Origin of the sequence: Streptomyces sp. R-74717 (assembly GCF_047305335.1) — a bacterium.
GTDB lineage: Bacteria > Actinomycetota > Actinomycetes > Streptomycetales > Streptomycetaceae > Streptomyces > Streptomyces atratus.
Genome location: NZ_CP102361.1, coordinates 8,700,012 through 8,757,682, shown reverse-complemented (window position 1 = coordinate 8,757,682; position 57,671 = coordinate 8,700,012). Strand labels below are relative to the sequence as shown.

Below are 57,671 nucleotides of genomic sequence, written 5' to 3'. Positions count from 1 at the left end.
CTGCGCCTCGGGGGCGCGTACACCGTCGGCGTCCGGTTCCGGCAGGGTCAGGTGGCGCCGGTCGATGGCGCTGTTGGCGAACACGGACCGGATCTTCGGATCGGCGATGCCGAAGGCGTCGAGCACCTCCTGCTGGGAGTAGGTGGTGGCCGACGCCGCGGTCCCCACCCCGACGATCCGCGGCCGGTACGGCGTCTTCAGGGCGCCGTCACCGGTCAGGACCATGGGCCGCGGGACGGCGTCCGCCAGAGCGGTTGCCGCCAGTCCTTCCGGACGCTCCAGATTGATGGTCATCGAAAAGTCCACCCCCACATACGCGGCTTGGTCCGCGGTCGCCGTGCATTGCTGTTCCCGATCACGTGCTTCGCCTTTCCGAGAGATTTCGGCATACGACGGCCCCGGACACCGGGGCGGTGATTCACGACGCCGAGGTCTGCGCCTCGATGAACCGCGCGAGCCGCGCGGTGCCCTCTTCGATGTCGGCCGTCGTCAGATAACTGGTGGAAAGACGGAGGGCCCGATGCCCGCCGCCCTGCGGATAGAAGTAGTTCATCGGCGTCCAGATGACGCCGAATTCCTCGGCCGACCGGGTCAGAGCGGCATTGTCCGCCCGGAAGGGGACGTGGACCGTGAGGAAGAAGCCTCCGGTCGGTTCGTTCCAGCGCACGCCCAGGGCAGTACGCCGGGCTGCCGGCAGACTAGCCTCCAGACTGCGCAGCGTGGTCTGCATGGCATGGCCGTAGTAGGCCGCCGGTTCGGCGTTCAGGACGGAGATCCGGCCGTCGCCGGCGAGCAGGGCGCCGGCCACCGCGGCCTGGCTCAGGGACGAGGTGTTGACCGTCACCATGCTCTTGATCTTGGCGAGTTCGCCGGCCAGGAGACCGGTGCGGCCCGCGTCGTCGACCACCTGCTGGTCGGCGACCGCGAAGCCGACGCGGGCGCCCGGGAAGACGGTCTTGGCGAACGAGCCCAGGTGGACGACGCTGCGCGAACGGTCCAGGGACTTGAGCGTCGGCAGCGGCGTACCGGGGCTGACCCTGCGGTAGGGACTGTCCTCGATGAGGAGGATGCCGTGCCGCTCCGCCGTCTCCAGCAGCGCGGCGCGGGTTGGCGCGTCCAACGTGGTGCCCGACGGGTTGGAGTGATCGGGGATCACGTAGAGGGCGCGGGGACGCCGTCCGCGGGCGCGCTCGCGCGCGATCGCGGCCTCCAGATCACTGCAGGAGAACCCGTCCTCCCGCTCGTCCACGGCCGTGACCGGTACGCCCAGCAGTCGTGCCACGCCCGTGATCCCGACATAGCAGGGGCTCGCCGCGAGGAGCACGTCGTCGGGGCCGGCGGTGAGGGCCCGTACCACCAGCAGCATGGCCTCCTGCGCGCCGACCGTGATCACGATCGACTCGGCCGGGACGTCGATGCCCTCATCCTTGCGCAGCGAGTCGGCGACGATCTCCCGGATCTGGCCGGCGGTGGGGCCGTACTGGTACATGGCGGTGCGGATGTCCTGCTCCGTGTGTCCCCGCTCGGCCAGGTGGTCCAGGTAGCGGCGGAGGTACGTGAAGATGTGCTGGGTGTCGAAGAACCCGTCGTAGGGCCGGCCGGGCGCGAAGGAGACCGCGTCCGGGTAGCGGTGGGTGACCTCGTTGAGGAAGGTCATCGTGTCCAGGACGGGATCGGACAGGCTGGGGTGAAGGTCGTCCTTGCGCAGGGGCTGCCCGGCACCGGGCGAGGTGCCCGTCGGGCGTACGGGGGCCGGGCGTTCGGGGGCCGGTGGGCGTACGGGGGCCGTCGCGCGGTGCTGCGTGCGGAGGCTGCCGGGGTGTGCCTCGGCGATCGAGGCGGTTCCGGTGAAGGTCATCGCCTCCTCCAGTTCGCGCACCAGAGCGCCGAGTACTTCCCTGACGCCCGCCTCCCCGTCGACGAGCAGTCCCTCCAGCACCAGCCGTCCCACGAGGACCGCGTCGGCTCCCGAGGCCAGGGAGACCAGCACGTCGGCGCCCCGGTGGATGCCGCCGCCGAGCAGCACGGGCCGGTGGCCGCCCGCGACCGCGGCCAGCTCGGGCAGCGCGTCCAGCGAGTCGGTGACGAGGCCGTCGGCCCCGCTGTCGAACGCGCGGGAGGCGTCGCCGGCCGTGCGGACGCCCGCGACGAGCAGAGGCAGCGTGGACATGGCCCGCAGCCGCTCCACGTCGGCGCAGTCGGCGAGAGGGGCGGTGCGGCGCCCGGGTTCGGCGCCCGTCCGGGGTTCCGGCGCGAGGAGGAGAGCGGCGAACCCGGCACGCTCCGCGTCGGCCACCTGCCGCTCGACGTCACCGCGCTCGCGGCCGGCGTACGTGCGCAGCCATCGCGGGGCGTCACCGGCCGGCGTCGGGTTCGCGAGGTCGTGCGGGGTGAGCATGTCGATGACGACGGGCAGTCCCGCCGCGTCGGCCGCCCGCAGCACGGCGCGCTGGTCCGCGGGCCGGGCGAGCCCGGCGGGCCGGCCGACGGCGATCGGCGCGGCCCAGGGACGGTCCAGGATCTTCGCAGTGGTGTCGGGCGGCCCGGACAGGGCGGAGCGGCCCGGCCTCAGACCGGTCCCGTCGAAGGCCGCCCTGTTGTCCGCAAAGGCCCGTTCACCGGCTTCCGCGAATTCCGCCAGAGCGCGATCCAGGCTTTTTCGCGCCAGCCGCGCATAGTCGTCGAGGCTCCGTCCGGCCATGGAATTCCTCCCGGCGGAATCGGTTTTTGGAAGGTGGATTCGGCGCTTGATTCGGCGCTCAGGATCACACGATCGCAATCGTCATCACAACACTGTCCAACGGCCCGGAACCGCCACTTGGACGGAGTCGGACGGAAGTTCCTCAACCGGAGGGCACTGCGTTTTCTTTCACTGTCCATGAGGAGGACAGGCGACCTCCGAAAAACGTACGATCGACGTCGGAAGATCCGCCCGGCCGCGCACCTTCAATTTCCGATAGATTTTGGTGAGATGCTGTTCCACCGTGCTGACCGTGATGGAGAGCATGTCGGCGATCTCGCGGTTGGTGCGGCCGGACGCGGCGAGGGCACCGACCCGGCGTTCCGCTTCGGTGAGTTCGGCCAGCGCCGCGGGCACCGCTTGCGTCTCGCCGTCGCCCTCGCCGTCTCCGTCGCCCGTCAGGATCTTGCTGTGTGCGAGAGAGGGCGGAGCGTCCCACAGTGCCGCCCGCGAGTGCGCGGGACCCAGCGCGCCGTTCTGCTCCTCCGCCCGACGCGCGGCTTCCTCGTCGGCCCGCGCGCGCCTCAGCTCCGCACCGTCGCCACAGGCTTCCAGGACGCGTACCGCCTCCCGGAGCAGCCGCGGCCGGTGCCGGGACGCGCTCACCGCCGCGAGATGGCACAGCGCGATGCCGCGGGCACGGCTGGGCCGTTCACCGAGCCGGGCGAGGTGTTCCTCGATCCGCTCCCGGGCCCGCTGGTGATCACCCAGGGCGATGAGGGCGGCGACCGCGTCATTGCGCCAGTCCACGAGCGCCGGTGAGTCGAGCTGCCACTTCGCCATCAGCTCGCCGCAGGACTCGAAGTCGCGCAGGGCCGCGCGCGGCCGGCCCAGGGCGAGGCGGAAGCGGCCCAGCGCGTGGAGGTAGGGCAGCGCGAAGGGCGTGCCGAACATGACCATGGGAACCGGCAGGTCGAGATAGGTCCTCGCCGTGTCGGCATCGCCGCTCTCGGTCGCCGCGCGGATCGCCAGGGCCAGCGGCAGGCCGATCGCGATGCCCCAGCCCTCCGGGCCGACCAGGCTCAGCGCGGTCCCCGCGGCGTCGCCCGCGGACACGGCGTCGCCCCGGCTCAGGGCCGCGGCCGCTCTGGCCGTCTCCAGCAGCGCGCGCCGCATGGGGACACGCCGGTTGCGGGGTTCGTCCAGCAGCCGCTGCGACCAGAGCACCGCCTCGTCCAGCCGCTGGGCCCGGATGAGGGAGATCAGCGCCACCAAGGTGTCCGCGAACGGTCCGACGCTGCCGGTGCCGCGCAGCAGCCGGTCGGTGGCCCGGTCCTTCCCGAGCTCGATGAGGTCGGCCGAGAGCGTCACGAAGGTGCGCAGCGACATCGTGGTGCCGCGCCGCAGACCGGGGCAGCAGAAGGAAAGCCACACGCGCACGAGGGTGTGTTCCGAGCGAACGACGGCCCGGGGGGAGCCCGTTCCGTCCCAGGCGTCGTCCGCGCCGGTCCCCTGCCGCGCCTCGATGATCCGCAGCAGGTCGTCGGCCTGCGCGAACTCGCCCCGCCACACTCTTTGTTTCACCGCGACCAGGGCGTCGGACCCGGTGAGCAGACCGCCGCGGACCATGCGGCTGAGCTGCGGGAGGTAGCGGGACGCCTTGGCGGGGTCGACGAGCCACTGGGCCTGCGCGAGGGCGGCGATCGCCTCCGCCTCCTGGTCGGCGTCCGTGCAGATGTCGCAGGCGTGCCGCAGGTAGTCGACGGCGGCGCCGACGTCCCCCGCGTCCAGGGCCTCGCGCGCGGCCTCCCGGAGGATGTCGGGCTGCCACGCGGCCTTGGCGGGGTGGTGGGTGGCCATCAGCTGCTCGGCCACCGCCACGGCGGGAGCGCCGCTTTCGCGCAGCAGTTCGGCGGCGCGGGCCCGCAGGGCCGGGAGGTCCTTGCCGGGTATGTCCGCCAGCACGGTCAGCCGGGCGGCCTCGTGGCCGAACCAGGGGCCCGAGAGGAGGCCGGCTTCGCGCAGGCCGGTGACGCTGCGGTGAACAGAGGCCGCCTCCTCCCCGAGGAGGTCGGCGATGAGGGCGGGCGTGGCCGACTCGCCGAGGACGGCGGCAGCGCGCGCGACGGCGAGCAGGGTCGGCTCGCAGCGGTGGAGGCAGCGCAGAAAGGCGTTGCGGAAGGACTCGCGGGGCACCGGGGTGGCCCGCACCGCAGCTTCCACCGTCCGCGGCTCGGCGAAGTCGTCGATCAGGGCGTCCAGGAGCAGGGGGTTCCCCCCGCTGGTCCGCGTCCACAGCGCGACGTCCTCCGGCGTCACCGGACGGGTCGCCGGATGGCCCGCCAGGTGTCCGGCGACCCCGTCGTCCGTCAGTGGACCGAGCCGGAGGTGGTGGCAGTAGGGCAGGTGCAGCGTTTCCGCGTGGAGCGTCGCGCGTGCCCGTTCGTGGCTGGAACTCTCGACCAGGACGACCAGGACGGGCAGTGCGGCGATGCGCCGTACGAGATACCGGAGGCACTGGAGCGATGCCTCGTCGGCGAAGTGCACGTCGTCGGCGTGCAGGACGAGCGGCCGCCGCCCGGCGAGCTCGGCGACGGCCCGGTAGAGGCGCTGCAGCAGCGCGCGCGGCACCTGTCCGCTCGTCTCCGCGGCCCTGGCGACCTCCGTGACGGCCGAGGCTCCTCCGGCCGGGCCGGCCGCTCGCATCGCGGTCGCCAACTGGTCGATCAGTCCGAGCCTGTCGAGGCTCTCGCTCGCGGATCCGGTCGCCGACAGGAAGGTGCCCCCCTGCTCCATGACCTGCTCGGCGAAGGTCCGCATCAAGGCGGTCTTGCCACACCCCACGGGGCCGGTGGCGATGACCAAGGCACCTTTTCCGGCCACGCACCCCCCGTAGAGCTCCCGTAACAGACCGAGTTCTCCGTCCCTTTCCCTGAGCTTCACAGGTACCCCCCGTACCTTCGCCGATCGTCGACGCAACTCAGTGTTGGCCAACTTGGCGCTATCGGCTCATAATTCCTCGTGCCATCGAGATCGGAACAACGGCGACTCTGACCTGCAATGACATTGCCAGGATAGCGGCTCATTCACGCCGACACGGGCAGAGTTTCAGCCACACGACAGGAAGAATGGGGGTGAGTTTCAGACATCGAAGCGCCGTGAATGCACGGAAAACTCAAAAGCAATACACAGCTACGGCCGCGAAATGGCGAAAAGTTCACGCCACCCTGCCGGCGGCGCGCGCCCCCGGGAAACCGTCGCGGAAGCGGCAGCCTCCGCGACGGTCACCTCGATGCGGGAAGCGGGCTCAGCCGATCTGCGCGACGTCCTCGCCCACTCTCTCGGCGAACTCCGACCACATGTGGGCGAGTTGGACGGCAAGGTCGGCGACGATGCCCCTGCAGTGCGGCGGCACGTTGCCGATGATCGCCTCCCACTCCTCCTCGCGGACCGCGTGGATCGCGAAGAGCCGCAGCAGACTGCGGCCGGTCTCGGAGAACCGCAGCGCCGGATCGGCGGTCAGCCGCTTCACCAGGACCACACGATCGGGCGCCGCGTCCGCACGGGCCCGCGCGACGGCATGGGCCCGGCGCAGGGCGGCGGGTTCGCTGCGCGCCGCCGAGACGGGTGCAGACCTGGCCGCGGTGCCGGCACCGGGCCGGGCCTCGGTCACCGGCTCGTGCCCCGGTTCGGCCTCCCGGTCGCGACGGCGTGAGCGGGGCAGCAGATCCTCCCCGTTCCGCAGGCGGTTGCGCACGTTCCGCGCGGTCTCCGGGGAGATGCCCGCCGCCCGCGCGACCTGACGCAGCGACAGACCGGGCGTCTCGGTGAGCAGTTCACCGGCGCGGAGCCGGCCGGCGGTGCCGTCGAGCGGGCGCATCCGGCCGTCCTGGCCGAGCCGGCGCTCGTCCGGCGCGGTGACACCGGAGCCCAGCCGACGGCGGATCTCGCCGACGGTTCCGGGGGCGATGCCGGTGATGGAAGCCACTCTGCGGTCGGACCAGTGGGGGTGGGAGTCGATGATCCGCTCCGCGGCGCTCCGCCGGTCGTGCAGGGCCAGCGGCAGTCCGTGAGTGACGTTCAGCTGGACCGCGAGGACGAACGCGGCCGACTCGTCGCCGTCGAAGAAGCGGGCGACGATGGTGGTGTCCCCGCGCAGCCGGGCCGCGCGCAGCCGGTGAAAGCCGTCGATGACCCGCATCGTGGGACTGTGGACGATGATCGGCGGCAGCGGGTTCGGCGCCGCCGCGAGTATCTCGATGTGCTCTTGTCTTTCGCCGGCCAGCCGTGGTGACCCGGTCAGGCGTAACGCGTCGATTTCCACTTCGACTATGGACTGCTGATCTATGACTCCCCCGGTTTCCACCCCTGCTCCTCACCTGCCCCCCGCCCTCAGGACGAGCGGCCGTTCCGTTCCCGAAGAGGAATTTCCTTCCGAACCATCCCTCCGCGGGATCGCTGCCGCGCAATGCAGGGCCACACCGACAGCTTCCTTATTTCTATCCCTAGCGCCACAAACACCTCCCGCCTTGGACAAGACCGAACGGTAACAGTCCCCCAGATTGTTCGAAACCCCTGCCGTGGGCCGAACGGCAGCCCGACGTAGGGGTGTTGACGGAACCGACGAAGCGGTGCCCGCGGCCGCCATGGGGGAAGGCGTCGCGGGCACCGCTCGAAACGGGGAAGTCAGCGGGTTCGGGGGCCTCCCGGACCGCCCGGCCCCTCGGGGCCGCCGGGACCGAAGACGACCGGCTGGGGACCCGGTCCGCCCCTGCCCGGACCGCCGGCCATTCCCGGACCGCCGACGAACCCCGGACCGCCGACGAACCCCGGTCCGCCGACCACCCTCGGGCCACCGGGACTCTCGGGCCCGCCGGGACCGAACACGACCGGCCCGCCACCCGGGCCGACCGGCTCCGGGATCCGCTGCTCCGGCAGACCCTCGACGTCGGCCTCGTCCTCGTCCGACAGGGCCGGCCGGGCGAACTGCGTGCGGTAGAGCTCGGCGTAGAGCCCGCCGAGCGCGAGCAGTTCGTCATGGGTGCCGCGCTCCACGATCCGCCCCTGGTCCAGGACGAGGATCTGGTCGGCGTCCCGGATCGTGGACAGGCGATGCGCGATGACCAGCGAGGTCCGGCCCGCGAGCGCGGTCTTCAGGGCCTGCTGCAGGGCGGCCTCGGACTCCGAGTCCAGATGCGCCGTCGCCTCGTCGAGCACGACCACGGGCGGGGCCTTGAGCAGCAGCCGGGCCATGGCGATGCGCTGCTTCTCCCCTCCGGAGAGCCGGTAGCCGCGGTCGCCGACCATGGTGTCGAGCCCGTCGGGCAGGGAGGCGACGAGCCGCCAGATCTGCGCGGCCCGGCACGCGGCGACCAGTTCCTCCTCGGTGGCGTCCGGGCGGGCGTAGAGCAGGTTCTCCCGGATCGTGGTGTGCAGCAGATGCCCGTCCTGGGTCACCATCCCGACCGTGTCGTTGAGCGACTCCAGCGTCAGGTCGCGCACATCGCGGCCGTCGATGAGGACGGTGCCCTCCTCGGGGTCGTACAGCCGCGGCACCAGGTGGGTGATGGTCGTCTTGCCGGCTCCGGACGGGCCCACCAGCGCGGTGAGCTTGTCGGCCGGCACGGTGAAGCTGAGGTCACGCAGCGCCCAGCTGTCGCCCCCGACCTCGGGCGTCGGCGTGGCGAAGTCCTCCAGGGAGGCCAGCGAGACGTCGGCCGGTTTCGGGTGACGGAACGACACCCCGCGGAACTCCACACCGGGAGCCGTCTCACGGGTCGCGGCGGGCGGCAGCGCCACCGCGTCGGCCTTCTCGGTGACCAGCGGCTTGAGGTCGAGGATCTCGAAGAGCCGGTCGAAGCTGACGAGCGCCGTCATCGCGTCGGCCTGGGCGTTCGACAGCTGGCCCACCGGGGCCATCAGCCGGGTCAGCAGCGTGGTGAGGGCCACCAGGGTGCCGATCCGGAAGACGCCGTCGATGGAGAGGACGCCTCCGACGCCGTAGACCACCGCGGTGGCGATCGAGCCGATGAACATGGTCGACAGGAAGAGCAGCTTCATCGCGACCGAGTTGCGGACGCCGATGTCGCGGCCGCGGGCGGCTAGCCGCGCATAGCCGGCGGTCTCCCGTTCCGGACGGCTGTAGAGCTTGGCGAGCAGCGCGCCGGCGACGTTGAACCGCTCGTGCATGAGCGAGCCCATCTCGGCGTTGACCTGCATGTGCCGTCGGGCCAGACCTTGCAGGCGGCGGCCGATGAGACGGCCGGGCAGGATGAACAGCGGGACCAGCACCAGGGAGATCAGGGTGATGGTCCAGGACAGGTAGAACATCGTGGCCAGCACGAAGATGACGGTCAGTCCGGCGGACACCACGGTGGAGAGCATCTGGGTGACCGCCTGCTGGGCGCCGATCACGTCCGTGTTCAGCCGGCTCACCAGGGCACCGGTCTGCGCCCGGGTGAAGAAGGCGAGCGACTGGCGCTGCACATGGTCGAAGACCTTCACCCGCAGGTCGTAGACCAGGCCCTCGCTGACCTTGGCGGAGAACCAGGTCTCCCCGAACCCCACCACCGCGGCCAGCACGGAGACCGCGGCGACCGCGGCCGCCAGCCAGACCACGGTCCCCGTGTCGCGGGCCAGGATGCCGTCGTCGATCAGGTACTTGAGCAGCAGGGGCGGGGCCACGGCACACACGGCGCTCAGCGTGGTGCAGACCACGAGGAAGCCGATGGAGCGGCGGTGCCCACGCGTGTACGGGATGATCCGTTTCGTCGTTCCGGGCTTGGCCCGCTGTCTGTCGTTCGAGGAATCCGGCCCGTCAGATCGAATCATGACCGGGCCGGGTCCGCCCATCATGGCCACAGGTACTCCCTGGGTCGCGTCGCTACGGTCGGGCGGGCCATCAGCGGGCCGCCTCGGTCTCCCTCATCGCGTCGATGAGGCTCTGCGGACGGAGATCCGTCCAGTTCTCCTCCACATAGGCGAGGCATTCCTTGCGCGTGGCCTCCCCGAAAGCGAGCCGCCAGCCATTTGGAATTTCAGCGAATGCGGGCCACAACGAGTGCTGGTTCTCCCGGTTCACGAGCACCAGAAAGGTCCCGCTTTCGTCGTCGAACGGGTTAGCCATTGCCGCTCCCACGGTCGTATTCCTCGGTGAATAGGAAAACCTTAGCCGCCCCTTACGGGACGAACAAGGCTCGCCAATTCGAGGAACAATCCGCGGCTATAGGTATGTAGCTGTTCAGCGGGGTTGAGCGGCCGGCTCAGGCAGCTGCGGTGTCGGGTGTGAGGGCGTGCGGGATCCACGCTCCGGTGGTGAAGAGGCGTTTGAGTGCGTCGTAGCGGCTGATGCCCCACTTGGCCGCGGTCGACAGGTACGACTGGACGATGGCGAAGTCGGCCAGTCCTTGGAGGGTTCGCCGGCAGCCTCCGGAGGAGCGTTGCTGGACCTTGGCGGGTCCGATGTCGCGTTCCGCTTGATTGTTGGTGCAAGGGACGGTGAGGTCGGTGGTGAAGCGGAGGATGACCTCGCGGTGCTCCTCGAAACGTCTGGCCAGGGTGCGGGCATGCCGGGCAAGTTCGGTGTTCTTGTTCCGGTTGTCCTGGCGGGAGCGGGCCAGCGCTCCGGTGCAGAGCCGGTGGATGGTGTGCAGTTCGTCGGTGGTGAGCTCTTCGCGCCCGGTATCCCGGGCGGCGGACGCGAGATGGTTGGCTTCCAGGAGGGTGTCGGCCATCGCGCGGGCCCACAACTGGTCTTCCGGATCGGCCTCATGGATGCCGCGCAGGTCCCGCAGCAGGTGGGCACCGCACCAGGCGTGCAGCACATGGTCGAGGTGGGTGTAGCCGGCGTAACCGTCACGGACCAGGACGCCGCTCAGGTGCGGCAGCACGTCTCCGGCATCAATAGCGTGCGCCGAGCGGTCACCCGTGTGCATCAGAGTGAGGTGTGCGGTGGAGGCCACGTGCAGGAAGACGGTCTTGGCCTGGGTGCGGGTGAAGGTCTCATCGGCGTGCACCACGGGCGCGCCGGAAAGCAGGGCGCGGACCGCGGGCAGGAAACCGGCCTCCAGCAGGCGGGCGGCCCTGCCGCGCAGGGAGGCGGCGAAGCCGGTGGAGACCTTCATTCCGCACAGCTCCATCACCAGCAGGGTCGAGCGGTGCACTGGGATGTGGTGGCCCAGGACCGCGTCGGCGACCTTCGTGGTGATGCCGGGACCGTACTGGACGGCCGATTCCGCCCCGGCCGGGAAGGCACCCATCGCCTTCTTCCCGCACCCGGGGCAGCACTTGATGTCGGCGGCGTACTCGACAACCCGCGGCGGGGGCGGAACGGCCAGGTCGAAGACCTGACGGCGACGCACTACGGACACCGGCACCTCGATCAGCGAGGACCCACAGCCCTCGCAGCCAGCCGGAGCCGGAATGACGTACCGCTCGTCCGGATCCTCGACCTGCCGCAAGGTGGTACCCGGATCGCCCGGCTGCTTGCCCGGCCTGCGTCCCGAGCGGGTGCGGGAGGACCCACCACGGGGTCGCTTGCCCGGCCCGTCCGATGACGGTGGCTTCGAGGAGGTCGAGGAATCCTTCGACAACCGCAGCACCAGCGCCTGCACCTGCGCGGTCAGCTCAGCGATCTGGATCAGTAGCTGGTCGATCCGCTCATCCTTCGCGGCTTCCCGGCTCTGTGCAGCCGCCAACTCGCCGCGTACTGCGGCCAACTCGGCGAAGAGGTCCTTCACAGACCAGTCGGGATCCCCCATCCGGACACCCTAGCGATCATGCCGTCCGTCCAGCGAACCGGCCGCACCCCGCTGAATAGCGACATAGGTATTGTTTATATTCGGGCGGTGAGGTCGGCTCACCAGTGTCACGTACCGGACGCCGACGCGACAGAGGCGTCCAACCCACCGACCCGAGCACTTGGACACGCGGGCCGGCCGGGGTGCGGCGCCCCCGCCCGGACGGGGGGGAACGGCTGGGGCGCCGCGGTCCGGATGTCAAGCCCTGCACGGCATCGGCTAGTTGGTCGCGAGGGCCTCCGTCGGGGGCAGCCGCGCCGCCCGGACCGCGGGATAGAAGCCAGCCAGTCCGCCGATGGCGAGGGTGGCGGCCAGGCCGCCGGCCATCGCCCACAGCGGCACCAGGGCGGCCCACCCCTGATAGGCGGCGTAGCCGTCGGTCACGCCGATGCCCAGCAGCACACCGCCCACGCCGCCGAGCCCGGACAGCAGCAGCGCCTCGGCGAGGAACTGGACCCTGATCTGGCCCCGGGTGGCGCCCAGCGAGCGGCGCAGCCCGATCTCCGAGCGCCGCTCCAGCACCGAGATGACCATGGTGTTGGCCACCCCGACGCCACCGACCAGCAGTGCGACCCCGCCCAGGCCCAGCAGCAGCCCGCTCAGTGTCTTGTCCGTGGCGTTCTTGGCGGCCAGCGCGTCGGAGGGACGCGAGACGTTGACCTCGTTGGGGTCCTCCGGGGACACCGTCGGGCCCAGCACACCGTGCACCTTCTCGACGTCCGCGTCCCGGGCCCGCGTGTAGACCATGGTGGGATAACCGTCGAAGGACAGCTCCTTCTCCGCCACGGACCAGCCCACGAAGGCCTGCGTGTCAAGGACCGGCAGCAGCTGATTGTGCGCCAGCAGACCCACCACGGTGAACCAGCGGTTGCCGAGCCACACCTGCACGTCGGCCCCGGCCCGGTGGATCCCGAGACTGCGCGCCGTCTCCGAGCCCAGGACCACGGCCGGATAGCGGCTGGTGGCGCCGTTGAGCCAGCGGCCGTCCACGATCTCCCCGCCGATGGAACGCAGCAGGTCGGTCCGCGCCGCGCTGACGGTCAGGCCGCCGGACTCCACCGACGGAATGCGGTCGTTGCGGTAGAGCTTCGCGTCCGTGGTGCCCGTCGCGGAGGCCGAGATCACCTCGGGCCGGCTCGCGATCATCGCGACGGCGTCCTCGGACAGATGCGCGTTCGCGCCGGTCATGGTGGTGCCGGGGGCGACCGTGAGCAGGTTGGTGCCGAGCGCGGACAGCTTCTTGTCCAGGTCGTTCGTCGACGAGCTGGAGATGCCCACCACGCCGATCATCGCGGCGATGCCGATCGCGATGCCCAGGGCGGAGAGGAAGACCCGCATGGGCCGCGAGCGCAGTCCCCAGCCGCCCACCCGGGCCACGTCGGACAGGCTCAGCCGGGCCGCCCGGGGCCGCGGCGGCGGGGGCAGATCGGCCCAGGGCCGCTCCGGTCCGGCCGACCGCTGCGCATGCGTCGTGCTCATCGCTCCACTCCCGTGTGTGCCAGAGCGCGCGGCTCCGGCGCCCCCGAGTCGTGCTCGATACGGCCGTCGCGCACCCTCACCTCGCGCGGCAGCGACGCCGAGATGTCCCGGTCGTGGGTGATGACGACCACCGTCGTCCCGGACTCGTGCAGTTCGTGGAGCAACTCCATCACCACCGTCCCCGAACGGGAGTCCAGGGCGCCGGTCGGCTCGTCGGCCAGCAGCAGCGGCGGATCGCCGACGACGGCGCGGGCGATCGCCACCCGCTGCTTCTCACCGCCGGACAGCTGCTGCGGCTCGTGCAGGAGCCGGTGTCCCAGGCCCACTCGGCGCAACGCCTGCTCGGCGACCCGACGCCGCTCGCGGCGCGGCCGTCCGCTGTACAGCAGGCCGTCCGCCACGCTGTCGAGGGCGGGCACTCCGGCGGCGAGGTGGAACTGCTGGAAGACGAAACCGATGGTGCCGGCCCGCAGCGCCGACAGCTCGCGGTCGTTGAGCGACTCCACGGCATGGCCGGCGATCGTCACCGTGCCCGACGTGGGCCGGTCCAGGGTGCCCATGATGTTGAGCATGGTGGACTTGCCCGACCCCGACGGGCCGACGACCGCGAGCATCTCGCCGCGGTGGACCACCAGGTCCGTCTCGACCAGGGCGGCCACGTCGCCGTACGACTTGCTGACCCCGGCCAGGTCGATCACCGGATGGGCTGTGAGGGTCACTTCGGGACCCCCACGACCATGCCCTCGGAGATGCCGGCGCCGGAGATCTCGACCATGCCATTGCCGAACGTCCCGAGCTTGACCGTGCGGTACTCCGTCTTCGACCCGGTCACCACCTCGACCGCGTAACCGCCGCCGGGCAGCGCGAACAGGGCGCTGATCGGTACCGCCAGCACGTTCGAGCGGGTCTCGGCCGCGAACTCGACACTGACCGAGGCGGCCTGGTAGGAGCCGATCTTCTTGGTGTCCTTGACCTCCAGCTCCACCGGGACGGTGGCCTTCGAGGAGCCCGATCCCGAGGAACCCCCGGAGGACGCGGCACCCGAGCCCGAGGAGTCACCCGACGACGTGGGCGTGCCGATGTCCGTCACCACGGCGGTCACCGTGGTGTTGTCGGGCAGCGTGACCGTCGTCTCCCCGCCCTTCTTCGCCAGGTCCGCGTACTGCACGGGCAGGTCGACGGAGATGACCCGATCGGTGCCCGTCCAGGTGAGCACGTCCCCGGAGAGGGTGTCGCCGATGGCGAGTTCCGCCTTGGCCACCCGGCGCGCGTCGGGGGCCACCACCGCGTCGCCGACCTTCACTTCCCCGGTCTCCGAGCGGCCCAGCTTGTCCTGCCACTTCTCGACGGCGGCAGCGGTGTCGTAGCCGTAGTCGTCGTCCACCGTGAAGCCCCGGTAGCCGAGCGCCCGCAGGTTCCGCTCCAGCATCTTGACGTCGCTCCCGCTGCTGCCCGGCTTCAGCGTCCGGTACAGCGGCACCGAGCCGTACAACAGCGGCACCGACTGCTGGTTGACCCGGTAGACCGGCTTCCCGCGGGTGATCGTGTCGCCGTCCGAGGGCATCCAGGTGACGATCCCGGCGGACGTCCCGCCACCGTCCTGCGCCGCCCCGCCGGACTGCGCAGAGCCGGACGACGACCCGGACGCCGGGGACTTGACAGCCGAGGTGTCGCCGTACCCGAGCTGGCCGTCCAGGGTCTGGGAGCTGGTCAACGTCGTCCGTTTCACCTTCGTCGTGGCTGGCGGCCCGGTCGGCGCCGACGCCGTGGCCTCGCCGCTCCCGCCGCCGAACACACCCAAGGCGGCGCCGACCGCGGCCACGGCGACGACCACCGCGCACGCGGCGATCAGCGCGATGCGCATCCCGCGGCGCCGCGGGCGGCTGCCCTCCGGCGACGCCGACGCCGGCTCCACGACACCGCCGTTGCCGTCGTAGGAGGCGAGGGCCGCGGACCGGGGCTCCAGCTCCCCGCCGGTGACGGGCTTCGCGCCCTCGGGGGCCGTCTCGACGGTTCCCTCTTCGCGACCGGTCACTGCCCCCCTCCTGTGACCATCAGGCTGCCGCCGGGGCGGATGCTATAGCACGCCGAGGTGGCCTTGGCAAAGTTGGGGTCGTTCTGCCCGGAGATGCCGGCCGCGTCGGCGTCGATGATGATCGTGCTTCCGTCGACCTTGGGGTCCTGGAAGTTCGGCATGCCGTTCTCACGGATGCACTTCGCCCAAGCGGCGACCTTCGTCGCGTCGAATTCACGGCTGTTGGCAGCGGCGCCCATGTCGCCCTGCACCAGCAGCGACTGGCAGGCCGACTGGGCCGATTTGAAGGTCGGCGAGTTCTGGTCGATGTTCTCGGGGACCGTCAGCTGCACCCTGCCCTGACTGTCCTCCTTCGGGTCCGGGTAACCCGAAACGCCGTTCTCGCGCATGCACTGCGAGTAGGCCACGCCCGAATTGGTGGAATCGCTCGAGGAATCCGACGAGGAGCTTGTGCTGTCGTCGGACGCGTCAGCCGATCCCGAGTCCGACGAGCAGCCGACGAGAAGTGTTCCGGCCGTCAGCACGGACAGGAAAGCCAGGAACGGACCGCCCATACGCTTCTGAAAGGTGTTCGTCATACCACCAGTTCTACGGGGCACCCGGTCACACCGGGGTTGCAACGGGCGCCCCATACGACCGCTCAGTCAGACCGGTCCCTGGTGGTGCCTTCCGGCGCATCGAGCGCCACCAGCGCGATGGCACCGGCGGGGCAGCGCCCCGCGGCCGCACGCAGCGCCGGCAGCGCCTCCGGTGCCGCCTCGCGCACGCGGGGCAGCACCAGACCGTCCTCGTCCGACTGGTCGAAGAACCTGGGCTCGAACAGGGCGCACACACCCGACCCCGCGCACCTGTCGCGATCCACCCGGATCGCGACCCGCCCCACACCGCCGTCCACGCCCGCCACCGGCGTCACCAGGCGACCGGAAGCGTCTCGATGCCGAACTGCGGAGCCAGCAGCCGGAACCGCAGCTCCTCCACCCCCGCGCCCAGCCGCAGGCCGGGGAACCGCTCCAGCAGCCCGGCGAAGGCGATGCGCATCTGCACCCGCGCCAGCGCGGCGCCCAGGCAGAAGTGGTTGCCGTGCCCCAGGGCAAGGTGGTTGGCGGAATCCTCCCGGGCGATGTCCAGCCCGTCCGCGGCGCCGTCGCCGTGCGGGCAGCGGTTCGCGGCGAGCACCGAACACGACACCACCTCACCGGCCTTGATCACCTCACCGGCGATCGCCACATCCACCAGCGCCGTACGCGGCGAGACCACCGCCACCACCGACACGTAGCGCAGCAGCTCCTCCACCGCCCGGTCCATCAGCTCGGGCCGCTCCCGCAGCAGGGCCAGCTGCTCGGGGTGGAGCAGCAGCGCCAGGGTGCCCAGGGCGATCGCCTCCGCGGTGTTCTCGATCGAGCCGTTGGCGATGCCCTCGCAGAGCCCGGCCAGCTCCTCGTCCGTCACGCCGTTCCCGTGCTGCCGGATCAGCGTTCCGACCAGTCCGTCGCCCGGATTGCGGCGCTGATCCGCGACCAGCCTCTCGAAGTGCCCGAAGTACGCCGCCGCCGCCGGCTTCCGGCGAGCGCTGTTCCCGGCGGCGCGGTAGTCGCTCAGCCGGGACAGTTCGGGCAGGTCGTCCCGGGGCAGGCCGAGTATCTCGGCGAGGACCAGGCCGGACACGGGCCGGGCGAAGTGCCGCATCAGGTCGGCCGGTTGGCCCGCCCGCTCCAGCACGTCCAGGCGGTCGGCGACGATCCGTTCCATCATCGGCTCCAGCCGCCGCATCTGCCGCACCGTGAACATGGGCGCGACCAGCCGCCGCAACCGGCTGTGCTCCGGCGGGTCGATGTGCAGCAGGCTCCCCTCGTGCTGGTCGAGCTTGCGGCCGCCGGGCTCCGGGGGCGGCACGTTGGAGAACCGCTCGGTGTCACCGAGGATCTGCCGCACCACCTCGCGGCCGGTCGCGATCCAGCCCGGCATCCCTCCGGGCGCCTTGGAGAGCGGCGCCCGCGCGCTGATCTCCAGGAGCTCCGGCACCGGGTCCAGCAGGCTCCGGCGCTTGTCGACCTGGAGCTCGTCGAGTGACTGCGTCATGCGAGGTCTACCTTTCTGATGTGGGCTGGTCGAGCGTGGGGTCGTCGGGCGTGGGACGGCCGGGCTTGAGCTGATGGCCGGACGCGAGCTGGTGACCGGGCTTGAGCTGATGGCCGGACGTGAGCTGGTGACCGGGCGCGAACTAATGGCCGGACTCGGACTGCTCGCGGAGAGCGAGCCGTTCCGTGACCGCACGGCCGATGACCGCGGCGCTGTCGGCCCACAGCAGCCCGATGTGGTCGGCGGCGACCTCGATCCCCTCGACGCGGCCGGCGATGTACTGCTCCCAGGTCGTGCGCTTCGCCTGGAGCGACCCCTGGGCCAGACCGCCCTCGGTGGCGAGGAACAGCAGCGCCTCACCGCTGAAGCGCCGAGGTGTGTGCTGCCGCTCCAGCCGGATCATGTGCTGCTTGGTCCGCTCCATGTCACGCGTGAACGCGTCGGCCAGCGGTGCCCCCACCTCGGGGCCGCTGAGCACGACGCGCCCTTCCCGGTCCACTCCGTTGCCGTCCTCCTCGTGCGTGCTCTCGGCCGCCCGGTGCCCGCCGGGGAAACCGTCCAGCAGCGCCAGCAGGGAGACCCGTTGGCCCTGCTCCTCCAGCGCGGTGGCGACGGCCTGAGCCAGCACCGCGCCGAAGGACCAGCCGAGAAGCTGGTACGGCCCCTCGGGCTGCTCGGCGCGGATCCGGGCGACGTGACCGGCCACCATCTCGTCCATGCTGCCCGGCATGGCCGCGCGGTCGGCGAAGGCGGGCGTCTGCAAACCGTAGACCGGCAGGTCCTCCGGCAGGTGCTGCAGGATGCCGGAGTAGCACCAGGCCAGACCGGTGCTGTGGTGCAGGCAGAACAGCGGCGGGCGGGAGTTCCCGGCGCGCAGCGGCAGCAGCTCGGCGAGGTCGTCGCGCCGTCGTCCGGCGCGCCGCGGCGCGGACAGGTCGGTGCCGGCGTCCTCCGCGGCGCGTGGCTGCACCCGTCCGTCGGAGGTCCACGCGGCGCGCCTGCCGGTGCGCAGCATCAGTCCGCCACCGGGGGCGAAGGGGTCGGCGACGAGACTGCCCGCGGTGCGGGCCGGAGCGCCGGCGTAGGCGCGGGCCAGGGACGGGCCCGCCACATACAGGTCGCCGGTCACACCGGCCGGGACCGGCCGCAGCCAGGCGTCGAGGACGTAGGCGCGGGCGGTGCGGGGCAGCGGGACGGCGGCGTCCGCGCGCTCGCGGCTCGGCTGCTCGGGCGTGGACGGGGCGGTGTCCGCCACCTCTGCGGTGCCGCCCCGGCACAGTGCCGCCAGCACGCCGACGAGCAGCTCGGCGACGGGCGCGCCGGCGTCCAGGCGGACCACGCCGTCGGCCGCTCCCGGCGCCGGGGACGCCGCCTGACGGTCGATCACCCGGCCGAGCAGAGACCGGTGATCCACCAACTCGCCGACGGGGGTGCCGTCCGGTGCCCGCGCGGGCAGCACCAGCGCCGACTGGGAGGGCATCGGCGCCGGGACGGCCGCGGTGCGGCGCAGCCGTCCGCCGCCGCCCCGGATCGCGTCCTCCACCCGCAGCACTGGCACCGTCCTGTCCCCCGGTACGGCGGTCGCGGCGCCGCCCGACGTGACGAGCGCGGCCGGGCGATCGCAGCCCAGCGCGGCGGCCGACGCCAGCGGGCCCGCGGTCTCGTCCGGGTCCGCGATCAGGCATGCGGCACCCGACCTGAGCACCCCGAGCACGGCGACCGCCCAGCCGGTGCCGGGCCGGGCCGCCACCACGACGACACCGTCCGCACCGATCCCCGAGCGACGCAGACGCGCGGCGAGCCACGCCGCCGCCCGGTCCAGGGTGCGCCGGGTGAGCAGGCCGTCCCGGTCCCGGACGGCCACGGCGCGCGGTTCGCGGGCCGCCGACTCGGTGAGAGCCGGGAACACGGTGCCGTCCGGGACGCGGGCCGCGCCACGGTTCCACTCCTCGGTCAGCCGCCGGAACTCCGACTCGCCGAGCAGGATGTCGATGCGGCTCAGCGTCAGGTCGGGAGCGACCGCCACTTGTCCGAGGACGTTGACGAGCCGCTTCGCGAGGCGGGCCGCGGTGGCCCGGTCGAACAGTTCCTCGGCGTAGTCCAGGGTGCCGTCGAGGCCGTCCGGCCGGCCGTCGTCCCGGTACCTGTCGGTCAACCGGAGGGAGAGATCGAACCCGGTCGCCGGGACCGGGAGCTCGACCAGCGAGGCCGCCAGCCCCGGGAACGCCGGGACGTCCCACTTCTCCGCGGTCTCCTCCCGGACGTCCAGGACGGTCTGGACGAGCGGATGCGGGTCGCCGGGAGCCCCGTCCGCCATCCCCACGAGCTCGGCGATGCGCGCGAACGGAACGTCTCCGTGGACGTCGGCCTCCCCGGCGGTCTCCCACACGCGGCCGAGCAGTTCCCGGAAGGTCGGGTCGCCCGAGACGTCGGTGCGCAGCGGCAGCAGTCCGGCGAACGGGCCCATGGAGGCTTCGAGTTCGCCCCCGGCCGCCGGGCGCTGCGTCACGGCGCCGACCGTCAGGTCGGTGCCCGCCCCCATCCGGGCGAGGAGCATCGCCAGGCCGGCGTGGACGACGGCCGCCGGGGTCGCGCCGAGCGGTCTGGCCACCTCCATCAGGCGGGCGTGCACCGCGGCGGGCACGTGCAGCGGCACCGAGCGGGCCCGGTGGCTGGGCCGTGCGGGTCGCGGCCGGTCCGTGGGGAGCACGGTGACAGGCGGGACGTCGGCCAGCATCTCCTTCCAGTAGGCGATCTGCTCGCCGACCACACTCTTCTTCGCGCCGGCGCCTGCGTTCGCCTTCGAGTGCGCCTTCGCCTTCGCCGTCGCCTTCGTCCCAGCCTCCGCTTCGGCCTCCGTATCGGCGTGGTCATCAACCGCGGCCCCGGTCTCAGCCTCAGCTGCGGCCTCAGCCTCGCCCGCGGCCTCTGCCTCTGCCTCTGCCTCTGCCTCTGCCTCTGCCTCTGCCTCTGCGAGCAGCCTGTGCTGCCACACCGCGTAGTCCGAGAACTGGAGCGGCAGGGGTGCGCGCTCCGTGGCTCGGCCTTCGCGGCGCGCGCCGTACGCCACGGACACGTCCCGTACGAGTGCGTCCCGGGACGCGTCGTCGGCGCCGATCCGGTGCAGGACCAGGAGGAGGACGTGGTCGGAGTCGGAGAGCTCGAACAGGGTGGCCGCCCAGGGCGTTTCGCGTCCGAGGTCGAAGCGGTGGTCGGCGCGAGCGGCCAGGACGGCGGGAAGCTCCTCCTCGGTCGTCTGGACGATCGGGAGGGCGGGCAGGACGGCGGGGTCGTCGGCGTCCAGGATCCGCTGGATCAGTCCACCGTCCGGGGTCTCGGCGAAGACCGTCCGCAGGATGTCGTGCCGTGCCGCCACGTCCGCAAGGGCCGCCCGCAGGGCGTCGCGGTCGAGCTCTCCGCGCAGGCGCAGCGCCACGGACGACTGCAGAGCTCGCGTCCGGGGGTTGGCCGCGGCCTGGCGCCAGACGAGCCGCTGCCCGGCCGTCGCCGGTGCCTCACCGCCCTCGTGCTCGACCGCGACCACCGGGGGCCGCTCCTTCAGCGCCAGGATGCGTGCCGCGCCGATCGGCGTGGGCTTGCTGAAGAACTGCTTCATGTCCAGGTCGACACCGGCCTCCGACCGGATCCGGCCCGCGAGGTGCATCGCGAGCGCGGAATTGCCGCCCAGGTCGAAGAAGTTGCCGTCGGCGGCCACCCGGTCGAGGCCCAGGACCTCGGCGAACAGAGCGCAGAGCAGTTCCTCCGTCTCGGTCCGGGGCCTGAGACCGGCAGTGCCGTCGTCCAGGTCGGGGACGGGGAGAGCGGCACGGTCGACCTTGCCGTTGACGGTCAGGGGAAGCGCGTCGAGGACCACGACGGCGGAGGGGACCATGTAGTCCGGGAGGCGGGTCGCGGCGAACTCGCGCACGCTCCCGGCCTCCACGTCCGTCGCGCCCTCCGCGTCGGCTGCGAGGACGTAGCCGATCAGGCGCGGGGCGCCCGGCCGGTCCTCGCGGACCGTCGCGATGGCCGACGTGACGTCCGGGTGCGCCGCGAGGACGGCCTCGACCTCACCGAGTTCGACGCGGAATCCGCGGATCTTCACCTGCGCGTCGGCTCGGCCGACGAAGGCCAGGTTGCCGTCGCCGTCGGGCAACCACCGGACCAGGTCACCCGTGCGGTACATCCGTTCACCGTCCCCGAAGGGGCAGGCCACGAACCGCTCCGCGGTCAGATCGGGTCGGTTGATGTAGCCCCGGGCCAGCCCTGCGCCGGCGATGTACAGCTCGCCGGTCACACCCGCGGGGACGGGCCGCAGATACGGGTCCAGCACGTAGGTGCGGACGTTGGGCAGCGGGCGGCCGACGGCCGGCGGCGCGTCCTGACCCGTGATGCCCTCCTCCAGCAGCACCGCTGTCGAGATCACCGTGCCCTCGGTCGGGCCGTAGGTGTTCCACAGCCGGGCCCCGGCCCGCCACCTGGCCGCGAGACCGGCCTCCAGCCGCTCCGCCCCCAGCACCCAGTTCCCGATGCCCGAGACGGTCTCCGGCTCCAGCGCGCGCAGCAGGGACGGCACCACGCTCGCCACCTCGACGCCGGCCGCTTCGACCATGCGCGCGAGCGCGGCACCGTCCAGCCGCTCGTCGGGCAGGGTGACGGCCAGCGTCCCCCCGGCGGCCAGCGTCACCGCCACGTCCAGCACCGCCGCGTCGAAACTGAAGGACGCGAACTGCAACGCCGTGACCCCGGGGTCCACCCCCAGGACGGGACGCATCGCCGAGGCCAGGTTCGCCACGGAGGCGTGGGCCACCGCCACACCCTTGGGACGGCCGGTGGATCCGGACGTATAGATCACGTACGCCAACTGGTCAGGGGTGACGTCCGGCAGCACACCGTCACCGCTCGCCAGCTCATCGAGGAGAACCGTCTCGACGTCCGCGGACAAGCGCCCAGCCGTCTCGCCGGTGACCAGCACCAGCTCGGCGCCACTGTCCGCGACCATGAACAGCAGCCGGTCCGAGGGGTACTCCGGATCCAGCGGCACATACGCCCCGCCGGCCTTCCACACCGCCAGCAGCGCCACCACCGTCTCCGCGCCGCGCGGCAGGCAGAGTCCCACCCGCGACTCCCGACCCACCCCACGAGCCACCAGACCCCGCGCCAGCGCATCGGAACGCGCATCCACCTCGGCGTAGGACAGGGACTGTTCCCGGGACCACAGCGCGGCCTCCTCGGGCGTGCGCACCGCCCAGCCACGGAACCGCTCCACCACCGTCGACGCGTCCACATCCCGCGCCGTGCCGTTCCACTCCTCCACGACCGCGGACCACTCGGGCCCGTCGAGCAGACCGACGTCGCTGAGCCGAACCTGAGGGTCGTCCGCCACCTGCTCCAACACGCGCGCCAGCCGCTCGGCCAGACCACGGACGGTCCGCTCGTCAAACAGGTCCGCGGAGTAGAGGATGCCTCCGCCCAGCCCGGCCGGGGCGCCGCTGTCGGAACGTCGCTCGTTCAGCGACAGGGAGAGGTCGAACCGGGCCGCCGGGGCCTTCGCCGGCGGGACCGCCTCGACGGCCAGGCCCTGGAGGTCCCACTGTGCCTGGGGCAGGTTCTGCAGCGCCAGCATCACCTGGAACAACGGGTTGCGGGCCGCGGAGCGCGCGGGGTTCAACTCGTCGACCAGCCGCTCGAACGGCACGTCCTGGTGCGCGTACGCCGACAGGTCCGACTCCCGCACCCGCCGCAGGACTTCCGTGAACGACGGGTCTCCCGCCAGGTCCGTCCGCAGCACCAGCGTGTTGACGAAGAACCCGGCCAGCTCCTCCAGCTGCGCGTCCGACCGGCCGGCCACCGGGCTGCCGACGCAGACGTCCTCCCCGGCCCCCATCCGGGCCAGCAGCACCGCCAGCGCGGCATGCACCACCATGAACATGGTCGCCCCGCCCTGGGCCGCCAGCTCCACCAACCGGGCATGGGTCGCCACGTCCACCGCGACCGGCACCGACCCGCTGCGGAACGAGGGCACCGCCGGGCGCGGGCGGTCGAACGGCAGTGCCGTCTCCTGCGGCGCCCCGGCCAGGGCCTGCTTCCAGTGCTCGATCTGGCGGGCCCCGGCGCTGTCGGGGTCGTCCAGCTCCCCCAGCACCTCCCGCTGCCACAGCGCGTAGTCCGCGTACTGGACCGGAAGAGGCTCCCACTCCGGGGAACGGCCGCCGAGCCGAGACCGGTACGCCGTCCTCAGGTCCCTCGCCAGGATGCCCATCGACCAGCCGTCGGAGGCGATGTGGTGGGACACCAGCAGCAGGATCCACTCCTCCGCCGAGATCCTCAGCAGGCTGGTCCGCCACGGCAGGTCGACCCCGACATCGAAGCCGCGCCCGGTCTCCCGCGCCATCGCCTCCCGCCAACGCTCACCCGCCTCGATCACCTGAAGCCGGGGACGGCCCTCGGCGCCCTCGCGGATCTCCTGGTACGGCACGCCCTCCTCGTCGGGGAAGACCGTGCGCAGGCTCTCGTGCCGGTCCGCCACATCGCCCAGCGCCGCCTCAAGCGCCGCCACGTCCGGTCGGCCCGTGAGCCGCAGGGCGAACGGCTGGTTGTAGGCGGCGGCACCCTCACCCTCCCCGTCGGCCCCTTCGATCCGGTTGAGGAACCACATCCGCTGCTGCGCGTACGACAGCGGCACCCGCTCCGGACGCTGTCGGCGGCGCAGCACGGCGCCGGCGGCTGCCCCCGAACCGTCGACCAGGCGCGCCACCCCGGCCACCGTCGGGTCCGCGAACACCTCGCGGACCCCCACTGACACCTTCAGCTCCGATCGCATCCGTGCGATCAACCGCATCACCAGCAGCGAGTCGCCGCCCAGCTCGAAGAAGCTCTCCTCGGCCCCGACCTCCTCCAGCCCGAGCAGCTCGGCGAACAGGGCGCACAGCGCCTCCTCCGTGGGCGTCTCCGGGGCACGCGTACGGGCGGACGCGAGGTCGGGCGCGGGCAGTGCGGGGCGGTCGATCTTGCCGTTGACGGTGAGCGGGAACGCTTCGAGTACGACGATCGCCGACGGGACCATGTACTCCGGCAGCCGCGTGGCGGCGAAGGCGCGGACGTCCTCGGCGTCCACATAGCCGTTCACCCCGCCATTCACCTCGTCATTCACTTCGTCATTCACTTCGCCGACGGTGTATCCGACCAGCCGGCCGTCACGGACCACGGCCACGGCCCGCTCGACCTGCGGATGGGCGGCCAGGACAGCTTCCACCTCGCCCAGCTCGACCCGGAACCCGCGGATCTTCACCTGCTCATCCGCACGCCCCACGAACTCCAGCAGACCGTCCGCCATCCATCGCGCCAGGTCCCCGGTGCGATACATCCGCCCCGTGCCGTCACCGAACGGGCACGCGACGAACCGTTCCGCCGTCAGATCAGAACGGCCGACATAACCGCGGGCCAAGCCCTCCCCCGCGATGTACAACTCGCCCGCCACACCCACCGGAACAGGCCGCAGAAAGCCGTCCAGCACATAGGTGCGGACATTGCCCAGCGGACGGCCGATCGACGGTGGGGCATCCTCACCCGTGATGTCCTCCTCCAGGAGGACGGCGGTGGTGATGACGGTGGCCTCGGTGGGCCCGTAGGTGTTCCACACACGAGCGCCCTGGCGCCACTTGGCCGCGAGACCGGCTTCCAGGCGCTCCGCACCCAGCACCCAGTTCCGCACCCCCGGAACCGAGGCCGGCTCCAGCACGCCCAGCAGCGACGGAACCACACTCGCGCTGTCGACCCCGTTGAAGTCGACCATCGCCGCCAGCGCAGCGCCGTCCTGACGCTCCTCCGCCGACGCGACCGCCAGCGTGCCACCGCCCGCCAGCGTCACCGCCACATCCAGCACCGCCGCGTCGAAACTGAACGACGCGAACTGCAACACCGTCACCCCAGGCTCCGCACCCAGGACAGGACGCATCACCGACGCCAGATTCGCCACCGACGCGTGCGCCACCGCCACACCCTTGGGACGCCCCGTCGACCCCGACGTATAAATCACGTACGCCAACTGGTCGGGAGTGACGTCCGGCAGCACACCGTCACCGCTCGCCAGCTCATCAAGGAGAACCGTCTCGACGTCCACGGACAAGCGCCCAGCCGTCTCGCCGGTGACCAGCATCAGCTCGGCGCCACTGTCCGCGACCATGAACAGCAGCCGGTCCGAGGGGTACTCCGGATCCAGCGGCACATACGCCCCGCCGGCCTTCCACACCGCCAGCAGCGCCACCACCATCTCCGCACCACGCGGCAGGCACAGCCCCACCCGCGACTCCCGACCCACCCCACGAGCCACCAGACCCCGCGCCAGCGCATCGGAACGCGCATCCACCTCGGCATACGACAACGGCCGGTCACCGAACCACAACGCCACCGCCTCCGGTGCCCGCACCGCCCACCCACGGAACCGCTCCACCACCGTCGACGCATCCACATCCCGCGCCGTGCCGCTCCACTCCTCCACGACTACGGAGCGCTCCGCCTCGTCAAGGAGATCGATCGTGCCCAGCCGGAGCTCCGGGTCCGCCGCAAACTGCTCCAACACCCGTACCAGCGCGGCCAGTACGTTCTCCGCGGTGGACCGGTCGAAGAGGTCGGGGCGGTAGTCGAGGTGCAGCTCCAGCCGCTCACCCGGGATGCCGATCAGGCCCAGCGGATAGTGGCTGGCGTCCTGGGGGGCGCCACCCGGCCCGATGACAAGGTCGTCCGGGTCGTACGGCACCGCCGCTGCCGAGTGCGGATAGTTCTCGTAGACGACGAGCGTGTCGAACTCCGCGCCGGGACCGGCGACTTGCCTGATCTCGGCCAGTCCGAGGTACTGATGGCCCATCAGGGCCACTTGTCGCGCCTGCAATCCGGACAACAGGTCGGACACCGACAGCTCGCCGGTCAGCTCGGCTCGTACGGGAAGGGTGTTGATGAACAGCCCGATCAGCGACTCCGCACCCGGCAGATCGGCCGGCCGCCCGGCGACCGTGGTCCCGAAAACCACGTCCCGCCGCCCGGACAGACGGGCCAGCACCAGCGCCCAGGCCCCCTGCACCACCGTCGCCATGGTGACGCCACGCCGGCGGGCGAGGTCGTTCAGGGATTGCGTCAGCTCAGGACCGCACTCACCCAGGGCCGTCTCGGGCCGCATCGGCACCCGGGCAGGATCCGCGGGGGCCACGAGGGTCGGCTCCTCCGTCCCGGCCAGCTCCTCTCGCCACGCGGCCCGCGCCGCCTCCCGGTCCTGGCGGCCGAGCCAGGCCAGGTAGTCGCGGTAGGAGCGGATGGCCGGGAGCGCTCCGGTGTCCCCGCCCGCCCGGTACGCTATCTCGAGCTCGTTCACCAGGATCGGCAGCGACCAGCCGTCGAGAACGATGTGATGGGTCGTCAGCACCAGCCGGTGACGCCGCTCGCCGAGGCGGAGCAGCAGCAACCGCAGCAACGGACCCCGCGCAACATCGAAGCCGACCGCCAACTCGTCCTCGGACAAGCGCGCGTCCTCGGCCTCCGCCTCGGTGTCCGGCAAGCCGCTCAGATCAACCTCCCGCCACGGCAGTTCCACCTCCCGCGCGATGACCTGCACCGCCTCGCCCGACTTGCGTCGGCGGAAGCTGGCCCGCAGGGCGCCGTGGCGGGCGATCAGACCCTCCCAGGAGCGGCGGAGGCGATCAACGTCGAGCGGCCCGTCGAGGGCCAGGGCTCGTTGGCCCGCGTACACGTCGGACGCCTCGTCCCCGAGGGACGCGTGGAACAACAGCCCTTCCTGAAGCGGCGACAGCGGCCATATGTCTTCGATGGCGGTCCGGGTCCGGGTCATCGCGTACGTCTCCTCACAGCGGTTCACAGCTTCGGTTCGGCGATACGGACAGAGCGGTGGGGGGCGGGGGCAGAGACCGGCGGTCAGTGGCCGTTGATCAGAGGTGGTCGTCCGCGAACTCGGCTTCGAGGTCGTCGACTTCGTCCTGGTCGAGTTCGAGGAGGGAGAAGTCGGAGGGGGTGTGTCCGCCGGCCGTGGGGTCCGTGGTGTGGGCGGCGAGTCCGGTCAGCAGGGCGAGCCATGTCCGGCCCAGCTCCTGGACGTCGGCCTCCTCCAGGAGTGCTTCGGGCCAGCTGAGGGTGAGGGTCAGTTCGGGGCCGTGCGCGGTGTCCGCGACCACTGCCCCGGCATCGAGGACGTGCGCGGCCGGCATGCCCGGGTCGGCCGCGCCTCCCACGGCGGTGTCCCCGGCCGTCCGCCAGGGCTCGACCGACCCGGCACTGGCACCGGCTTCGGTTTCGGCTCCGGGAGCTGTTTCGGTTCGGGCTCCGGCGGTCGCGAACCGGCCCAGGTAGTTGAAGCCGATCTGCGGCACCGGCAGCGCCTCCAGCACCGGCCCGGTCCGCGGGTTCAGCCAGCGCAGCAGGCCATGACCGAGCCCGTCACCGGGCACCGCCTGCACCTGCTCCTTCACCCGCTTGACCAGCACACCGGCCGCCCCGCCACCGGCCGCGGCCTCGGCCAGGTCCACTCCGGAGGCGTCCAACCGGACCGGATAGGCCGCGGTGAACCAGCCCACCGTCCGCGACAAGTCCATGGCCTGCGACAACGGCTCACGCCCATGCCCCTCGACCTCCACCAGGAAGCCACCCGACACCGAACCCGACGCCGACACCGTTCCTGCCGCCGTCGCCGTGGTGGCCGTCGCCGGACGCCAACGAGCCACCGCACCGGCCAGCGTCGCCAGCAGCACCTCATGCATCCCGCAGTGGAAGACTCCCGGCACCTCACCCACGAGCACCCCGGACTCCCCCGCCGGCACCGACCACGAGGACCGACGCAACGACGCCACCGTGTCGACGGCCGGATCCAGCGGTCGCCGGCCGATCAGCGGCTCCCCCTCACCGGCCGTCCCCGCGGCGGTCGAGACCAGGTCCACCCAGGCATCCAGCTCACCCACCCGAGCCGGACTGTCCGCGGCCCGCCGCAGACCCCGCGCCCAGGCACCAAACGACGTCCCGACCGGCTCCAGCTCCGGGACCCCGCCCGCAGCCGCCGTCTCGCACGCGCTGCGCAGGTCAGGCACCAGGACCCGCCACGACACCCCGTCCACCGCAAGATGATGAGCCGCGAGCACGATCCGACCCACCCGGCCAGGACCGGCATCCACCCACACCACCAGCACCATCACACCCGCGGCCGGATCCAACCGCCCCACCGCCCGCACGGCCGCACCCACCGCGACCCGGTCCAGCTCACCCTCGGCCACACCCACAGCATCCACCCGAGCCACCAAAGCGGACGCGTCGATCTCGCCCGCCTCAGGAACCACCAGCACCCGGTCACTCCCCACCCGGGCCCGCAGCATCCCGTGGGCCTTCACCAGCGCGGCCACACCCACCTCCAGCACACCGATACCGAGCCCGGCCGGCGCACCCACCACCGTCCACTGAGCGAACTCACCACGCAGCGCGTGGGTGCCCACCGACCGCATCGCCGGCGTCCACGGCACCTCGCCGACACCCGTGTCCGCAGCCTCCGCGGACGCGTCCTCGGTCGGGACCATCACCGTCGCCAGCCGCTCCGGGGTCTTCTCCTCGAAGATTTGGCGAGGCGTCACCACCCAACCGGACCGACGCGCACGCGACGCGAGTTGCATCGACATGATCGAGTCGCCGCCCAGCTCGAAAAAGCTGTCCGCGACCCCGACCTTCTCCAGCCCCAGCACTTCGGCGAACAGGGCGCAGAGCGTCTCCTCTGCGGGCGTCTCCGGGGCACGCGTACCGGTGGACGCGAGCTCGGGCGCGGGGAGCGCGGCTCGGTCGATCTTGCCGTTCACGGTCAGCGGGAAGGCGTCGAGTGCGACGATCGCCGAGGGGACCATGTACTCGGGCAGGCGCGTGGCGGCGAAAGCACGTACGTCCTCGGCGTCGACGTCGTCATCCACCTCGCCGACGGTGTATCCGACCAGCCGGCCGTCACGGACCACGGCCACGGCCCGCTCGACCTGCGGATGGGCGGCCAGGACAGCTTCCACCTCGCCCAGCTCGACCCGGAACCCGCGGATCTTCACCTGCTCGTCCGCACGGCCGACGAACTCCAGCAGACCGTCCGCCGTCCATCGCGCCAGGTCCCCGGTGCGATACATCCGCCCCGTGCCGTCACCGAACGGGCACGCGACGAACCGTTCCGCCGTCAGATCAGAACGGCCGACATAACCGCGGGCCAAGCCCTCCCCCGCGATGTACAACTCGCCCGCCACACCCACCGGAACAGGCCGCAGAAAGCCGTCCAGCACATAGGTGCGGACATTGCCCAGCGGACGGCCGATCGACGGTGGGGCATCCTCACCCGTGATGTCCTCCTCCAGGAGGACGGCGGTGGTGATGACGGTGGCCTCGGTGGGCCCGTAGGTGTTCCACACACGGGCGCCCTGGCGCCACTTGGCCGCGAGACCGGCTTCCAGCCGCTCCGCACCCAACACCCAGTTCCGCACCCCCGGAACCGAGGCCGGCTCCAGCACGCCCAGCAGCGACGGAACCACACTCGCGCTGTCGACCCCGTTGAAGTCGACCATCGCCGCCAGCGCAGCGCCGTCCTGACGCTCCTCCGCCGACGCGACCGCCAGCGTGCCCCCGCCCGCCAGCGTCACCGCCACATCCAGCACCGCCGCGTCGAAACTGAACGACGCGAACTGCAACACCGTCACCCCAGGCTCCGCACCCAGGACAGGACGCATCACCGACGCCAGATTCGCCACCGACGCGTGCGCCACCGCCACACCCTTGGGACGCCCCGTCGACCCCGACGTATAAATCACGTACGCCAACTGGTCGGGAGTGACGTCCGGCAGCACACCGTCACCGCTCACCAGCTCATCAAGGAGAACCGTCTCGACGTCCACGGACAAGCGCCCAGCCGTCTCGCCGGTGACCAGCACCAGCTCGGCGCCACTGTCCGCGACCATGAACAGCAGCCGGTCCGAGGGGTACTCCGGATCCAGCGGCACATACGCCCCGCCGGCCTTCCACACCGCCAGCAGCGCCACCACCATCTCCGCACCACGCGGCAGGCACAACCCCACCCGCGACTCCCGACCCACCCCACGAGCCACCAGACCCCGCGCCAGCGCATCGGAACGCGCATCCACCTCGGCATACGACAACGGCCGGTCACCGAACCACAACGCCACCGCCTCCGGTGCCCGCACCGCCCACCCACGGAACCGCTCCACCACCATCGACGCATCCACATCCCGCGCCGTGCCGCTCCACTCCTCCACGACCGCGGACCACTCGGGTCCGTCGAGCAGGCCGACGTCGCTCACCCGCAGACTCGGCTCGGCCGCCACCTGTTCCAGCACCCGTATCAGCCATCCGGCGATACGGGCCGCCGCCTCCTCGTCGAAGAGGTCCGGCCGGTGCGTCATAACGATCCGGAGGCTGTCGTCGGGCACGACGCCGAGGGTCAGCGGGAAGTTGGTGGCCTCGTGCGCGTCCATGCGGGTGAAGGAGATCGTGCCGGTGGCAGGCGCCCCGTCCGGCGGCGTCGGGTAGTTCTCATAGACCACGAGGGTGTCGAACGTCGCCCCCGGCCCCGCGAGCCCCTGCACCTCGCTCAACCCCAGGTGCTGATGCGGCATCAGCGACGACTGCCGCGCCTGCAGGTCGGTGAGCATGTCCAGCACCGGTTGGCCACCGACCAGTTGCACCCGCACCGGCAGTGTGTTGATCATCAGGCCGACCATCGATTCCGCACCCGGCAGATCCGCGGGCCGCCCGGACACCGTCGCGCCGAACACCACGTCGTTCCGTCCCGTCAGCCGGGACAGGACCAGCGCCCACGCGCCCTGCACCACCGTGTTGAGCGTGAGGTCTCGGCCGCGGGCCAGCTCCCTCAGCCGTGTGGTGGTCTCTTCGGAAAGATCCAGGACGAGGTCCCGCGGCAGGACGGCGACCTCGGCCCCGCCGGCCGCCTGGGGTGCCACGAGCGTCGGCCCGTCCGTCCCCGCCAGCTCTCCCCGCCACGCGGCCCGCGCAGCCTCCCGGTCCTGGCGGCCGAGCCAGGACAGGTAGTCGCGGTAGGAGGTGACGGGCGGCAGTACCCGGATGTCTCCACCCGCCGTGTACACCGCCTCCAGCTCGTCGAGGAGCACCGGCATCGACCAGCCGTCCAGCAGGATGTGATGGGTTGTCACCACAAGGCGGTGGCGGCCTGCACCGAGGCGGGCCAGCACCAGCCGGAGCAAGGGTGGGGAGGCGGGGTTCATCCTGTGTTCCCGCTCCTCGCGGGCCAGTTGCTCGAACCGGCTCCGGGCCTCGCCCTCGTCGAGGTCCGAAAGGTCGACGTCACGCCAGGGCAGCGACACGCTCCGTGAGATGAGCTGTACCGCCTCGCCGGACTTGCGCCGTTGGAAGCTGGCGCGCAGAACGGCGTGGCGCTTGACCAGCGCCTCCCAGCAGGCGCGGAAGAGCTCGGTGTCCAGGGGGCCGTCCACGCCGAGGACGCACTGGAGTCCGTAGACGTCCGGGCCCTCGTCGTCGTACGAGGAGTGGAAGAGCATCCCCTGCTGGAGGGGCGAGAGCGGCCAAACCTCCGCGAGAGCGGATCCCTTGGCGGGCGTCGAGGGCTTCACAGGGACCGTCCTTCGTCGAGTTCGGCGGCTATGGCTTCGAGGTCGTCGACTTCGTCCTGGTCGAGTTCGAGGAGGGAGAAGTCGGAGGGGGTGTGTCCGCCGGCCGTGGGGTCGGTGGTGTGGGCGGCGAGTCCGGACAGCAGGGCGAGCCATGACCGGCCCAGCTCCTGGACGTCGGCCTCCTCCAGGAGTGCTTCGGGCCAGCTGAGGGTGAGGGTCAGTTCGGGGCCGTGCGCGGTGTCCGCGACCACTGCCCCGGCATCGAGGACGTGCGCGGCCGGCATGCCCGGGTCCACCGCGCCTCCCACAGCGGTGTCCCCGGCCGTCCGCCAGGGCTCGACCGACCCGACCCCGGCTGCTTCTCCACTGGCACTGGCACCGGCATTGGCGCCGGCACCGGCTTCGGTTTCGGCTCCGGGAGCTGTTTCGGTTCGGGCTCCGGCGGTCGCGAACCGGCCCAGGTAGTTGAAGCCGATCTGCGGCACCGGCAGCGCCTCCAGCACCGGCCCGGTCCGCGGGTTCAGCCAGCGCAGCAGGCCATGACCGAGCCCGTCACCGGGCACCGCCTGCACCTGCTCCTTCACCCGCTTGACCAGCACACCGGCCGCCCCGCCACCGGCCGCGGCCGCGGCCAGGTCCACTCCGGAGGCGTCCAACCGGACCGGATAGGCCGCGGTGAACCAGCCCACCGTCCGCGACAAGTCCATGGCCTGCGACAACGGCTCACGCCCATGCCCCTCGACCTCCACCAGGAAGCCGTGGGAGTCGATGCCCGTACGGCCCTCGGTCCCGGTCCCGGTCCCGGTCCCGGTCCCGATCCCGGTTCCGGTCCTGGGACTCGCGTGTCGGCGTGCCACCGCACCGGCCAGCGTCGCCAGCAGCACTTCATGTACTCCGCAGTGGAACAGCCGCGGGGTATCGCCGACGAGCACCGCGGCCTCCGCGGCAAGGACCGACCAGGAGAGCAGGCGCAGGGTTGACGTCGTATCGACGGCCGGATCCAGCGGTCGCCGGCCGATCAGCGGCTCCCCCTCACCGGCCGTCCCGGCGGCGGTCGAGACCAGGTCCACCCAGGCATCCAGCTCACCCACCCGAGCCGGACTGTCCGCGGCCCGCCGCAGACCCCGCGCCCAGGCACCAAACGACGTCCCGACCGGCTCCAGCTCCGGGACCCCGCCCGCGGCCGCCGTCTCACACGCGCTGCGCAGGTCAGGCACCAGGACCCGCCACGACACCCCGTCCACCGCAAGATGATGAGCCGCGAGCACGATCCGACCCACCCGGCCAGGACCGGCATCCACCCACACCACCTGCACCATCACACCCGCGGCCGGATCCAACCGCCCCACCGCCCGCACGGCCGCATCCACCGCGACCCGGTCCAGCTCACCCTCGGCCACACCCACGGCACCCACCCGAGCCACCAAAGCGGACGCGTCGATCTCGCCCGCCTCAGGAACCACCAGCACCCGGTCACTCCCCACCCGGGCCCGCAGCATCCCGTGGGCCTTCACCAGCGCGGCCACACCCACCTCCAGCACACCGATACCGAGCCCGGCCGGCGCACCCACCACCGTCCACTGAGCGAACCTGGGCCGCAGCGCGTCCGTACCCATCGACCGCATGAGCGGTGTCCACGGCACCTCGCCAACACCCGTGTCCTCTGCTTCCGTGGTCGCGTCCTCCGCAACGGCCGCGACCATCGCCAGCCGTTCCGGGGTCTTCTCCTCAAAGATCTGGCGAGGCGTCACCACCCAACCCGACCGGCGCGCACGCGAGGCGAGTTGCATCGACATGATCGAGTCGCCGCCCAGCTCGAAGAAGCTGTCCCCGACGCCGATCGCGTCCGTCTCCACGCCCAGCACCTCGGCGAACAGCGCACACAGCGCTTCCTCGGCCGCCGTGCCCGGCCGTCGTATTGAGGCGGAGGCCCGGAACTCGGGATCGGGAAGCGCGGCCTTGTCCACCTTGCCGTTCACCGTCAGGGGGAACGAGTCGAGTACGACCACCGCCGCCGGAACCATGTACTCCGGCACACGCTCAGCGACGAACGCACGCAGTTCGGTCGCCTCCGCCCCACCCACGACATGACCGACGAGCTTGCCGTCGCGCACCGTCACGACGGCGTGGTCAACCTGGGGGTGGGCCTCGAGGGCCGTCTCCACCTCGCCCAGCTCAATGCGGAAGCCGCGGATCTTCACCTGCTCATCCGCACGGCCGAGGAACTCCAGTTGTCCCTCGGCGGTCCAGCGGATCAGGTCGCCGGTGCGGTACATCCGCTCGCCGTCGCCGAAGGGGACGGCCACGAAGCGCTCGGCCGTCAGCTCCGGGCGCCCCGCGTAGCCGCGCGCCAGTCCCGGCCCGGACACGTACAGCTCGCCCACCACACCAACCGGTACCGGCTGGAGGAACTCGTCCAGGACGAACGTGCGCGCGTTGCGCAGCGGACGGCCGATCGGAACGCTTCCCCCTGCCCCGGCTCCTGGGGTGAGGGGCAGGCTCATCGCGGCGCACACCGTCACCTCGGTCGGACCGTAAGCGTTGATCATCCGCCGGCCGACCGACCACCGATCCACCAACCCCGGCAGGCACGCCTCACCCGCCACCACCACCGTCTCCAACCCCGACGGCAACGCCTCCTCCACCGCCAACACACCCGGCGGAACCGTCACATGCGTCGCCCCCACCGCACCCACGGCCTCACCCAACGACACCCGCGGCGGCAACCCCTCAACCCCCGCCACCACCAAAACCGCACCCGACACCCACGCCATGCACAGCTCCGACACCGCCGCATCGAAACTCAACGACGCGAACTGCAACACCCGCGCCCCCGCATACACCCCGAACCGCTCAATCTGCGCCCACGCCAGATTCGCCAGCCCCGCATGCGAAACCACAACCCCCTTCGGCCGACCCGTCGACCCCGAGGTGTGAATCACATACGCCGCATTCGCCACCCGCAACGGCGCCACACGCTCCGCATCCACCACCCGACCCGGCACACACCCCGCCACCGCAGCCACCACCCCCGGATCATCCAGAGCCACCACCCGACCCCGAACCACCCCAGGCAGCACCGACCGCGAAGCCCGCGTGCACAACACCACCACCGGATCCGCGTCCTCCAGCACCACAGCAAGCCGGTCCACCGGATGACCCGGATCCAACGGAACGAAAGCCCCACCCGCCATCGACACCGCCAACAACGCCACCACCGTGCCCACCGACCGCTCCGCCACCACAGCCACCCGCCGCTCCGGACCCACCCCCGCAGCAATCAGATACCGCGCCAACCGACCCGCCTCAGCCTCCAACTCCTCGTAAGTCAGCACACGTTCGCCGGTCGCGGCGGGATCGCCGGATTCGAGAGCGGGCGCGTCCGGCGTCCGCTGCACCTGCTCCGCGAACAGATCCGGCAGCGTCCCGGAGGGCACTTCGGAGTGGATGTCCTGCCAGTCGCGGGTCAGACGGTCCAACCGCTCCTCGTCGAGCAACCCGAGTCGGCCCAGAGACCTCTGCGGGTCCTCCACGAACTGCTCCAACACCCACACCAGCGCGGCCAGTACGTCCTCGGCCCGCGCCCGGTCGAACAGGTCGGAGCGGTGATCCAGCTGCAACTCCATCCGCTCACCCGGCGCGACGATCACCCCCAGCGGGTAGTGACTGGCGTCCCGTGTCCGGCCGCCCGGCCGAATGACCAGAGCGTCCGGGCCGTCCGCCTCAGGGGCAGACTGCGGATAGTTCTCGTAGACGACGAGCGTGTCGAACTCCGCGCCCGGTCCGGCGACCTGCTTGATCTCGGCGAGCCCGAGATGCTGATGGCCCATCAATCCGAGCTGCCGGTGCTGCAGCCGGTCCAGCATCTCCAGTACGGACTCGTTGCCGTCCATCCGCACCCGTACCGGGAGCGTGTTGATGAACAGCCCGATCAGCGACTCCACACCCTGCAGATCCGTCGGTCGCCCGGCGACCGTGGTCCCGAAGACCACGTCCCGCCGCCCGGACAGACGGGCCAGCACCAGCGCCCAGGCCCCCTGCACCACCGTCGCCATCGTGACGCCACCGCGGCGGGCGAGGTCGTTCAGCGCCCGTGTCAACTCGGGTCCGCACTCGGCGCGCACGGCCTCGGGCCGCATCGGCAGCCGCGCGGGATCCGCGGGCGCGACCAGCGTCGGCGCCTCGGCCCCGGCCAGCTCCTCCCGCCACGCGGCCCGCGCCGCCTCCCGGTCCTGGCGGCCGAGCCAGGCCAGATAGTCGCGGTAGGAGCGGACCGCCGGCAGCGATGCGGCGCCGACGCCTGCCCGGTACACCGTCTGGAGCTCGTTCAGCAGGATCGGCAGTGACCAGCCGTCGAGCACGATGTGATGGGTCGTCATCACCAGCCGGTGGTGCCGCTCACCGAGGCGGAGCAGCAACAGCCGCAGCAACGGACCCCGCCCGAGATCGAAGCCCACCGACAACTCGTCCCCGGACAGCCGAGCCGCCTCAGCCTCCGCCTCCACCTGCGACAACCCACTCAGATCCACCTCACGCCACGGAAGCTCCACCTCCCGCGCGACAACCTGCACCGCCTCACCCGACACCGGCCGATGGAACCCCGCACGCAAAATCGCATGCCGCCCCAACACCACATCCCACGAAGCCCGAAGCCGACCCACATCCAACGGACCATCCAAAGCCAGCGCCCGCTGACCCGCATACACATCCGCCCCACCACCGTCATCGAACAACGAATGGAAAAGCAGCCCCTCCTGCAACGGAGACAACGGCCACACGTCCTCCACACCCCCGGACACCGCCGCCTCCAACTCCTCCACCCCCGCCTGAGACAACGACACCAGCGGGAAATCCGAGGGGGTGTGTCCGCCGGCGCCGTCGCGGACCTGCTCCACCAGACTCGACAGTGCGTCCGCCCACGCCTCCAGCAACGCAGCCGCTCGCGGGGCCTCCAGTACCCGCTCCGGCCACGCCAGCACCAGTTCCAGCACCGGAGCACCGCCGCCGGCCGGCTCGCGCACCAGGCCCGTCAGTTCCAGCGCGTGCATCACCGGAGCCTGCGGCGCACCTCCCGCCCCGAACCCCTCGGCGGAGCCGACGCGGCCCAGGTAGTTGAAGCCGACCTGCGCGGAGGGCAGCGCCGCCAAATCATCGGCGGTCTCCGGGTTCGACCAGCGCAGCAACCCCCAGCCGAGCCCGTCACCGGGCACCGCCCGCACCTGCTCCTTCACCCGCTTCACCGACACGCCGCCGTCCGCGCCCAACCGCACCGGACGCGACGACGTGAACCACCCCACCGTCCGCGACAGATCCTCCAAGCCCGCCAGCGGCTCACGGCCATGACCCTCGACATCCACCAAGAGACCGCCGGGCCCCGCCCACCGGCCCACCGCCCCGACCAGGCCGGACAGCAGCACCTCGTCCACCCCGGCATGGAACGCCGCCGGCACCACCGTCAACAGCGCCGCCGTCACCTCCGCCGCAACGGTCACCGACACCTCGCGAACCGTCACACCCACATCCACCACCGGATCCACCGGATCCACCGGCACACACGTGAGCACCACGTCCGGGCCCTCGCCCGCCACCAGCGCACGCCATCCCGACAACTCGGCCACCCGCTCCGGCCGACCCGCCTCCACCACCAACTCCCGCGCCCATGCCCGGAACGACACCGGGACAGGCTCCAGCTCGACGGCTCGTCCCTCGGCCAGCGCCACGCACACCTGCTCCAGGTCGGGCAACAGAACCTGCCACGACACGGTGTCGACAACCAGGTGGTTGGCCACCACGACCACTCGACCAGGAGCCTCCGGTCCTGCGTCCAGCCACACCACCTGCACCATCACACCGGCCGCCGGATCCAGCCGCCCAACCGCCGCCTCAATCTCCCCATCCAGCAGGACGGCCGGATCCACCCCGGCCGCATCCACCCGCACCACCAGCCCGGACACGTCCACCGCATCCGCCTCGGGCACCACCAGCACCCCGGACTCCACCACCAAGCGGGCCCGCAGCACCTCATGACGGCCCATCACCGCCGTCACGGCAGCGACCAGGACCTCAAGGTCCAGTCCCCCCGGCGCCGCCATGACCCCCGGCTGGACGATCCGCCCAACCGCCTCGATGCCGACCCGGTCCAGCAGTTCGCGCATGACCGGGGTCAGCGGCACCTCGCCGACTCCCGTGTCCTCGACGGGCCTCTGCCCCGCTCCACCGGACACCGCGGCCGCCACCAGCGCCAGCCGCTCCGGCGTCTTCTCCTCGAACACCTGCCGCGGTGACACCACCCAGCCCGCGGCGCGGGCCCGGGACGCGAGCTGCATCGACATGATCGAGTCGCCGCCCAGCTCGAAGAAGCCGTCCCCGACCCCGACCTCCTCCAGCCCCAGCACTTCCGCGAAGAGCGCACAGAACGCCTCCTCGACGAGCGTCGACGGGGCACGCGTATCGGCGGAGGCAAGGTCAGGGGCGGGCAGGGCGGGCCGGTCGATCTTCCCGTTGACGGTGAGCGGGAACGCGTCGAGTACGACGATCGCCGACGGGACCATGTACTCCGGCAGGCGGGTGGCCGCGAAGGCCCGCACGTCGTCTACGTCCACGTCGCCGACGACATACCCGACCAGCCGACCATCGCGGACCACGGCCACAGCCCGCTCGACCTGCGCGTGCGCCGCCAAGACGGCCTCGACCTCACCGAGCTCGACACGGAAACCGCGGATCTTCACCTGCTCATCCGCACGCCCCACGAACTCCAGCTGACCGTCCGCCGTCCATCGCGCCAGGTCCCCGGTGCGGTACATCCGCTCGCCGTCACCGAAGGGGACGGCCACGAACCGCTCGGCCGTCAGGTCGGGACGGTTGATGTAGCCGCGCGCCAGACCGGACCCGGCGATGTACAACTCACCCGCCACACCCACCGGAACAGGCCGCAGGAAACCGTCCAGCACATAGGTGCGGACATTGCCCAGCGGGCGGCCGATGGCCGGCGGGGCATCCTCACCCGTAATGCCCTCCTCCAGGAGAATGGCGGTGGTGATGACCGTGGCCTCCGTGGGCCCGTACGTGTTCCACACCCGCGCCCCGACCCGCCACCTGGCCGCGAGACCGGCCTCCAGCCGCTCCGCACCCAACACCCAGTTCCGTATCCCCGAAACGGCCTCTGGCTCCAGCACGCCCAGCAGCGACGGCACCACACTCGCCGTGGACACACCGGCGGCCTCGACCATGGCCGCCAGCGCAGCCCCGTCCTGCCGCTCCTCCGCCGACGCGATCGCCAGCATGCCCCCGCCCGCCAGCGTCACCGCCACATCCAGCACCGCCGCGTCGAAGCTGAACGACGCGAACTGCAACGCCGCCACCCCAGGCTCCACACCCAGGACAGGACGCATCACCGACGCCAGATTCGCCACCGACGCGTGCGCCACCGCCACACCCTTGGGACGCCCCGTCGACCCCGACGTATAGATCACATACGCCAGCTGGTCCGGGTCTACGGCACTCTCCGCACTGGCCGCATCCTCACCGGACTCGATCTCCAGCTCCGCAAGCAGAACGGTCTCCACCTCGGCCGGCAGCCGGTCGGTCGTCTCCTCCGTAACCAGCACCAGCTGGGCCTCGCTGTCGGCGACCATGAACGCCAGTCGCTCGGAGGGGTACTCCGGGTCCAGCGGCACGTACGCCCCGCCGGCTTTCCACACCGCCAGCAGCGCCACCACCATCTCCGCACCACGCGGCAGGCAGAGTCCCACCCGCGACTCCCGACCCACACCCCGCGCCACCAGCCCGCGAGCCAGCGCGTCGGAGCGTGCGTCCACCTCGACATACGACAGTGCCAGGTCGCCGGACCGCGCCGCGATCGCGTGCGGGGTCTCCACGGCCCAGCCGCGGAACCGCTCCAGCACTGTGCCGGGCTCCCCCGCCTGGGCGGTGGCGTTCCACTCCTCCACCACCGCGGCCCGCTCGGATTCGTCCAGCAGCTCAAGCCGACCGAGCCGGACCGCCGGGTCCTCCGCGATCCGCTCCAGCGCCCGTACCACGCGATCAATCAGGGCCTGAGCGGCCTCAGCGGCGAAGGCGTCCGGACGGTAGTCCAGCCGCAGAAGCAATCCCTCCTCGGGCCGGACGCCCAGCGCCAGCGCGAAGCTCGTCGACTCGCGCGACGCGACATCGGAGATCGCGAGACCCGGCACGGACGGCTGTGCCGCAGGATCGCCGGGGTAGTTCTCGAAGGCCAGCAGGGTGTCGAAAGTCGCGCCGGGACCCGCGGCCCGCTGGACCTCACTGAGCCCGACGTACTGATGGTCGAGCAAGGCGGACTGCCGCGACTGCAAGTCGCCCAGCGCCTCGTTCACCGACCGCGACGCATCCAGCCCCACCCGCACCGGCAGCGTGTTGATGAACAGCCCGAGCATCGCCTCCATCCCCGCAAGCTCGGCCGGACGACCCGCGACCGTCGCCCCGAACACCACCTCACGACGCCCCGTCAGCTGACCCAGCACCAGCCCCCACGCCAGCTGCACCACGGTGTTGAGCGTCACCCCCGCACCACGGGCGACCCGCTCCAGGCCCTCGACCAGCCCGTCCCGCGCCTGGACGGTGAGCGACCGTGCCAATACGGCGTCCGTCCCAGCGATGGTCGGCGCGACGAGTGTCGGCTCCTCGACGGCCGCCAGCTCGGCCCGCCACACCTCCAGAGCCGCGCCGGTGTCCCGACCGGCCAGCCACGCCCAATACGAGCGCGACGACACCGGAGCACCGAGCCCGACCACGCCACCATCCGCCGCATAGAGCGCCCACAGCTCCCGCAGGACCAAGGGAAGCGACCACCCGTCCAGCAGCAGGTGATGCAGCGTCACCACCATCCGGAACCGGCGACGGCCGACGCGCACCAGCGCCACCCGCACGAGGGGAGGTGCCGCGAGGTCGAACCGCGCGGCCCGCTCCTCGACACCCACCCGCTCCGCAGCATCCTCGGCCAGGCCCCGCACATCCACCTCGCGCCACGGCAGCTCCGCCCGCTCCACGATCACCTGCACGGGACCATCAGCGCCCGCCACCTGCACAAACCCGGCCCGCAGTGCCGCATGCCGGTCAATCAACGCCTGCCACGCCGCCCGCAGCCGAGCCCCGTCCACCTCACCCTCAAGCGTCAGAACCATCTGCTCGACATAGACATCCGTCCCCTCCTCATCGAAGAGAGAGTGGAACAGCAGACCCTCCTGAAGCGGAGCGACCGGAAGAACATCCTCCAGCCCCGCGACCGCCGCCTCGACCTCCTCGACACCGGCCTGAGACAACGACACCAGCGGGAAATCCGAGGGGGTGTGTCCGCCGGCGCCGTCGCGGACCTGCTCCACCAGACTCGACAGTGCGTCCGCCCACGCCTCCAGCAACGCACCCGCCCGCTGGGCCTCCAGTACCCGCTCCGGCCACGCCAGCACCAGTTCCAGCACCGGAGTACCACCGCCGGCCGGCTCGCGCACCAGGCCCGTCAGTTCCAGCGCGTGCATCACCGGAGCCTGCGGCGCACCTCCCGCCCCGAACCCCTCGGCGGAACCCACCCGGCCCAGGTAGTTGAAGCCGACCTGCGCGGAGGGCAGCGCCGCCAAATCATCGGCGGTCTCCGGGTTCGACCAGCGCAGCAACCCCCAGCCGAGCCCGTCACCGGGCACCGCCCGCACCTGCTCCTTCACCCGCTTCACCGACACGCCGCCGTCCGCGCCCAACCGCGCCGGACGCGACGACGTGAACCACCCCACCGTCCGCGACAGATCCTCCAAGCCCGCCAGCGGCTCACGGCCATGACCCTCGACATCCACAAGAAAACCGCCGGGCCCCGCCCACCGGCCCACCGCCCCGACCAGGCCGGACAGCAGCACCTCGTCCACCCCGGCATGGAACGCCGCCGGCACCACTGTCAACAGCGCCGCCGTCACCTCCGCCGCAACGGTCACCGACACCTCGCGAACCGTCGCACCCACATCCACCACCGGATCCACCGGCACACACGTGAGCACCACGTCCGGGCCCTCGCCCGCCACCAGCGCACGCCATCCCGACAACTCGGCCACCCGCTCCGGCCGACCCGCCTCCACCGCCAACTCCCGAGCCCACGCCCGGAACGACACCGGAACGGGCTCCAACTCCACAACACGTCCCTCAGCGCACGCCGTCACGGCCCGCTCAAGATCCGGCAGCAGCACCTGCCACGACACCGTGTCGACGACCAAGTGATTGGCCACCACCACCAACCGCCCCGGAACCTCCGGCCCCGCGTCCAGCCACACCAACTGCACCATCACACCGGCCGCCGGATCCAACCGCCCAACCGCCGCCTCAATCTCCCCATCCACCAGAACGGCCGGATCCACCCCAACCGCATCCACCCGCACCACCAGCCCGGACACGTCCACCACATCCGCCTCGGGCACCACCAGCACCCCGGACTCCACCACCAGACGGGCCCGCAGCACCTCATGCCGCTCGAACACGGCCTGTACGGCTGCGACGAGCGCCGCGCGCTCCAGGCCCGGAGGCACTGTCAGCACACCCGGCTGAACGATCCGGCCCACCCGCTCCGGCCCGACCCGGTCGAGCAGTTCCCGCATCACCGGCGTCAGCGGCACCTCACCGACGCCGGTGTCCTGGCGTCGTGCGTTCTCCAGGCCAGACGAGGCAACGGCCACCAGCGCCAGCCGCTCCGGCGTCCTCTCCTCGAAGATCTGTCGGGGCGACACGATCCACCCTGCGGCGCGGGCCCGGGCGGCGAGCTGCATCGACATGATCGAGTCGCCGCCCAACTCGAAGAAGCCGTCCCCGACCCCGACCTCCTCCAGCCCCAGCACTTCAGCGAACAGGGCGCAGAGCGTCTCCTCCGTGGGCGTCTCCGGGGCACGCGTACGGGCGGACGCGAGGTCGGGCGCGGGCAGTGCGGGGCGGTCGATCTTGCCGTTGACGGTGAGCGGGAACGCGTCGAGTACGACGATCGCCGACGGGACCATGTACTCCGGCAGCCGCGTGGCGGCGAAGGCCCGCACGTCGTCGGCGTCCACCTCGCCGACCGTGTACCCGACCAGCCGACCATCGCGGACCACGGCCACAGCCCGCTCGACCTGCGCGTGCGCCGCCAAGACGGCCTCGACCTCACCGAGCTCGACACGGAAACCGCGGATCTTCACCTGCTCATCCGCACGCCCCACGAACTCCAGCAGACCGTCCGCCGTCCATCGCGCCAGGTCCCCGGTGCGGTACATCCGCTCGCCCTCACCGAAGGGGACGGCCACAAACCGCTCGGCCGTCAGGTCGGGACGGTTGATGTAGCCGCGCGCCAGACCGGACCCGGCGACATAGAGGTCACCCGTGATGCCGTCGGGTACGGGGCGCAGGGCCGCGTCCAGAACATAGGTGCGGACATTGCCCAGCGGGCGGCCGATGGGCGGCGGAGCGTCGTCGCCGGTGATGCCCTCCTCCAGGAGGACGGCCGTGGTGATGACGGTGGCTTCGGTAGGCCCGTAGGTGTTCCACACGCGGGCGCCCTCACGCCACTTGGCCGCGAGACCGGCTTCCAGCCGCTCCGCACCCAGCACCCAGTTCCGTATCCCCGAAACGGCGTCTGGCTCAAGGACCCCCAGCAGCGACGGCACCACGCTCGCCGTGGTCACATCGGCGGCCTCGACCATGGCCGCCAGCGCAGTCCCGTCCTGCCGCTCCTCCGCCGACGCGATCGCCAGCGTGCCCCCGCCCGCCAGCGTCACCGCCACATCCAGCACCGCCGCGTCGAAGCTGAACGACGCGAACTGCAACGCCACGACCCCGGGCTCCACACCCAGGACAGGACGCATCACCGACGCCAGGTTCGCCACCGACGCGTGCGCCACCGCCACACCCTTGGGACGCCCCGTCGACCCCGACGTATAGATGACGTAGGCCAGCCCGCCCGGCTCCGCGCCAGCGTCCGGGAACTCGCCGGTCGCGATCTCCAGCTCGTCGAGCAGCACCGTGCCGACGCCGTCCGGGAGTCGGTCCGCGGTCTCGGGCGTCACCAGCACCAGGTCGGCGCCGCTGTCGGCGGCCATGAACGCCAGTCGCTCGGAGGGGTACTCCGGGTCCAGCGGCACGTACGCCCCGCCGGCCTTCCACACCGCTAGCAGCGCCACCACCATCTCGACCCCGCGGGGCAGGCACAGTCCCACCCGCGACTCCCGACCCACACCCCGCGCCACCAGACCCCGCGCCAACGCATCGGAGCGTGCGTCCACCTCGGCGTAGGACAGGGCTCGTTCCCGGGACCACAGCGCCACCGCCTCGGGCGTGCGCAGCGCCCACCCGCGGAACCGTTCCAGCACTGTTCCGGGCTCCGGCGCCTGGGCGGTGGCGTTCCACTCCTCCACCACCGCGGCCCGCTCGGATTCGTCCAGCATCTCGATGTGGCTCAGCCGCTTCCGCGGATCGGCCGCCATCTGCTCCAGCACCTTGACCAGGCGGCGAGCCATCCGGAGGGCGTTTCGGTGCCCGAAGACGTCGGTGCGGTAGTCGAGGTGGATGGCGAGGCCGTCGGCCGGGGTGACCCCCAGTGCCAGGGCGAAGTTGGTCGACTCGCGGAGCTCGGTGGCCGTGACGGTGAGCGGTTCGCCGAGGGGCTGGGCGTCGAGGTCGCCGGGGTAGTTCTCGAAGGCCAGCAGGGTGTCGAAAGTCGCGCCGGGACCCGCGGCCCGCTGGACCTCACTGAGCCCGACGTACTGATGGTCGAGCAAGGCGGACTGCCGCGACTGCAAGTCGCCCAGCGCCTCGTTCACCGACCGCGACGCATCCAGCCCCACCCGCACCGGCAGCGTGTTGATGAACAGCCCGAGCATCGCCTCCATGCCCGCAAGCTCGGCCGGACGACCCGCGACCGTCGCCCCGAACACCACCTCACGACGCTCCGTCAGCTGACCCAGCACCAGCCCCCACGCCAGCTGCACCACGGTGTTGAGCGTCACCCCCGCACCACGGGCGACCCGCTCCAGACCGCGCACCAGTTCGGCGCTCGCGTGGTCGGTCACCCGGTCCAGGACGACGGACGCCATCGCACTCGTCTCCGTCGGCGCGACGAGAGTCGGCTCCTCGACGGCCGCCAGCTCGGCCCGCCACACCTCCAGAGCCGCGCCGGTGTCCCGACCGGCCAGCCACGCCCAATACGAGCGCGACGACACCGGAGCACCGAGCCCGACCACGCCACCATCCGCCGCATAGAGCGCCCACAGCTCCCGCAGGACCAAGGGAAGCGACCACCCGTCGAGGAGAAGGTGATGCAGCGTCACCACCATGTGCGCGCGTCCGGCGCTCTCCCGGACGAGTGCCACCCGCAGCAGCGGGGGTGCCGCGAGGTCGAACCGCGCGGCCCGCTCCTCGACACCCACCCGCTCCGCAGCATCCTCGGCCAGGCCCCGCACATCCACCTCGCGCCACGGCAGCTCCGCCCGCTCCACGATCACCTGCACGGGACCATCAGCGCCCGCCACCTGCACAAACCCGGCCCGCAGTGCCGCATGCCGGTCAATCAACGCCTGCCACGCCGCCCGCAGCCGAGCCCCGTCCACCTCACCCTCAAGCGTCAGAACCATCTGCTCGACATAGACATCCGTCCCCTCCTCATCGAAGAGAGAGTGGAACAGCAGACCCTCCTGAAGCGGAGCGACCGGAAGAACATCCTCCAGCCCCGCGACCGCCGCCTCGACCTCCTCGACACCGGCCTGAGACAACGACACCAGCGGAAAATCCGACGGCGAGTAGCCACCCGCCCCGGCCTGGACATCCGCGACCAGGCCGGCCAGGACACCCGTCCACGCCTCCAGCAGGCCGCGCGCCCGTCCCTCGTCCAGCAGCCGCTCCGGCCAGGCGAGCATCAAGTCCAGCACCGGACCGTCCGCCGACTCCCGCACCGAAACCAGCAACTCCAGCGGGTGCATCACCGGAGCCTGCGGCGCACCTCCCGCCCCGAACCCCTCGGCGGAGCCGACGCGGCCCAGGTAGTTGAAGCCGACCTGCGCCGAGGGCAGCGCCGCCAAATCATCGGCGGTCTCCGGGTTCGACCAGCGCAGCAGCCCCCAGCCGAGCCCGTCACCGGGCACCGCCCGCACCTGCTCCTTCACCCGCTTCACCGACACGCCGCCGTCCGCGCCCAACCGCACCGGACGCGACGACGTGAACCACCCCACCGTCCGCGACAGATCCTCCAAGCCCGCCAGCGGCTCACGGCCATGACCCTCGACATCCACAAGAAAACCGCCGGGCCCCGCCCACCGACCCACCGCCCCGACCAGACCGGACAGCAGCACCTCGTCCACCCCGGCACGGAACGCCGCCGGCACCACCGTCAACAGCGCCGCCGTCACCTCCGCCGCAACGGTCACCGACACCTCGCGAACCGTCACACCCACATCCACCACCGGATCCACCGACGCATCCGTGAGCACCACGTCCGGGCCCTCGCCCGCCACCAGCGCACGCCATCCCGACAACTCGGCCACCCGCTCCGGCCGACCCGCCTCCACCACCAACTCCCGAGCCCACGCCCGGAACGACACCGGGACAGGCTCCAACTCCACAACACGCCCCTCAGCGCACGCCGTCACGGCCCGCTCAAGATCCGGCAGCAGCACCTGCCACGACACCGTGTCGACGACCAAGTGATTGGCCACCACCACCAACCGCCCCGGAACCTCCGGCCCCGCGTCCAGCCACACCACCTGCACCATCACACCGGCCGCCGGATCCAACCGCCCAACCGCCGCCTCGATCTCCCCATCCACCAGAACGGCCGGATCCACCCCAACCGCATCCACCCGCACCATCAGCCCATCAACCGGCACCATGGGACTCTCCGGCACCACCAGCACCCCGGACTCCGCCACCAGACGGGCCCGCAGGACCTCATGCCGCTCGAACAGGGCCGCCACCGCGTCCCGCAGTGCCCCCTCGTCCAGTCGCGCCGGCGCCTCCACCGTCATCGACTGCACGACCGAGCGGACGCCCTCGGCACCGACCCGGTCCAGCACCTCGCGCATCACCGGCGTCAGCGGCACCTCACCGACGGCGGAGTCCGCCACGCGAGGGCCCTCCGCTCCCCCGTCGACCGGTGTCGCCACCCCGGCAAGCCGCGCCGGGGTCCGCAGCTCGTGCACCTGGCGAGCCCGGACGACCAGACCGGCGCGGCGGGCCCGCGACACCAGCAGCATCGCCGTGATCGAGTCGCCGCCCAGCTCGAAGAAGCTCTCCTCGGCCCCGACCTCCTCCAGCCCGAGCAGCTCGGCGAACAGGGCGCAGAGCGTCTCCTCCGTGGGCGTCTCCGGGGCACGCGTACGGGCGGACGCGAGGTCGGGCGCGGGCAGTGCGGGGCGGTCGATCTTGCCGTTGACGGTGAGCGGGAACGCTTCGAGTACGACGATCGCCGACGGGACCATGTACTCCGGCAGCCGCGTGGCGGCGAAGGCACGGACGTCCTCGGCGTCCACATAGCCGTTCACCCCGCCACTCACCTCGTCATTCACTTCGCCGACGGTGTATCCGACCAGCCGGCCGTCACGGACCACGGCCACGGCCCGCTCGACCTGCGGATGGGCGGCCAGGACAGCTTCCACCTCGCCCAGCTCGACCCGGAACCCGCGGATCTTCACCTGCTCATCCGCACGCCCCACGAACTCCAGCAGACCGTCCGCCGTCCATCGCGCCAGGTCCCCGGTGCGATACATCCGCCCCGTGCCGTCACCGAACGGGCACGCGACGAACCGTTCCGCCGTCAGATCAGAACGGCCGACATAACCGCGGGCCAAGCCCTCCCCCGCGATGTACAACTCGCCCGCCACACCCACCGGAACAGGCCGCAGAAAGCCGTCCAGCACATAGGTGCGGACATTGCCCAGCGGACGGCCGATCGACGGTGGGGCATCCTCACCCGTGATGTCCTCCTCCAGGAGGACGGCGGTGGTGATGACGGTGGCCTCGGTGGGCCCGTAGGTGTTCCACACACGGGCGCCCTGGCGCCACTTGGCCGCGAGACCGGCTTCCAGCCGCTCCGCACCCAACACCCAGTTCCCGATCCCCGAAACGGCCTCCGGCTCAAGGACCCCCAGCAGCGACGGCACCACACTCGCCGTGGTCACACCGGCGGCCTCGACCATGGCCGCCAGCGCAGCCCCGTCCTGCCGCTCCTCCGCCGACGCGACCGCCAGCATGCCCCCGCCCGCCAGCGTCACCGCCACATCCAGCACCGCCGCGTCGAAACTGAACGACGCGAACTGCAACACCGTCACGCCCGCCTCAGCCCCCAGTACCGGGGTCATCGCCGAGGCCAGGTTCGCCACGGAGGCGTGCGCCACCGCGACACCCTTGGGACGCCCGGTGGAACCGGACGTATAGATCACGTACGCCAACTGGTCGGGAGTGACGTTCGGCAGCACACCGTCACCGCTCGCCAGCTCGTCGAGGAGAACCGTCTCGACGTCCGCGGACAGACGGCCGGCCGTCTCGCCGGTGACCAGCACCAGCTCGGCGCCACTGTCCGCGACCATGAACAGCAGCCGGTCCGAGGGGTACTCCGGATCCAGCGGCACATACGCCCCGCCGGCCTTCCACACCGCCAGCAGCGCCACCACCATCTCCGCACCACGCGGCAGGCACAGCCCCACCCGCGACTCCCGACCCACCCCACGAGCCACCAGACCCCGCGCCAGCGCATCGGAACGCGCATCCACCTCGGCATACGACAACGGCCAGTCACCGAACCACAACGCCACCGCCTCCGGTGCCCGCACCGCCCACCCACGGAACCGCTCCACCACCGTCGACGCATCCACATCCCGCGCCGTGCCGTTCCACTCCTCCACCACGAGGGCACGCTCGTCGTCCCCCACCAGTCCGATCCGCCGCACCGGCGCCGTCGGGTTTCCGACCGCCCGCTCGACGAAGCCGACCAGCGACCGGTGGACCGCCCGTACCCACGTCTGGTCGTAGAGCGCCGCGTTCGCCTCGACGGTGATCTCGATGGCCGAGCCCGTTCGGTCGATCAGTACCCCGAAGTCCTCGACGAGTCGGGTCGACACGTCCCGTGCCTCGCCTCGGCAGTCACCGAAGGCCAGGTCTCCGGCGCGCGGCAGGATGTTCACGTAGGGGCCGAAGTGCCAGCGGTCGCCCTCGGGCCAGCCCAGCTCGCGGCGCAGCCGCTCGCCCCGGTAGCGCTGGTGCCGAAGCAGCTCGCCGACGGCCTCGTCGGCCGTGCGCGCTATGTCGAGCAGGCTCGCTCCGGCGGGGACCGGGAACCGCAGGGGCAGCATGTTCGCCCGGGTGGTGCGGGCCCGCAGGTCCGCCTCGCCGATGCGCCCGGTCACGGGCAGGCTGAGCAGCGCCTCCGCCGACCCGGCCAAACCGCTGACGAAGGCGCCGGCGGCGGCAAGGAGGAGCCGGGAGGTCCGCAGGCCGACGCCGTCCGCCGCGGTGCGCAGCGCGTCGGCGGTGCCGGATGCGAGGCGGCCCGTCTCGCGCAGAACCGCGCCGGTGCGGGGCTCGTCCTTCGGGGAAAATCCTGAGACGCCGGAAAGGCGTGAGACCTCCGCCAATTCCGGCCGATCCGAGAATCGGTCGCAGAGATACCTTTGATCTTCGGTGAATTCGGTGGAGTTCCGATACCTGGCGTCGGCGTCCAGGGTCTCGGCCCACGAGATGTGCGGGGACTCCGGGTGTTCCTCGCCCATGACGAGCGCCGAATACACCTCCGCGACCCGGCGCGCCATCAGCGTGCACGAATATCCGTCGAGCAGCAGGTGGTTATAGCCCTGGAACCAGCAGTACCGGTGGGAATCGAGGCGGAAGAGCACGAAGGAGAACAGTTGGCCGCCGAGCGGGTCCTCCACGCGGGCGAGTTCCTCGCGCATCCGGTGGTCGATCCACGCCCGCCGGTCGCCGCCGCCGGTCCCGTCCGGCTCCTCGATGCGCAGCGACCAGCGCCGGGCGGCGTCCGGCACGACGCGCACCTCGCCGACCGCGTCCTCGGCGAATCGCACGCCCAGGATCTCCGTCTCCTCGACCGTCCGGCGCAGCGCCGCCTCGAAGGCGGGCACGTCGAGCGCGCCCGTGATCGCGACGGCCTGCCCGACGCTGTAGAGGGCGCGCGGGCCTCCCAGGCGCTGCGCGTGCCAGATCCCTTCCTGGCTGTCGGACAGAGGAAAACCGCCACCGATTCGCTCGCTCATACGACGCTGAACCCCTATTCCCTCTCCATGGGCATGCATCTGCCCAATGCACCATTTCGCAGGAAACGCAAGGCAAAAGAGCTTCGACTCGGGAAGCTCTTGAGAATGTCCACCCGTGGACCGAAAAGCCCGGCGGAACGTCTTCAAAGCCCGTTCACGACCGGGGCCGGTCAATCAGAACAATACCTAGGGGACGGCGTCGTCCAACCCGCCGTTCTGGTCACTTGGACGCGGCCGCCGCGCGCGTCTGCGGCCAACCCTCGTAGGGTTCGGCGCCCTTGACAGGGCGGGGGAAGGAGACCTCGACGACGAGTCCGCCGCCCGGCCTGGCGCGGGCGGTGAGGGTGGCGTCGTGGGCGGCGGCGATGGCCCGGACGATCGACAGGCCGAGGCCGTGGTGGCCGTCGCCCGCGGTGCGGCTCATGCGCTGGAACGGCTCGAAGAGCTGGTCGATGCGGTCCTTGGGGACCTCGGGGCCGGTGTTGGAGACGGTGAGGACGGCGCGCCCGCCGTGGCAGCGCACGGTGATGTCCACGGTCCCGTCGGGCACGTTGTAGTAGGCCGCGTTTTGGACCAGGTTGGCGACCAGTCGCTCCAGGAGCGCGGTGTCGCCGGCGACCGGCGCCGGCTCGGTGCGGTCCACGATCCGTACGCCGTTGCGCTGAGTCTCCGGCAGCGGCGTGAGCAGCACGAACTTGCTGACTTCGGCCAGGTCGACGGGCTCGGTCCGGTCCATGCCCCGCTCGCTGACGGCGAGGGTGAGCAGGGACTCCAGCAGGGCTGCCTGGTGGGTGCTGATCCGCAGCAGGCGTTCGAAGTTCTCGCGGAACGACTCGGCGGTGGCGTCGCGGTCGAGAAGGGACTCCTCCAGGAGTGCGCGTTCCACCGTGAGCGGGGTGCGCAGCTCGTGGGCGGCGTTGGCGACGAAGCGCTTGTGGGACTCCAGAGCGGCCTCGAGCCGGGCGAGGAGCCCGTCGATGCTGTCGGCGAGCTCGCTGATCTCATCGCGGGGGCCCTCGACGGCGAGGCGTTCGTGCACATTGCTGGCGGAGATCCGGCAGATGCCGGCGTTGAGGGTGCGCATGGGCCTGAGGACCCGCCGGGCCAGGAGCCAGCTGAGCATGATGGAGAGCGCCGCCATGATGGTGAGGGCCGTTCCGGACTGCACGAGCAGCTCGTGCATCTGCGCTTCGTGCAACTGGGCCGTCTGCCTGCGCAGTTGGTCGTTGAGCCATTCGGTGACGTCCTGCGAGGACGCGGAGTTCGGGCCGGGCCGGATGACCGTCCCCGATCGCGAACCGTCCGGTGGCGCCCCCTCCTGATGGAAGGCGGTGACGACATTGTGGGTGGGGCGGTTGACGAGCAGATAGGTGATGCCGAGCAGGACGGCGCCGGAGGCGATGAACAGGAGCCCGAAGAGCGTGGCGAAGCGGACCCGGACCCGTCGCGGCGTGAGGAGGCGGATCAGGGCGCGTACCCGGGCGGCGCCGGGGCCGCGCAGCCGGGCACGGGCGCCGGCTCGGACGCGGGTCAGAAGCGTGCGCACCATGTCAGATCCGGTAGCCCTCTCCGGGTACGGTTTGGATCACGGAGCGGTCGACGAGTTTGGTACGGAGCCGGTTGACCGTGGCCTTGACGGTGGTGGTGCCGGGGTCGGCGACCTCGTCCCACACCTTGGCGAGCAGTTCGTCGGCCGGGACGGTCCGCCCCTCGGCACCGAGCAGATAGGCGAGCACGCCGAACTCCTTCGCGGTGAGCGGCAGTTGCGTTCCGGCGTGGCTGGCGGTGCGGCGGGCGGGGTCGAGCCGGAGGGCGCCGCGGGCGAGGACGGGCTGCCGTACGGGGTGCGCGCGGCGTCCGAGGGCGCGGGTGCGGGCGAGGAGTTCGGGCCAGGCGAACGGCTTGGCGAGGTAGTCGTCGGCACCCAGGCCGAGGCCCTCGACCCGGTCGGCGATGGAGGCGGAGGCGGTGAGCATGAGCACCTTGGTGCGGAGCCCCTCGGCGCTGAGTTCGGCGCAGACCTCGTCGCCGTGCACGTCGGGGAGGTCGCGGTCGAGGATCACCACGTCGTACGCGACGTCGGTGGCGAGGTCGAGCGCGGTCCCGCCGTCGTAGGCGGTGTCGACGGCAAGGCCCTCACGGCGGAACACTCTGGTGATCGAGTCCGCGAGCTCCGTATGGTCCTCGACCACCAGTACTCTCATCACTCCCCCTACGAAGCACACGTCACGGGACCCCAGGGTCCCCCACCCGCGGTCACACCCGGGTTACCCCCCCCCAGGCTGGCCCACTGTCGCCCGCCTGGCAACGACACGGGGCCGTGCCGCGGCCGCGCGCGTCAGATCCGGTAGCCGACGTGCGGGAGCGTCTCGATGACCGGCGGGTCGCCGAGCTTGCGGCGCAGCCGGCTGACGGTGACCTTGACGGTGTTGCTGAACGGGTCGGCGTCCCGGTCCCAGGCTCGTTCCAGCAACTCCTCGGCGGAGACGACGGCGCCGCCGGCGGCGAGCAGCACCTCCAGGACGGCCATCTCCTTCGGCGACAGGTCCAGCTTGCGGCCGCCGCGCACCGCGGTGCGGCGGGCGGTGTCGAGCTCGACGTCGCCCCGGACGAGGACGGGGGGCACGGCGGGCTGATCGCGTCTGTCCAGGGCCTGGACGCGGGCGATGAGTTCGGCGAAGGAGAAGGGCTTGGCGAGGTAGTCGTCGGCGCCGAGGTCGAGACCGTCGACGCGGTCGGCGAGGGTGCCGGCGGCGGTGAGCATCAGGACGCGGGACGGGCTGCCCTGCCGGACGAGGGCACGGCAGATGTCGTCGCCGTGCACGAGCGGCAGGTCCCGGTCCAGGACGACGACGTCGTAGGCCCCGCTGGAGGCCTGGTTCAGCCCCTGCTCGCCGTCGTGCGCGAGCTCGACCTCCATGGCGTGCCGACGCAGCCCTCTCGCGACGCTCTCCGCGAGATCCTTGTGGTCCTCCACGATCAGTACTCGCATGCCCCAACTCTGACAGGGCGAAGGTCACCCAGGAGTAACAGGAGACGTAGGAGGCTCGTTAAGGCCGGTTCGGCGGCCGGGGCCGTCGCCTCGCGTTGCGGGGCGACGGCTCGAAGGGGGCTCCCGGCTCCCGGCTCCCGGCTCCCGCTCTAGGGTCCCGGCTTCCGGTCCCGGGCCCGCCCTCGAAATCCCCGGGGCCGAGAACGGAACCGGGGACCGGGCTGCCGGGGTACCTGGCTGCGGCTCAGGCGTCGAGCTGGCCGCGTGGGTCGTGCGCTGGTTGCCCCTCGTCTACGAGAGGTGAGCGCGGCCAGTGCGCCGATGGCGATGAAGGCGGTCCACCAGCGATGTAGACGTTGGCGTTGGCGGCTTCACGTCGCCGCAGATCACCTTGGCGGAGTCACTGACGGTGTAGGACGCCTCGGAGCCGAAGGTCGCCAGCTTGGACTGGCCGCGGCGGGCTCGGCAAGCATCGCCGCAGCCGTCCTTCTCGGCGGAGTGGCCGCATGGCAGTACTCCCAGGCCGACGACGCCCGCACAAAATCGCCTGGAAGCTGCTCCTCCCGCTCGACGGAGCGGTCCGCTTCAGCGAGCCCCACGCAATGCGAACCGACGTCTTCGCGTACGGCATCACCCCCGGACAGCGCATCGTCATCGTGGACGACGAGATCACCACCGGCCGGACCCTGGCCGACCTCACCCGCCGACTGCGTGAGGTCGGCGCCGTCCCGCTGGCGGCGGCCTGCTTGGTGGAGGACACCACCCGCGGAGCCCGCGAGCTGCTCACCGACCTCGGTCTGCCCCTGGTCTCGCTCACCACGATCGAAGGCTCGGCATGACCGCGGTCGCCCCGGCGGAGACCCAGTTCCACCACGGTTCCCTGGTCATCCCCGCCGGGGCCGTCCACACCACCCCGCTCGGTTACGACCGTGACAGCGTTCCCATCGGCGCGCCGCTCCCGCTTGCGGCTTCCGCCGAGCTCGTCCACCGCCTGAGCGGGTGCGGCGAGATCGTGGTGGCCTTCGAGGGGAAGCTCGGCGACATCCTCCTCGCGATGTCGGGGGTGCGCGCGGTCCTCGACTGGCTGCGGATGCGCTCGGTTCGCGTAGCCGTTCGGGCGGTGGGTCCGTACGCGGGGCTGATCGCCCGCACCGGGCTGATCACGCAGCCCCGAGCCACCGCGCCGAGCGGCTGGCGGGCCGTGGTCGGAGACCGCACGGGGGTCGAGGCACACGGCTCGGGGGCGGCGGTGAGTCTGGTGCTCGACCCGGCCGCCCCGCCGTGCTGGTCGAGCGACGGTCGCGCCCACCCGGACCTGCCCGCCCGCCACTACCTGGGGTTGGAGCGCCGCCTGGGCATCCGCCTGCCCGACACGGCACCCTTCGCTCCCACCTTCGCCACCAGGCCGAACAACCTCGTGGAGGAACTGCGCTCGGTGGGCTGGCTGGGCGGCCTGAACCTCGCCGCCATCACCGCCACCAGCTGGCCGGAGCGCAAGGACTATACCGCGCAGCGCTACATCGCCCTGGCCGAGCACATCGCCGAGGCACAACAGACCCAGGCTCGGCTGCTGCTCATCGGCGGCAACCCGAGCGATGGCCTCCGCATCGCCGCGGAGGCTCCCAGGCGCCATGTGCAGGTCCTCCGCCTCGACGGAATGCCGGCCGACCAACTCGCCGACCTCCTCCCGCACTGCCACCTGATCGTCGGCAACGACACCGGCCTCACCCACCTCGCCGCCATGGCCCGCGGCCGGGACGGCAACAGCCCGCCGGTCATCGGCCTGTACGCGCGCCACAGCCACAGCAAGTGGCGCACCGGCCTGCCGCACCACCACGCCGTCGCCACCGACCTGTCCGACCGCATGCATCAGGGCGACCTCTGCCCCGTCCGCGACGCCATCGCCCCGGACACGGACGTACACATGGACGCTTTCCCGCCCGCCGCTCTGGCCCAGGTCTGCCTCGAACTGCTCAACGGGGTGAGGCGATGACCTTCCAGCCTTCCCTTCGGCTCGGTCCGGTACGGCGCTTCACCCGCAACCTGCTCTGCCCTGTCGACCTCCTCGGCCGCCCGCTGCTCCTGAAGTTCACCCGCGACCCGGCCGAGGCCCGCGAGGAGATCCGCGGCCACGCCCGCCTGGCCCGGCACTACCGCGTACCCGCCCTCCACGCCCACCCGCGCGTGCCGGGCGGGCACCTCCTCGCGTACGAACGCCTCCCCGGCGGCACCGACCAGGGGCTCCTGCTCGACCTCCTCAACGCGAACGAGCCGAGCAGCGACCTCCGCGCCTACATGAACCAGCTCTTGTTGCCGGTTCGGTCATGCGGGTCCCTCGTGCCACCTGACGAAAGAGCCGGCAGCGCCGGCTCGGCTACGGCGCAGTGAACCGCGTCGGAAGAGCGGCACATAGCAAAATACTTGCGCGCCAATCCACACAACCCCCTATGAACGAAGGCCAGGAAATGTCGAACAAAACAGGGGGATTTCTGGGGAACCGTCGTCGTCAACCCGCCGCTAAAACTGCCCCTGATCACGTATTACTTGCTCCGCGCCAGCGAATAACAAAGGAATAGTAAAAGTCGAAAGGCAGGCCGGGCCGCGTCCCCGTTGACCGCCCCGTGATCCCGCAGCCCGCACCATGCCCCCGCCACTTCCGCCGGCCCCGGGCAGCCGGGTAATCCGCCCGTAGTTGAATAATTCTTGAACAGTTCGGTGCCGCCGCGATGACGAAAGTCCTGCCACCGCGGCAGCCGGACCGGCGGCGGCCCTGGACGCGGGAATACGGCGCGGTGGCAGGCAGCACCGGCGGTGGTCCCGGACGGTGCCGATCCGTTGAAGGTTCCATCGCCGCGAAACAATTACCGCAAGTCCCGAATTCGGCACCGACAGTGAGGGCGTCGGCGGGCCGCGGACTTCGCGGGATGTCGCACCGTACCGGGCTCTCGCCGTAACCTGCCGACGGCTCGCACCCGATACTCGGAGAACGCGCCCGGCCGACGTTGCATACAGCCACGCCCAACCCGGCTGATTCTGAACGTCGTTGCACCCAGGCCCATTATAATATTGTTGCCAAGGAGGATATGTGCGAGCTATTGATGCGTCCAACACCGGTCCTGAGCTGGTCGCCCGCGAAGACGAACTGGGACGTGTACGAAGTGCCCTGAACCGAGCGAACGGCGGCCAAGGTGTCCTGATCTCCGTTACCGGTCCGATCGCCTGCGGCAAGACCGAACTGCTTGAGGCGGCCGCCTCGGAGGTTGACGCCATCACTCTGCGCGCGGTCTGTGCCGCCGAGGAACGGGCGATACCCTATGCCCTGATCGGGCAGCTTATCGACAACCCCGCGCTCGGCTTTCCGGTTCCGGAGCCGGCCGGCCTGACCGCCCAGGGCGGACGGCTTTCATTGAGCGCCGAGAACCGACTGCGTCGCGACCTCACCCGTGCCCTGCTGACGCTCGCCGCCGACCGGCTGGTGCTGATCTGCGTCGATGACGTGCAGCACGCCGACAACGCCTCGTTGAGCTGCCTTCTGTATCTGGCCCGACGGCTTGTCCCGGCTCGAATCGCTCTGATCTTCACCGAGTTGCGAGTCCTCACCTCGTCTCAGTTACGGTTCAACGCGGAGCTGCTCAGCTTGCGGAACCACTACGAGATCGCGCTGCGCCCACTCGGCCCGGGGCATGCGGCCGAGCTGGCCCGCGCCGCCCTCGGCCCCGACCTCTCCGACGAAACACTCACGGAGCTGTACCGGGTGACCGGAGGCAACCTGAGTCTCAGCCGGGGGTTGATCGACGATGTGCGGGACGCCTGGGCACGAGGGGAAACGGGCATCCAGGTGGGCCGGGCGTTCCGGCTGGCCTACCTCGGTTCCCTCTACCGCTGTGGTCCGCTGGCGTTGCGGGTCACCCGCGTAGCCGCCGTACTGGGCCCGAGCGCCACCACCGTCCTGGTCCGCCGGATCAGTGGGCTCAGCGCGGAGGCCATGGCCCAGGCGACCGATATCCTCGCTGACGGCGGCCTCCTGCGCGACCAGCGGTTCGCACATCCAGCGGCCCGCTCGGTGGTGCTCGACGACATGTCCGCCGAGGAACGACGCAGCGTGCACAGCCTCGCCCTGGAACTGCTGGACGAGGCACCGGCCGAGATGCTCGCGCACCACCGGGTCGGCGCCGGTCTCGTACACGGGCCGAAGGCCGCGGAGACATTCACCGAGGCCGGCCGGGCGCTGGCCGTTCGCGGCACGTTGGGCGAGGCGGCCGACTACCTGCAACTGGCGTACCGGGCCTCCGGCGACGCCGCTACCAAGGCCGCGATACGCGTCGAGTCCGTGGCGGTCGAGCGCCGACGCAATCCGCTGGTCGTCAGCCGGCATTGGGACGAGCTGAGCGTCGCGGCCCGCGCCGGTCTGCTCTCCTGCGAGTACGTGTCCAGGACGGCCCGCTGGCTGACCGTCGGTGGGCGGCCCGGCGAGGCGGCCAGGGTGCTGGCGTCGCAACACCGACGGGCCGTCACCGATCAGGACCGGGCCCACCTGCGGGTCGCCGAGTTCTCGCTCGCGCTGCTGTACCCCGGTACGTCCGGCTCGGACCGGCGCCCGCACCCGCTCACGTCGGACGAACTCGCGGCCCTACCGACGGCGACCAGACACTGCGCGATCGCCGATAACGCTGTCATGGCTGCCCTGCGTGGTCATCCGGAGCTTGCCACCGCCGAGGCAGAAACCGTTCTGCAGCAAGCCG

The 57,671-nt window shown here is 71.5% G+C and carries 22 protein-coding genes and 3 pseudogenes (2 of these 25 cut by a window edge); 4 read left to right on the top strand and 21 right to left on the bottom strand.

The annotated features are described in order from the left end of the window. The 21 genes and pseudogenes from dpgA to NRF20_RS39435 form a co-directional block, all read right to left on the bottom strand. A protein-coding gene (dpgA, locus tag NRF20_RS39535) for a 3,5-dihydroxyphenylacetyl-CoA synthase DpgA (protein WP_413754659.1) crosses the window boundary here: on the bottom strand, positions 1–225 show its 5' end (the start). 873 nt of this gene lie to the left of the window's left edge; 225 of the gene's 1,098 nt are visible here — the first part of the coding sequence; its start codon is at positions 223–225; its stop codon lies beyond the left edge, outside the window. A gap of 193 nt (positions 226–418) precedes the next feature. Further along, positions 419–2,200, bottom strand: a pseudogene (locus NRF20_RS39530) (aminotransferase class I/II-fold pyridoxal phosphate-dependent enzyme); the annotation flags it as partial. Between the two features lie 66 nt (positions 2,201–2,266). After that, positions 2,267–2,701 (bottom strand): annotated as a pseudogene (locus NRF20_RS39525) (alpha-hydroxy-acid oxidizing protein); the annotation flags it as partial. Positions 2,702–2,869: 168 nt separating this feature from the next. Next, positions 2,870–5,623 carry an AAA family ATPase gene (locus tag NRF20_RS39520; protein WP_398631666.1) on the bottom strand — a complete coding sequence of 918 codons (2,754 nt, stop codon included), beginning with the start codon at positions 5,621–5,623 and terminating at the stop codon, positions 2,870–2,872. A gap of 364 nt (positions 5,624–5,987) precedes the next feature. After that, the gene (locus NRF20_RS39515; protein ID WP_413754121.1) at positions 5,988–7,046 is read right to left on the bottom strand and encodes a streptomycin biosynthesis protein; all 1,059 of its coding nucleotides are present in this window, start codon (positions 7,044–7,046) and stop codon (positions 5,988–5,990) included. Positions 7,047–7,366: 320 nt separating this feature from the next. Beyond that, positions 7,367–9,511: an ABC transporter ATP-binding protein gene (locus NRF20_RS39510; protein WP_398631664.1), complete on the bottom strand. Its 2,145-nt coding sequence runs from the start codon at positions 9,509–9,511 to the stop codon at positions 7,367–7,369. 70 nt (positions 9,512–9,581) lie between these two features. Beyond that, on the bottom strand, positions 9,582–9,806 hold the full coding sequence (locus tag NRF20_RS39505) for an MbtH family protein (RefSeq protein ID WP_398631663.1): 225 nt from the start codon (positions 9,804–9,806) through the stop codon (positions 9,582–9,584). A 136-nt stretch (positions 9,807–9,942) separates the two neighbouring features. Beyond that, on the bottom strand, positions 9,943–11,439 hold the full coding sequence (tnpC, locus tag NRF20_RS39500) for an IS66 family transposase (RefSeq protein WP_413754120.1): 1,497 nt from the start codon (positions 11,437–11,439) through the stop codon (positions 9,943–9,945). Positions 11,440–11,697: 258 nt separating this feature from the next. Beyond that, the gene (locus tag NRF20_RS39495; protein WP_398631661.1) at positions 11,698–12,957 is read right to left on the bottom strand and encodes an ABC transporter permease; all 1,260 of its coding nucleotides are present in this window, start codon (positions 12,955–12,957) and stop codon (positions 11,698–11,700) included. Beyond that, positions 12,954–13,676 carry an ABC transporter ATP-binding protein gene (locus NRF20_RS39490; protein ID WP_398631660.1) on the bottom strand — a complete coding sequence of 241 codons (723 nt, stop codon included), beginning with the start codon at positions 13,674–13,676 and terminating at the stop codon, positions 12,954–12,956. Before NRF20_RS39490 ends, NRF20_RS39495 begins: the two co-directional genes overlap by 4 nt. Then, the gene (locus NRF20_RS39485) at positions 13,673–14,992 is read right to left on the bottom strand and encodes a peptidoglycan-binding protein (protein WP_413754119.1); all 1,320 of its coding nucleotides are present in this window, start codon (positions 14,990–14,992) and stop codon (positions 13,673–13,675) included. Before NRF20_RS39485 ends, NRF20_RS39490 begins: the two co-directional genes overlap by 4 nt. Then, positions 14,989–15,570 (bottom strand): hypothetical protein, encoded by a 582-nt coding sequence (locus NRF20_RS39480; protein WP_398631658.1) that lies wholly within the window; start codon positions 15,568–15,570, stop codon positions 14,989–14,991. The genes NRF20_RS39485 and NRF20_RS39480 overlap by 4 nt, the downstream gene beginning before the upstream one ends. A 62-nt stretch (positions 15,571–15,632) precedes the next feature. Next, positions 15,633–15,905, bottom strand: a complete 273-nt coding sequence (locus NRF20_RS39475) for a ferredoxin (protein ID WP_398631657.1) — start codon at positions 15,903–15,905, stop codon at positions 15,633–15,635. Next, the gene (locus tag NRF20_RS39470; protein ID WP_398631656.1) at positions 15,902–17,071 is read right to left on the bottom strand and encodes a cytochrome P450; all 1,170 of its coding nucleotides are present in this window, start codon (positions 17,069–17,071) and stop codon (positions 15,902–15,904) included. The genes NRF20_RS39475 and NRF20_RS39470 overlap by 4 nt, the downstream gene beginning before the upstream one ends. A gap of 142 nt (positions 17,072–17,213) precedes the next feature. After that, complete coding sequence (locus NRF20_RS39465; RefSeq protein ID WP_413754118.1) at positions 17,214–26,912, bottom strand: amino acid adenylation domain-containing protein; 9,699 nt, start codon at positions 26,910–26,912, stop codon at positions 17,214–17,216. A gap of 97 nt (positions 26,913–27,009) precedes the next feature. Further along, positions 27,010–31,707, bottom strand: a complete 4,698-nt coding sequence (locus tag NRF20_RS39460; protein ID WP_413754117.1) for an amino acid adenylation domain-containing protein — start codon at positions 31,705–31,707, stop codon at positions 27,010–27,012. Then, complete coding sequence (locus tag NRF20_RS39455; protein ID WP_413754116.1) at positions 31,704–49,937, bottom strand: amino acid adenylation domain-containing protein; 18,234 nt, start codon at positions 49,935–49,937, stop codon at positions 31,704–31,706. Before NRF20_RS39455 ends, NRF20_RS39460 begins: the two co-directional genes overlap by 4 nt. 220 nt (positions 49,938–50,157) lie before the next feature. Then, positions 50,158–51,486 carry a sensor histidine kinase gene (locus tag NRF20_RS39450; protein WP_398634317.1) on the bottom strand — a complete coding sequence of 443 codons (1,329 nt, stop codon included), beginning with the start codon at positions 51,484–51,486 and terminating at the stop codon, positions 50,158–50,160. A 1-nt stretch (position 51,487) separates the two neighbouring features. Beyond that, entirely contained in the window at positions 51,488–52,141 is a 654-nt protein-coding gene (locus NRF20_RS39445) for a response regulator transcription factor (protein WP_398634316.1), read from the bottom strand. 134 nt (positions 52,142–52,275) lie between these two features. Next, positions 52,276–52,929, bottom strand: a complete 654-nt coding sequence (locus NRF20_RS39440; RefSeq protein WP_398634315.1) for a response regulator transcription factor — start codon at positions 52,927–52,929, stop codon at positions 52,276–52,278. Between the two features lie 346 nt (positions 52,930–53,275). Continuing rightward, positions 53,276–53,379: pseudogene (locus tag NRF20_RS39435) on the bottom strand (fasciclin domain-containing protein); the annotation flags it as partial. A gap of 56 nt (positions 53,380–53,435) precedes the next feature. On the opposite strand from NRF20_RS39435, the gene NRF20_RS39430 reads away from it, so the two are divergent. The 4 genes from NRF20_RS39430 to NRF20_RS39415 form a co-directional block, all read left to right on the top strand. Next, positions 53,436–53,768, top strand: a complete 333-nt coding sequence (locus NRF20_RS39430) for a phosphoribosyltransferase family protein (protein ID WP_398634314.1) — start codon at positions 53,436–53,438, stop codon at positions 53,766–53,768. Further along, the gene (locus NRF20_RS39425) at positions 53,765–54,922 is read left to right on the top strand and encodes a glycosyltransferase family 9 protein (RefSeq protein WP_413754115.1); all 1,158 of its coding nucleotides are present in this window, start codon (positions 53,765–53,767) and stop codon (positions 54,920–54,922) included. Before NRF20_RS39430 ends, NRF20_RS39425 begins: the two co-directional genes overlap by 4 nt. After that, the gene (locus tag NRF20_RS39420) at positions 54,919–55,317 is read left to right on the top strand and encodes a hypothetical protein (protein WP_398634312.1); all 399 of its coding nucleotides are present in this window, start codon (positions 54,919–54,921) and stop codon (positions 55,315–55,317) included. The genes NRF20_RS39425 and NRF20_RS39420 overlap by 4 nt, the downstream gene beginning before the upstream one ends. A 697-nt stretch (positions 55,318–56,014) precedes the next feature. Beyond that, positions 56,015–57,671: the 5' portion of an AAA family ATPase gene (locus tag NRF20_RS39415; RefSeq protein ID WP_398634311.1), read on the top strand. It continues 1,058 nt past the right edge of the window; only the first 1,657 of its 2,715 coding nucleotides appear in the window; its start codon is at positions 56,015–56,017; its stop codon lies off the right edge, out of view.

Coding starts and splice junctions, on each gene's coding strand:
- NRF20_RS39440 (WP_398634315.1), bottom strand. CDS start 52,929: ATGCGAGTACTGATCGTGGAGGACCACAAGGATCTCGCGGAGAGCGTC.
- tnpC (WP_413754120.1), bottom strand. CDS start 11,439: ATGGGGGATCCCGACTGGTCTGTGAAGGACCTCTTCGCCGAGTTGGCC.
- NRF20_RS39450 (WP_398634317.1), bottom strand. CDS start 51,486: ATGGTGCGCACGCTTCTGACCCGCGTCCGAGCCGGCGCCCGTGCCCGG.
- NRF20_RS39430 (WP_398634314.1), top strand. CDS start 53,436: ATGGCAGTACTCCCAGGCCGACGACGCCCGCACAAAATCGCCTGGAAG.
- NRF20_RS39495 (WP_398631661.1), bottom strand. CDS start 12,957: ATGAGCACGACGCATGCGCAGCGGTCGGCCGGACCGGAGCGGCCCTGG.
- NRF20_RS39445 (WP_398634316.1), bottom strand. CDS start 52,141: ATGAGAGTACTGGTGGTCGAGGACCATACGGAGCTCGCGGACTCGATC.
- NRF20_RS39420 (WP_398634312.1), top strand. CDS start 54,919: ATGACCTTCCAGCCTTCCCTTCGGCTCGGTCCGGTACGGCGCTTCACC.
- NRF20_RS39465 (WP_413754118.1), bottom strand. CDS start 26,912: ATGACCCGGACCCGGACCGCCATCGAAGACATATGGCCGCTGTCGCCG.
- NRF20_RS39425 (WP_413754115.1), top strand. CDS start 53,765: ATGACCGCGGTCGCCCCGGCGGAGACCCAGTTCCACCACGGTTCCCTG.
- NRF20_RS39510 (WP_398631664.1), bottom strand. CDS start 9,511: ATGATTCGATCTGACGGGCCGGATTCCTCGAACGACAGACAGCGGGCC.
- NRF20_RS39505 (WP_398631663.1), bottom strand. CDS start 9,806: ATGGCTAACCCGTTCGACGACGAAAGCGGGACCTTTCTGGTGCTCGTG.
- NRF20_RS39455 (WP_413754116.1), bottom strand. CDS start 49,937: ATGAGCGAGCGAATCGGTGGCGGTTTTCCTCTGTCCGACAGCCAGGAA.
- NRF20_RS39480 (WP_398631658.1), bottom strand. CDS start 15,570: ATGACGAACACCTTTCAGAAGCGTATGGGCGGTCCGTTCCTGGCTTTC.
- NRF20_RS39470 (WP_398631656.1), bottom strand. CDS start 17,071: ATGACGCAGTCACTCGACGAGCTCCAGGTCGACAAGCGCCGGAGCCTG.